We start from the raw sequence: 57,240 nt of genomic DNA, 5'->3' as shown, positions 1-57,240 counted from the left end.
GACGGGTCCAGGCCAAGATAGGCCGCGTTCAGTTTGAACGCGGCCAGCACGCTGGCGAGCATCCCGGCGCCGCGCTCGGCCAGGATGGCGACCACCTGGTCGCGGCCGACGCCATGCGCCGCCAGCACCTGGGCATGGCGGTCGGCGCGGCGGTTCAGCGCGTCGTAGCTCAGGCAGGCATCGGGTGCGCGAACGGCGATGCGCTCGGGGTAATGCCGGGCGGCCTGCTCGAACAACGGCGCATAGCCGGCGTCCAGCGGCGATGCCGGCTCCGCCCCTTGCCCCAGGGCCAGCAGGCGTCGCGACTCCGCGGCGGGCAGCAAGGCGATATCGCCCAGGACCGCGTCGGGCCGCATGGCCAGATCCAGCGCGATGTGCCCCCAGCACTGCAACAGCCGCTGCATGGCGGCGGCCCCGTAGCGCCCGGGATCGTAGGTGATCTGCAGGCCCAGCCGCGCGCCGGGCTTGGCCACCGCCGTCAATGCGTAATTCGTGTGCGTGCGCGCCCCATCGGCGGACAAGCCCAGCTGCTCGGCATCGGCCAGCATCGCGCTATCCAGCGGCGCGTTCTCGAAGACGAACAGCGTGTCGAACAGGTTCGTGCCGCGCGGCAGGTCCGCCGCCAGCGACTGGATTTCGGGCAAGGACAGGTGTTCGTGCTCCCGCATGGCCGCATTGGCGGCCTGTACGTCGCGCAGCCAGGCGGCGGCGCGCGCACCGGACGGCACCGCCACCCGCAGCGGCAGCGTGTTGATGAACAGGCCGACGGTATCGTGCACCCCGTCCAGGTCCGCCGGACGGCCGGCGACCGTGACGCCGAACAGCACATCCTCTACCCCGGCGCAGCGCGCCAGAAGCAGCGCCCAGGCGCCCTGCACGTAGGTATTGAGCGTCAGTTGCGCGCGCTGCGCCGCTTTCTGCAAGGCCGCCGTGTCGTCGGCGGTCAACCGCAACACCGCGTCCACGGCTTCGACGGCATCGACCGATGCGCTGGCGCCCGCCGGGCCGGGCATCGGCAAGGGGGTGAGCGCGGCATACCCCGCCAGGACCTGGCGCCAGTAGCCGCGCGCGGCCTCCTTGTCGCGGCGCGCGAGCCAGGCGATGAAATCGCGATAGGGCCGCGTCGCCGGCAGCCGCGGCGCGTCGCCATCGCGGAACGCCTTGTAGGCCCGGAAGAAATCCGCCAGCAGCAGGGAGCGGCACCATGCGTCCATCAGGATGTGGTGATAGCTCAACACCATCCGGTCCGCGTCGGCCAGGCGGAACAAGCGTACCCGCCACAGCGGCGCGCGGCTCATGTCGTAGCCCGCGGCCAATTCATCGGCCAGCGTGGCCTGCATGCGGGCCGCGCCGTCGGCGGCCTCCATGCCGCGCCAGTCCAGGACCTCCACCGGCGCGCCGACGTCATGATGAATGATCTGCATGGGGGCCGCGCCGCCACGCCAGGCGAAACCGGCGCGCAGGGCCTCGTGGCGCCGGCCCAGCAGGCGCCAGGCCGCGAGCATCGCATCCGCGTCGATACGCAGCGCGAAACGATAACGGTCCTGCATCAGGTACATCCCGGACCGCGGCTTCATCAGCGTGTGCAACAACAAGCCGTGCTGCAGCGGCGTCGGCGGATAGATATCCGCGACCTTGGCGGCATCGAGCGCCAGGCCATCCAGTTGCGCCTGATCCAGCCCCGCCAGCGGGAAGTCGGAAGCCTGCAAGGCGCCCGCCGCCGCTTGCCCGCAGGCCCGCGCCAGATCGCGCAAGCGCGCCAGATAGCGCCCCGCCAGCGTCTCGATGCTGGCATCGTCGAATATCGCCGCGCTATAGGTCCAGGCGACATGCAGGGCGCCGTCGCGCACCGATACCCCGACATCCAGCCAGGTCCGCCGCGGGCTGTCCGGATCGCGGTCCGAGCCGGCGGATTCCTCCGCCCAGGTCCAGCCGCGCAGCGTGCCGTCCAGCCGGCCCAGATAGTTGAAGGTCACCTGCGGCGCCGCGACCCCGTCCAGCATGCCTGCCGCGCGCAGGGCGCCATAGCCCAGTCCCTTGTCGGGGATGCCGCGCAGCTGGGTCTTCACCGCCGCGAGGGCGGCGGCCGCATCGCCCGCGCCCGGCGCCAGCCGCACCGGATAGAGCGCGGTGAACCACCCCACCGTGCGCGTCACGTCCAGGTCCGCCACCACGTCCTCGCGGCCGTGGCCTTCCACTTCCACCAGTACGCTGTCCCGGCCCGTCCATTCGCACAAGGCCAGCGCCAGGCCGGCCAGCAGGGCTTCGTGCGCGTGGGCGCGATGGCTGCGCGCCGCCGCCGCGAGCAGCGCTTCGCTTGCATCCCGGTCCAGGACCGCCTGGACGGTGCGCGCGGTCCGCACGGTATTGCAACCGTTTGGATCGCGCGCGGGCAGTGGCGGCTCGGCGGGCCCGCATAGCCCGCGCCAGATATCGCGCTGTGCCCGCGTCGCCGCGCGCTGGCGATACGCCGCCAGGGCGTCGGTCCAGGCGCCGTAGCTGGCGCCCGTGGCGGGCAGTCTCGGCGGCTGCCCGCCACGGGCCTGTTCATAGGCGGTGTGCAGATCGTCCAGCAGTATCTGCCAGGACACGGCGTCCACGACCAGGTGATGCGCCACCCACAGCAGGCGGCCGCCACGCTCGCCACCAAGGTCCAGCCACGCTGCCCGCGTGACCGGCCCGGCTCGCAGGTCCAGGCCCTGCTGGATCCGCTCGCCGGCATCATGGATCGCGCGCGTCGCATCGGCGGCGCCGGACAGGTCCACGCATTCCAGTCCGGGCGGCGGCGTGCCCTGCGCCGCATAGCGTTGCGCCCAGGCGCCGTCGGCCTGGCGGACGTAGCGCAGGCGGAATGCGTCGTGATGCAGCATGACCGCCTGCATCGCCACACGCAAGGCGGCCAGGTCGACCGTTGCGGTGGGCCGCAACAGCACGGATTGATTCCAGCGGTCGCGCGCCGGCATGGGCGTATCGAAGAACCACCGCTGGATGGGCGACAAAGCGGCCTCGCCGCTCGCCGCCAGCGTGCCCGCCACCTTTGCCAGCGGATGCGCCATCGCCGCCAGGGCAGCGACGGTCTGGCGTTCCATCACATCCCGAGGCGTGATGGACCAGCCGGCCTTGCGCAGGCCGGCCACGACCTTCAGGCCCAGGATGGAGTCGCCGCCCAGCTCGAAGAAGTTGTCCAGGCGACCCACGCGCGGCACGCCCAGCACCTGGCCCCATACCGCCGCCAGCAGCGTCTCGAGTTCGCCCATCGGCGGCTCGTACGAGGCGGCGCCCGCGAATTCCGGCGCGGGCAGCGCCTTGCGGTCGAGCTTGCCGTTGGCATTCAGCGGCAGGCTGGGCAGCACCACGATGGCGGCCGGCACCATGTAGTCCGGCAGCCGCGCCGCCAGCGCCTCGCGCAGTGCCCCCACGTCCGGCGCGCGCCGCGCCGCCGGCGTGACGTAGGCCACCAGCCGGGTCGCGGCGTGGCCCGCGTGCGCCACCGCCACGGCGGCCGCCACGTCGGGATGCATCAGCAGGCAGGCCTCCACTTCGCCCAGCTCCACGCGCAGGCCGCGTATCTTGATTTGATGGTCCGTGCGGCCGTGGTAGACGATCTGGCCGTCGGCACGCCAGGCCGCCAGGTCGCCCGTGCGATACAGGCGCGCGCCCGGCGGTCCATGCGGATCGGCGACGAAGCGGTCCGCGGTCAGCCCCGCGCGCCCCGCATAGCCGCGCGCCAGGCCGGCGCCGCCCAGGTAGAGCTCGCCCGGCACGCCAGGCGGAACCGGATTCAGCGACGCATCCAGTATCCAGGTACGCAGGCCGGCGATCGGACGGCCGATGGGAACACCGCCGTTATCCGATGCGCCGCAGGTCCAGTGCGTCACATCGATGGCCGCCTCGGTGGGGCCGTACAGGTTGTTCAGCGCGACCCAGGGCATCTCGCGCCGCACAGTGTCGCGCGCATCGCCCGGCAGGGCCTCGCCGCTGCACAGGACGCGGCGCAGCGTACGGCACTGGCCGGCCTGGCCGTCGGCCAGGAAAGCCTGCAGCATGGAAGGCACGAAGTGCAGCGTCGTGACGCCATGGCGCGCGATGCGGTCGGCCAGGCGCGCGGGATCGCGGTGCTCGCCCGGCGCCGCCATGACCAGCCGCGCGCCCGCCGTCAGCGGCCAGAAGAACTCCCACACCGAGACATCGAAGCCGAACGGCGTCTTCTGCAGCACCGCGTCATCGGCGGTCAAACCGTACTCGCGCTGCATCCACGCGATGCGATTAGCCAGGCTGCCGTGGCGATTGCCCGCGCCCTTGGGCCGCCCCGTCGAGCCGGAGGTGTAGATGATGTAGGCCAGGTTGTCGTCGTGCAGGCGCACGGCCGGCGCCCGCGGGCACGTGCCGGCCGCCTCGCGCGCCAGGTCGATCCCGGTAATGCCGGGCGGCACGCGCAATCCGCGCGGCGCCTCGCCGCGCCGCAGCAACAGGCGGCTGCCGCAGTCCTGCAGCATGTAGGCAAGCCGGTCCACGGGATAGTCGGGATCCAGCGGCACATAGGCCGCGCCGGCCTTCAGGATGGCGAGCAGGCCGACGACCATCTCCACCGAGCGCTCCAGCATGATGGCCACGGGCACGTCCGGCCCCGCGCCCAGCGCCGCCAGGCGATGCGCCAGCGCATTGGCCCGTCCGTCGACGTCGGCATAGGTCAGCACCGCGCCATCGGCCTCCAGCGCGACCGCGCCGGGCCTGATCCGGGCCTGCTCCGCCACCGCGACATGCACCGGCGGCAAGGGCGTCAGCGCCGGTCCGCCCTGGCTCCAGCGGCGCAGCAAGGCCGCTTCCTCGGGCAGCACGATGTCCAGATGGTCGACCCGCAGCGCCGGGCGTTCGACCATCTCGCCCAGCACGACCAGGAAACGCGCCGCCAGGCGCCGCGCGGTGGTCTCGCCGAACAGCGCGGTGTTGTACTCCAGGCGGGCGAGCAGCGCCTGTCCGGAGGCATCGTTCCAGCGCGCTTCGTCCAGCAGGAAATCCAGCGACAACTCGAATTTCGCGGCGCGCTCGGGCAGGCGAAGGCGGGTCGCCGCCAGATCCTTCAACACGAGCTCCGGCGCGCCGTCGGTGGCCTGCAGGCCGAACATCGCCTGGAACAGCGGATGCGGCCCGCCATCGCGCGCAAGCTGGCGCCGTTCCAGCAGCAGGTCCAGCGGCAGGTCCGCATGATCCATCGCCGCGCGCGCATCGTCGCGTACCTTGCGGCACACCTGTTCCAGGGTGGACGACGGATCGATATCCGCCTTGAACACCTGGGTCTGCACGAAGAAGCCCACCATGTCCTGGCAGGCCGGCAGCATGCGGCCGGCGGAGGGCACGCCGATGGCGAAGCACCGCTGTCCGGCGTAGCGCGCCAGCAGCACCTGCCAGGCGGCGAAGAGCACCACGAAAGGGGTGCAGCGCGCGGACGCGCAATACGCGCGCAAGGATCGCGACAAGGCCGACGGCACGTCGAAGTAGTGCGCGGCCCCGGCGAAGCCGATATCGGCCGGCCGCGCATGATCGGCGGGCAGCGCAAGCGCCGGGACGTCCCGGCCCAGGTGGCGGTCCCAATAGTCGACGGCGTCGGACCAGGCGCCGCGCGCCGCCCGCTCGTCCTGCCATGCGGCGTAATCGGCGTACTGGCGCCGCAAGCCGGGCAAGGCTTCCTGCCCATCGCGCGCCGCCGCATAGGCACGCGCCAGGTCGCGCGCGAAGACGGGATTGGACCAGGCATCCGAGGCGATGTGATGCAGGCACCAGGCCAGCACATGCGTTTCCGTGTCCAGGCGGATCAGGCAGGCCACCAGCGGAAAGCCGCCCTCCAGATCGAAGCGGTGCTGCGTCAGCGCGGCCAGGCACGCATCGCGTTGCGCATCCCGATCGGCGGCCGGCAGGCTGGAGAAATCATGCCTGGCGAAGTCGCAGCGGCCGGCGGGGTCGACGCGCTGCATGGGCACGCCGTCGACCTCGCCAAAGCGGGTGCGCAGGATCGCGTGCCGCCGCGCCACGGCATCGAAGGCATGCCGCAGCGCATCGGCGTCCAGCGGCCCGCGCAGCAGGAAGGCCCGCGGCAGGTTGTAGGCGGTGGAAGACGGCGCGTAGCGATGCAGGAACCACAACTGGCGCTGCGCGGGCGACATCCGGGTCCAGCCCTGCGCGTCGGCTTGGGCAGGTGGCAGCGGATCGCCTTCATCCCCCTGCGCGGCCGCGGGACCCGCGGTATCGCCCTCGTCCTCGGCCAACAGGGCCCTTAACAGATCCACATCCCGGCTGTCGCTCATGGCCGTACGTCCTCCTGCGCGGTCGCCAAGGCGGCCCGCTGCTGCGGTGTCATTGCGTCCAGCGCCTTGCGGGCCTGGGCGATGCGATCGAGCATGGCCGGGTCCGGCGCGCGGCGGCGCAGCTCGGCGGCCAGCGCGGCGGCGGTGGGATGGTCGAATACGGCGGCCGGGGGCAGCTCCACCTTCAGCGCCTTGCGCAGGCGCGTCACCAGTTTGATCGCCAGCAGGGAATGCCCGCCCGCGGCGAAAAAGTCCTCGTCCATGGCCAGCGCGGGACGATCGAGCAGTTCCGCGAAGCGGCTTGCCACGACGGCCTCCAAGGCGTCGCGCGGCGCGGTGGCCCGCGCGGGGCCGTGCGCCGTCTCCTGGCGCGCCCGGGCGGCCAGCGCCTGGCGGTCTATCTTGCCGTTGGCCAGCCGCGGAAACGCCGGCAGGACGACGATGCGCGAGGGCAGCATGGGATCGGGCAGCGTGGCGGACAACTGTCGTCGCCAGTGGTCGACCTGCCGGCCATGCTCGATAAGAGCGTCGTGCTCGATCCCGGCGCCCTGCCCGATCCGCGCGGGATCGGTAGCGCCTATCCCGGCCGGCGTGTCCGGCGCGTGCGCATCGCTCGCCGCCTTGGCGACCACGAAGGCCGTCAATGCCGCGCCGCCGGGCGCCGGCACGGCCACGACCGCCGCCTGGCGCACGTCGGGCAAGGCGAGCAGGCGGGCCTCGACCTCCGCCGGTTCGACCCGATGGCCACGTATCTTCACCTGATCGTCGGCGCGGCCGGCAAGCCGGATGGCGCCGTCCGCCAGGACGCAAGCCAGGTCGCCGGAGCGGTACAGGCGTTCGCCCGGCCGGTACGGGTCGTCGACAAAGGCGTCGGAGGCGCGTCCGCCCAGGTAGCCGTCGCAGAGTTGCGCGCCGCCCAGATAGACCTGGCCGATGCCGCCGGTCGGCGTGGGCGACATATCGGCCTCCAGGACGTACACGCGGCAATTGGCCAGCACCCGGGTCAAGGGGAGCATGCCGTCGCGCCCGGGGCCCGTCGCCGCGGCCACGGTATCCATGGCGTCCGCGGCCGTCGGCGCCGTGCCGGCCGCGGCCTCCGCCGTCCCGACGGCATGGATCATCACCCCTACCGTGGACTCCGTGGGACCGTAGTGGTTGTACAGGGCGCAATGCGGCGCCAATGCCGCGATGCGCCGCACCAGCGCGGCGGACGCCGCCTCGCCGCCCAGCACGATGCGCGCGGGCAGGATGGCGTGCTCGTCGTCCAGCAGGGCCTCCAGGTGAGAAGGAACGATCTTTATGCCGTCGATGGCGTGCGCCGCCAGGAAGCGCGCGAAGGCGCGGCCGTCGCGCATATCGTCCGGCGCGGCCACGACAAGCGCGCCGCCGTTGTACAGCGCGCCGAACAGGGCGGTGTTGCCCAGGTCGGCGGCGACGGTACCGGTCAGCGCCCATCGGCGCGACTGTCCCAGACCCATGGCGTGGCTGGCCGCCGCGACGTAGTTCAGCAGTTGGCGGTGGGCGATGGGCACGCCCTTGGGCTCGCCGGTGGAGCCCGACGTGAACAGCACGTAGGCAATGTCGTCCAGCCCGGGAACCTGTTCCTGTGGCGCCGGCGCGGCGTGCGGATCGTCCCCTTCCACCAGGTCGCGCAGCGTCGCCACCGGCAGGCTGCCCGCCCATGCCGCCGCCGCGCCGTCCGGTACGCCGGAGGCCACCACCACGCATCCCGGCCGCGCGGCCTGCACGATGGCGGCGCAGCGCGCGTCCGGCCAGTCCGGCTCCAGGGGCAGATACGCCGCCCCGCAGCGCCATGCCGCCAACATCGCGACCACCAGTTCCGCATCGCGCGGCAGGCGCAAGGCGGCGATATGGCCACGGCGCAGGCCCAGCCGGCGCAGTGCCGCGGCCATGCCCGCCACGCGGCGCTCCAGATCCGCATAGGACAATTCCTGGCGCGCATCGCGCAGCGCCAGCGCATCCGGGTGGGTGCGCGCCCAGCGCGCGATCACGGCCGGCAGTGCATGCGATCCCACGTCCAGCGGCTCTCCCTGGCGCGACAGCAGGGCCTGCCGCGCGGGCTCGTCCAGCAGGCGCAAGCCAGCCAAAGGCGTGCCGGGCGCTTCCGCCACATGGGCGAGCAAGGCCGCGTACTGCGCCAGCAAGGCCTGCATCGCCCACGCCGGATAGCGCTGGCCGGCATACGACAGCGCCAGTCGCGCCTCTTCCGCGCGCATGCCCACCTGCATGGCCAGCTCGAACGCCGGCGCCGGCCCGGGCATTTCGCGCGGCGACCAGCAGAGCGATGCACCGGTCAGGTGGGGTTCGTCGATGTATTGGAACCCTGCCCCCAGATGCCCGGTGCCGGCCGGCGCATCGACGGCCCAGTACTCCTGCGCCTGGATATGGCCGGCCAGCGTGGCGGCGAGCGACATCGCGCAATCCGAAAAAGGCGTGCCGGCCCGCCAGTCCAACGCCACCGGCAGGATCTTTTCGTACACGCCGATCGAACCGGCCAGCATGGCGTAATCGCGGCGGCAGTCGTGCTGCCAGCCGCCCAGGAAAGCCCAGCCGCCCGCAAGCCGCCCCAGCGTCGCCCACCATGCCGCCTGCATCAGCACGTCCATGGAAATGCCCAGGTGGCGGGCCGTGCCGCGCAAGGCCAGGACGATGGGCGGCGCCAGCGGGACGGCGATCGTCACGGGATCCGGACGCATGGCGGCGCCTTCGGCCCCTTCAGCCCCTTCAGCACCTTCAGCCCCTTCAGCACCTTCAGCACCTTCAGCACCTTCAGCACCTTCAGCACCTTCGGCACCTTCGGCACCTTCCTCACCTTCGCCACCGGCCGCCGCGCGATACCCCAGCGCGGGACCGCGGCGCGCCGCATGCGCCGCCAGGTACTCGGCCCAATAACGGCGGCCCGCCGCGGCCTCGGCTTCATCCTCGTCCAGTTCGCGGCGCCACTGTACGTATTCCGTATAGGCGAAAGTCGTTTCGACCTCGGCGCCGGGCTCCTCATAGCAGCGCGCCAGGTCATGGACCAGGATGCGCAGCGAACCGCTATCCGCCGCCAGCGCCGGCACGGCGATGGCCAGCAGGCCGCGTTCGCTCCCGGCCGACCATAGCGCGGCGCGCAACGCCGGGGACGCATGCGCCGGTGTCGATTGTCGAGGCTGTTCGGCGTGCTGCCGCCACGCCGCGGCCCATGCCATTGCCTGGTCCGGCCCCGGCGCATGGTGGATATCGTCCGCCGCCTCGATGGTCTCCCATTGCCAGCCGGGCGCGGCGCCAGGCAGGAGCCGCAATCCCCTGTAGCCTGGCACGCTCGCATAGGCATGGCGCAAGGCGTCATGCCGCCATGCCAGGCGATCCAGCGCCTGCCGCATGCGCGCCGCGTCCACCGCGCCCTCCAGCGCCACAAGGGCCACGCGCAGGGCCTCGGCCTGCCCTTCCGCCACCACGGCGCGCTGTTCAGGGCTCAAGGGAAGATGACCCTGCGGGGCCGCCATGCCGGCCGATTCGAATTCCATGCGTCTCAACCCCTGTCCAACGCCGGCGCGGGCCGGTCCGAACCCGCCAGGGCCGCGCGGTCGAACATCGCCCCCATGGCGACCACGACCTTGCGCGGTTCTTCGTACGGATCGCGCGCGTGCGCGGCCAGCATGTTGTCCAGCATGACCACGTCTCCCTGCGCCCATGCGAAACGCACCGCGCATTCCTCATAGGTGCGGCCGATGATGTCCATCATCGATTCCGGTATGGCGCCGCCGTCGCCGAAATAGACCTGGCGCGGCATCCGCTCGGCGCCGGCGATACTCAGCAGGTCCGCGCGCACCTCCGGCTCCAGGCAATGGATGTGATGCAGCTGGACCTGGTTGAAGAACACGCGCTCTCCGGTGCCGGGATGCGTGATCACGGCAGGGCAGCGCGTACGCGTCTGCAGCGTGTTGTCGTCCAGCCAGCGGAATCCGGTGCCGGCGCGCCGCAGCCTGGACTCCACGTCCTGTCGGTCGTCGGTGCCGAAGAAGCGCTGCCAGCTGACGTCCAGCCGTTCGGTGAAGGTGCGGACATACAGCAGCTCGCGGCGCTCGAAGGCTTCGACGATGTCCGGCGGCAGGCGGCGCAGCATCTCGCGGCAATCGACGATGGGCGTCGCGCCGCCGACCCGCGAGGGCAGCTCGCAGAAGAACAGCTGCTTGCGCGGCCAGCGCTCCAGATGCGCGCTCTCGTTGTGATACAGGATCATCTGCTTTTCGGGATAAGGGGTGGACCGGTAGGTGTTGCGGCCACCCTCCTTCTTCGGCAGATCCCCATAGCCGCCGTAAAGCGCGGGTTCGATGGCTTCGGCGAAGGCCTCGAACTGCCGCGGCGTGCGCAGCGCGAAATTGCGGAACAGAATGCCGCCGTGACGCGCCAGCAAGGCCTCGATCCGCCCACGCTGCGCCGCCGCCCAGGCCAGCGGGTCCAGGTCCGGATCCAAGGCCTCGATCAACAGGGGAAAGGGACGCTCCGCGGTCAGCGGCGCCATGCGCACGGGCGCGGCGTCCGCGGGGCCGGCGACGGCGGTCCGCCGCGCCGACAAGCGATCCAGCTTGCCGCGCACCCGGGCTTCTTGCGCGTCCCGCGTCGATGGCGCGACGTCCCTTTCTTGCATCGTTGCATCGTCGTGCGTGGATACCGTGGCGGTCATGGCGGATTCCATTAGCGGGGGAATGTCGTCGACGGCCCAGGCGCGGCCATCGTCAGCGGCGACCGCATGCAGCACTTCCGCCCAGATCGTCGCCATGCTTTCCACGGCCGCGGGCGAAAACAACGCATCGGCATAAGTCCATTCGATTTCCAATCCCTGGGCCTGTTCGTGCACGAACACCGCCAGGTCGAAGCGCGCATGCAAGGTCGGCAGCGGCACGGGCCGGACGGCCACGCCCGGCAGGTCGAGATCCAGGCGCAGCGTGTCCTGCATGACGAACAGCACCTGCACCAGCGGACTGCGTCCCCGCTCGCGCGGCGCGCCCACGGCGTCGACGATGCGGTCGAACGGCACGGCCTGGTGTTCCAATGCATCGAGCACGGTGGCTCGCACGCGCTCCAGCCAGCGGGCGAAAGGCGCGGAATCCAGGGCGCGCGAGCGGATGGGCAGCACATTGACGAAAAAGCCGATCAGCGACGACAAGGCCGGATCGTCACGGCCCGCCGCATCCGTGCCGACGACGATATCGTCCTGGCCGGCATGGCGATGCAGCGTCATCAGGAAGACCGTCATAAGCACCTGGAACAGCGTCGCATCGTGGCGCCGCGCCAGGTCCGACAAGCGGCGGGCAAGGCTGCCGGGCACGACCTGCCGCAGCGTGGCGGCCCGCGCGCTATCCGGGACTGCCGCGCCAGGCACAGCCGGTCCGCGATCGAACCTATCGGCGCCCGGCGGCTGCCGTGGCGGCGCCTCCGGACGCCGCGCCATACCGCGCCCCAAGGCGGCCGAGGGCAAGGAAAGCACGGGCGCCTGGGCCAGTTGCGCGCGCCAATAATGCAGGCTGCCCTCCCAGGCGCCCGATTGCTGCGCGTGCAGGCTGGCCGCCGCGTAGTCCCCATATTGCAAGGCCGGCGCCGGCAGGTCCCGGCCCGCATAGTGGGCGCGGAACTCGTCGGCGAACACGCCCGTCGACCCGCCATCGAAGGCGATGTGATGCACCGCCACCACCAGCGCATGGCGGCGTTCGCCCAGGCGCAGCAAGCGCGCGCGCAGCATGGGACCGGCGGCGAGATCGAAGGGCTCGGCGACCGTTTCGGCGGCCAGGCGGACGATGGCCGCATCGACGGTCGCCGCATTGATTGCCGCCATAGCGGTGGCCGCCACATCGCGGGCCCCGTCGCCGGCATCCGGGGCCGTCGCTGCGCCGTACGCCGACGCATCGACGAGCGGCACTTCCATATGCGCTACATCCGCGACCCGCGCGCCGGGCTCGCCATCCTCGTCCTCCGGATACGAGGTGCGCAGCACCTCATGGCGCGCGACGATGCGATTGATCGCGTATTCGACACGTCCCGGATCGAGTTCGCCGTCCAGCAGGAACGCCATGCCCAGGTTGTAGCGCGCGCGACCCGCCGCATCGGGGGCCATGCGGTCCAGCAGCCACAGGCGCCGCTGGACCGGCGCCAGCACATCCGCCGCGCGACCCGCATCGGTTGCGTTCGCCTGCCATGCCCGCTTGCCGCGCATCGCATCGAGATGCGCCGCGCAATCCGCCAATTCCGGATGGGCGAATACGTCGCGCACGCCCGCGGCCACGCCCAGCCGCGTCCGGATGGCCGCGGCCACCCGGGCCGCGGACAGGGAGCTGCCGCCCAGGTCGAAGAAGCGCGCGGTACGGTCTTCCACGGCACGTCCCAGCGCCTGCGACCAGATGGCGGCCAGGGCCGCTTCGGTCCCGTCCTTGGGCGGCACCGGCGCGGCATCGCCCGCCTCGCCCAGGACGAAGCGGCCGTGCTCATGGATGGCATAGGCATGCAGGGTCCCGCTGCGCCAGCCCGCCCGCGTGGCGGCCCGCTGCAGCTTGCCGCTGGAGGTCTTGGGCAAGGTACCCGGCTCCAGCAGCACCGTCACCGACAAGGCTTCGCCGCACGCCAGCGCCACGGCGCGGCCCAGCGCGCGCACCAGGCCGCCCGGCGCATGGCGCTTGCGCTGCAGCGGCGCGATCTCCGCCGCCAGGCCGATGCCTTCGCCGTCCGGCGTGTCCACCGCGAAGGCTGCCACGCGGCCCTTGCGTGCCTGCGGGACCTCCGCCTCGACGACCGCCTCGATGTCCTGGGGATACAGGTTGCGGCCGCGCACGATGATCAGGTCCTTGATGCGGCCGTTGATATACAGTTCGCCGCCGTGCATGAAGCCCAGGTCGCCCGTGCGCAGCCAGCACAGGCCGTCGCGCGCCACCAGCGATCGCGATGTCGCCTCGGCGTTGCCCCAGTATCCCCGCGCGATGCTGGGGCCGGCGGTCCAGATCTCTCCCTGGCATCCGTCCGCCAGCGGCTGCAGCGTTTCCGGGTCCACGATGGCGATGCGGTGGCCGGGCGCCGGCGCGCCGCATGCCACCAGCCGCCGGCCCTGCGCCATGGCGTGCGCGCGGCCTGCCGACAGCGCGTCCTCGTCGAAGGTCGTGCATATCGGCGGCCGCGTGCGGTCGCCGCCGGATACGAACAAGGTCGCCTCGGCCAATCCATAGCAGGGATACAGCGCGGCGGCGGGCAAGCGGGCGTCGGCGCAAAGGCGGGCGAAGGCGGCCAGCGTATCGGGGTTGACGGGCTCCGCGCCGGAAAAGGCGATGCGCCAGCTGGACAGGTCCAGCCCCCGTAGCTGTTCGGGCCGGATGCGCTCCACGCACAGCCGGTACGCGAAATCCGGTCCCCCGCTGAAACTTCCGCCATGACGCGAAATCGCTTCCAGCCAGCGCAGCGGCCGCTCCAGGAAGTACCGGGGCGACATCAGCACGACCCGCGTCCCCAGGTACAGTCCCTGCAGCAGGCCGCCAATCAGGCCCATGTCGTGATACAGCGGCAGCCACGACACGCAGACATCCGACACGCGGGTACCCATGCCCTGGTGCATGGCGAGCGAATTGGCCATCAGATTGGCATGGCTGACCATCACCCCCTTGGGATTGGCGGTCGACCCCGAGGTGTACTGCAGGAAGGCAATGTCCTGCCCGTCGGCGGCAGGTCCATCCCATGCCGCCATGGGCGCCATGGATGCCATCGGCGCCATGGGCGCGATGGCCGCCTCGAGGGCCCACGCGGCGGCCGCGTGCGAGCCGGCGACGTGCGAGCCGGCGACGTGCGAGCCAACGACGTGCGCGCCGGCCCCGTGCATTCCGGCAACGCATGCGTCGATCGCCAGCAAGGGCACGCCATCGAACCATGCCAGCGCGCCCGCCAGCCCCGCCACCGCCTCCGCCGTGGCCAGTACGCAACCCGCCTGGCAGTCCCGCACGATTACCTGCAGGCGGCGCAGCTCCTGCTCGCGCGCCGGATCCGGCGGGAACGCCGGCACCGCGATCATCCCCGCGTACAGGCAGCCGAAGAACCCGATGACGTAGTGCGGATCGTTATCCAGCATCAGCAGCACGCGGCTGGCCCTGGGCAGCCGCGACCGCAGCGCCGCGGCCAGGCGCCGCGCCGCGGCGTCCAGTTCGGCGTAGGTCAGCGACCGCGCGCCGCCGGCCTGCTCCACAATCAGCGCCGTGGCGTCGCCGCGCCTGCGCGCATGCTCGCGCAGGCGCGCGTCGATCGTGGCGGCGCCATCGTCCGGCGACGCGTCGTACGCCATGGACGGGGGCGGCATGCCCGGCAGTGCCGGCCGGCCCGCGTTCATGCCGCCACCGCGTCGTGGAACATCGCCGAGCCGTGCGGCTGCGCCATCGCGACCACCACCTTGCGCTCGCCACGGTAGGGCGTGCGCGCATGGGCAGCCAGCATGTTGTCCAGCATCAGGACGTCCCCTTCTTGCCAGGGAAACACGATGGTCTCCGCCGCCAGGGCCTGCCGTATCCGGTCGAAGACGGCGTCCTCGATGGGCGTGCCGTCGGCGAAGTACACGTTGCGCGGCATGCGGTCCGCGCCCACCAGTTCCTCCAGCGACTCGCGCACGTCCGGGTCCAGCGCCGACACATGGAAGAGATGCGCCTGGTTGAACCACACCGGCTCGCCCGTCGCGGGATGACGTTCGACGCCCTGGCAGCGCTGGCGCGTGCACAAGCCGTCGTCCGGCAGCCACTCCGCCTCGATGCCCGCGTGCCGGCAATACGTCTCGACACGGGCACGGTCGTCCGTATTGAAGACCTGCTGCCACGGCACATCGAACTCGCCGAAATTGCGCACGTACAGCAGCCCCCGCGCGAAGCGCTCGCGGATGGATGCCGGAATGCGCCGGTAGATGGCGCGGCTGTCGGCAATGGGCGTTTCGCCGCCGGATGCCGCGGCCTTCACGCAATGGAACCAGATCTTCATGGGCCACTCGCGCGTATAGGCCTGCTCGTTGTGCAGAGGGATATGCTGGTGCGCCGGATACTCCGTGCTCGTGTACACGCCGGAGGACACCGCGCTGCGCGGCGTGGAGGCGAACTCATACGACAGCAGCGCATGCCCGAAGCCCGCGGCGAAGGCGCGGAACTCCTCCACCGACGCCACGGCATAGCCGCGCAGCAGCACGCCGCCGGCACGCGGCAAGGCCGCGTCGATACGCTCGCGCAGGCCGGGCAGCGCCTGCAGCAAGGGCTCGCCCTCGCGCGCGGGCGATATCGTCACCGGCAATCCCGCGCCGGCCGGTCCGGCAGGTTCATATCGTTCCATCATGGATTCCATCGGTTCAGGACGGCGCCGTGCCGGCGCGGCGGCGGGCGTGGCGCCCGGGCCGCTGCCGAGAGCCGCCCGCGGTTCAGGCAAACGCGATCGATCCGTGGCCCGCCCGCTGCGCGATAGGCCGCAGGGACCGGTCGATCAAGGCCAGGACTTCTTCTTCCCGATGCTTCACGAAAAAATGTCCGCCTTCGAACCACGCCTGGCGGATGCCGCACGCGGTCTCCTCGCGCCAGGCATCGATAGCCGGCGCCGCGATGTCGTCATCCCGGCCGGCCAGCACCAGCAGGGGCACGGCCAGCCGCGGACGCGGCGCGTACCGGTAGGCGCGGCACATGGCATAGTCGGCCGCCAGGGTGTCCAGCGCGAAGCGCCGCAGCCCCCGGCTGCCCAGCACGGCTTCCGGCGTACCGCCCTGTTTGCGCAAGTCGTCGATCAGGGCCTGGTCGTTGTCCATGCCGTCGAAGCGCGCGGGATCGCGCCGCGCCGGCGCCGGACTGCCCGAGACGATAAGCAGGCTGGGCGCCGCCAGCCCCCGCGCGCCGATGCGCGCGGCCATGTGGTAGGCGATCAGGGCGCCCATGCTATGGCCGAACAGCGCATAGGGCTGGCGGGCCATATCGCCCGCATGTTCCTCCACCAGCCGGGCGGCCAGGGTTTCCACGTCGGTGGCGTAGGGCTCGTCCATGCGGACGCCGCGCCCCGGCAGTTCCACCGGCAGGATGTGCAGCCAGGGTTCCAGCCGCCGCCGCCAGCGCAGGTACATGGTCGCGCTCGCGCCGGCGCATGGCAGGCATAGCAGGGACACCGCCGGGGACATCATTCCACCGCCGACGCTTGTTCATCCATGAAGCGGCGCAGCGACAAGGGACGCATATCCGTCCAAACCTTTTCGACGTACGCCAGGCAGGTCTGCTTGTCGCCCTGTACGCCGGTATCGCGCCACCCCGCCGGGATGGCCTTGAAATCCGGCCACAGCGAGTACTGCTCCTCGTCGTTGACCAGCACCCGCAGAACCGCGCCTTCACGATCGAAGCAACTCATCACTCTTTCCGTCCGTGTCGTTGTCAGGGGTGAGCCGGGGCCTGTCGAGCGTGGACAGGATTAGCTCTCATTTCCGTTGACGAACGACCGTGAACGGAATTTAACGAAGCTTGCTCCAGCCGCCTGCAAATGCGTTAGGAAAAGTAATTGATAAGCGTTATCATTATGCGCATCGACATTCCGACCCTCCTGCGGAGACGAACCCATGTCTGGCGACGAGCTGAGCGTGCATCAAAGAACGGAAGCGCTTTACTCCCAGCACCAGCCTTGGCTGGCCGGCTGGCTCCGCCACCGGATGGGCGGCGAAGACGCCGCCGTCGACCTCGCGCAGGACACCTTCGTACGCATCCTTGCCACCCGCGAGCTGCCGGCGCTGGCCGAGCCGCGCGCCTTCCTGGCCACCATCGCGCGCCGCCTGCTGGCCAATTACTACCGCCGCAATGCCATCGAGCGCGCCTACCTGGAAGCCCTGGCGCTGGTGCCGGAGGAATACGCGCCGGGTCCCGAACAGCGCAAGCTGCTGCTGGAACAGCTGTATGCCATCGACGCGGCGCTGGACGCCCTGCCCGCCAAGGCGCGCGAGGCTTTCCTGCTGGCCCAGCTGGAAGGCATGAAACACGAGGACATCGCGCGGCGGCTGGGCGTGACCACCCGCACGGTGCGGAACTACATGGTGCGCGCGGTACAGGCCTGCTTCTTCCTGCAAGAGACCGCGCGATGAGCCGCGGCACCGGGCAGCGCATCCTGTACGCCGGCGGCATGCCCCTGGAACCGCGCATCGCGGAGGAAGCGGCACGCTGGTACGTCCTGTTCTCGTCCGGGCGGGCCACGGACAAGGACCGCCAGGACTGGGTGGCATGGTGCGCCGCCGATGCCGACCACCAGCGCGCCTGGGCCCAGCTGGCCTACGCGGACGACCGCATGAACGCGATCCGCGGCCGGCCCGCCTACGAGGCCCTGAGCCGCGCGCGCCGCAAGGACACCCGCCGGCGCCTGCTGCGCGCCGCCGCGGGGTTGCTGGTACTGGGCGCGCCCGCGGCATGGCTGGCCGACCGCATGCGCCTGCTGCGCATCACGCCCGACTACACGGCCGGTGTCGGGACGCGGCGCGAGATCGTGCTGCGGGACGACAGCCGCATCGTGCTCAATAGCGGTAGCGGCATCGACGTGGATTTCTGCGATGCGGGGCGCATCGTCACCCTGCGCCGCGGCGAAGCCTATTTCACGACCGGGCATGCCACGCCCTACCGGCGGGCGCCCTTCGCGGTACGCACCGCCGCCGGGACCGTGCGTGCCCTGGGCACCCGTTTCAATATCCGCGTGGAAGACGAGCGCGCCACCGTGGCGGTCTACGAAGGCCAGGTCCGCCTGCACCCGGCGGGGGGCGCCGAGCCGGCCTACCTGTCCGCCGGCAACATGGCCGCCTTCTACCATGGCGGCATGGGTCCCATACGTCCCGTGGCGCCGGGCACCGATGCCTGGCTGCAGGGCCGCATCGCCGCCGACGACGTCGCCCTGGCCGACTTCCTGGCGGAACTCAGCCGCTATCGGCGCGGCTATATCACCTGTGATGCCGCCGCCGGGCGCATGCGCCTGTCCGGCCTCTTCCCCACCGACGATACCGACCGCGTACTGGATGCGATCAGCGGACTGCTGCCCGTGGCCATCACCCGCCGGACGCCGTACTGGGTAGAGGTCTCCGCGCGCCGCGCCCTGTAGCGCCGGCCGCCCGGAAAGACAGGCACGGCCCGGGGCGCACGCCGGCTTGCCGGCCTGCGGCCCTGCGCTGCCTTGCCGTCGCGCGGCGATTGCCGACCCCAGAAAAAATTCCGCCCATCGCTTTCCGGTTTTCGCATGGCTACGTGTCCTCTATGCATGGACGGCTCGAAGATGAGCCGGCAACGGAACCCCACGTCATGACGAGGAGAGGCGATGCACAGGCTCGCTGCCAGAAAACCCGCCATCATGGGCGGAACCGGCTCGTGACCGCCATGCTCATGGCCGCGCTGGCCGGGGCCGGACCGGGCCTGGCGGGTTCCGCGCACGCCCAGGATGCCCCCGCGGGCGGCCGGTCCGGCCATGCGGCGGACGCGCTCCCGGGCCAGGCGCGCCCCTCCGGCAACGCGGGCGGCGAGCCTGCCCGCGCCGGCGCCCCGCCGGCGCCGCAAGCCGCCGCGGCATCGCCGGCCGCCCGCGAATTCGACATCGCGCCCGGCCGGCTGGCCCGCGTGCTGCAGCAGATCGCCAGCCAGGGCGGCGTACTGGTCTACTTCGATCCGGCCGTCGTCGGCGAGGCGCGAAGCCCGGGTCTGCGGGGCCGCTACACGCCGGACCAGGCCTTCGCCGCGGTCCTGCTCGATCATGGCCTGGAAGCGCGCGAGACGCAGCCGGGCAGCTATCACGTGATACGCATCGCGACGGCGGCCACCGCCGTACTGCCCACGGTCCAGGTCCAGGCGCGCCCCCTGGCTGGCGACGCCGATGCCCTCGTCGCCAGGCAGACCACCACCGGCACGAAGACCGAAACTGACCTGCTCTCCAACCCCCAGTCGGTATCCGTCATCACCCAGCGCGACATGCGGGACCGCAACAGCGCCTCGGTGGTGCAGGCCTTGCAATACACGCCGGGCGTGCAGATCAACAACTACGGCGGCAATGAGATCCGCAACGACTGGATCGTGCTGCGCGGCTTCGATGCCAAGCTGGGCGGCGACTACCGCGACGGCCTGAGCCAGATGCCGTATGACCAGATCCGGCCGCGCCTGCCGACCTATGCCCTGGAAAGCATAGAAGTGCTGCGCGGGCCATCGTCGTCGCTGTACGGCCAGGCGTCGGCCGGCGGACTGGTCAACCGCACCACCAAGCGTCCGACCGAAGAGCCCGTGGGCGAGGTCGCGCTGGAACTGGGATCCTACGATCATCGGCAGGCCTATCTGGACCTGGGCGGTCCCATCGACGCGGGTGGCACGTCCCTGTACCGCCTGACCGCCACGGCCCGCGAGTCCGGCACGCAGGACGAATACAGCAGCGGCCACCGCTATCGCGACAACCTGGCGTATGTGGCGCCGGCCTACACCTGGCGCTCGGCCGACACCCGCATCACGGTGCTGCTGCACTACCAGCACGACCGCAACGACGGCGAATCGCGCAGCTACTACCCCTGGCGCACGCTGGTGGGCGACTATGCCTACGATGGCTACGACCGTGACGTCGCCAGCGCCGGCTACCAGTTCGAGCACCGCTTCAACCGCGTGTGGACCGCCCGCCAGAACCTGCGCTATCAGCACGGCGACATGACGTTGCGCAACCTGTACCCGCTGGCCCTGCAGGCCGACGGCAGGACCCTGACGCGCTATCTGGTCGACGCGCGCGAGGCCATGCACGGCCTGGCCGTCGACAACCAGCTGGAAGGCCGCTTCGACGATGGCCTGGGCCTGTCGCACACCTTGCTGCTGGGCGTGGACTACCGCCGGGTGCAAGGCTGGCAGACCTACAAGCAGGGCCCCGCGCCCGACCTGGACCTGGACGATCCGGTCTACGGGCTGGACCTGCCGCTGCCCGGCACGCTGGCCACCTTCCTGGACCTGAAGCAAACCAGCACGCAATGGGGCGTGTACGCGCAGGACCAGATCCGCCATGGCGACTGGACGCTGACCCTGTCCGGCCGCCACGACAGCGTGAACGACCAGACCATCGACCATCTGCGGCAGACCCGCACGGAACAGCGCGACCACGCCTTTACCGGACGCGCCGGACTGTCCTACGAGGCGGTGCCCGGCGTATCGCCCTATGTCAGCTACGCCACGTCATTCATGCCGCAGCTGGGCGTGGATTATGCCGGGACGCCGTTCACGCCCGCCAAGGCGCAACAGGTCGAAGCGGGCATCAAGATCCAGCCGCCGGATGCCGACGCGATCTACACGCTCGCGGTGTTCGACCTGCGCCAGCGCGATGGCCTGACGCCCGATCCCTTGCACGACGGCTTCAGCGTGCAGAGCGCCGAAACCCGCTCGCGCGGCGTCGAGCTGCAGGCCAAGGCCAGCTTCGCGCGCGGATGGGACGTGCTGGCGGCCTACACCTATAACGACGTGACGAATACGCGCAGCAATGACGGCGGGCAAGGCAAGACACCCATCGTCACGCCGCGCCACATGGCATCGCTGTGGCTGCAGCACCGCTTCGCCGGCGGCCATGCCCGGGGCTGGCGCGCCGCGCTGGGCCTGCGCTACGTCGGCACCACCTGGGTCGACGTCCAGAACACGATGAAGAACGCCCCCGCGACGCTGCTGGATGCCTCGGTGGGATACGAAACGGGCGCCTGGCGGTTTTCCGTCGACGTGACGAATGTGATGAACAAGGAAACGGTGGTCTGTCGCAACGACCGGCTCAATTGCCGATACGGCATCGACAGAACCGTGATGGCCACCGCGGCCTACCGCTTCTGACGCCGTATCGCGAGCCGGGGAACCGGGCTCATGCCCGCGCGTATCCGCAAGGAGCATCCATGCAGAAAGAGACACCGGCCGCCAATACGCTGGCGGCGCTATATATGGTCCACCAGCCCAAGCTGCTGCGCACCGCCTTGCGCATCCTGGGTTCGGCGGAGCTGGCCGACGACGTCGTCCAGGACACCTACCTGAAACTGCTCGAAGGGCCGCCGCTGTCCACCATACGGGAACCCGTCGCGTATCTGTTCCAGACGGTGCGCCACCTGGCCATCGACTATCACCGCCGGCGCGCCTTCGAGTACCGCCTCTTCGCCGAGGAGCAGGACGGCGAAAACGTCATGGCCGCCGACGGTGCCGACAATGTGGTCATCAGCCAGCAGGCCCTGTCCCTGGCAAGCGCGGCGCTGGCCAGCCTTTCGGCGCGCACGCGGCGGGCATTCGAGCTGTACCGCCTGGAAGGCCATACGCAGCGCGACATCGCCCGCGACCTGGGCGTGTCCACCACGCTGGTCAACTTCATGATCCGCGACGCGCAGCTGGCGCTCAGCCCCTGCCGGGAGTGCCTGTTGCCCGACTGATGGGTAGGGAACGCCGTCACATCCCCATCGCGGCGCATCTGTTAACGTTGCGGATGCGCCGCCCCTCGGCGCGCCAACTTCATGAGGTGTCGCCATGCAACGCAATTTCGACCTTGTCGTCTCCATCCTCGGCGCCTTCCGCGACGCCGAGGCAGCCGTCCTGAGCGGCCGTGACGTGACGGCCGCCGTGCAGGAACTCGATATCGAAGGCGCCACGCCCGAAGCGGTCAGCCACCATCTGGAACTGCTGGCCGATGCGGGCCTGGCGAAGAAGCTGACCGAAAGCACCGCGGGCCAGGACGCCATGTGGCGCATCACCTGGAAGGGCTACGACGCCCTGGAACAGGACGAAGAAGACGAAGAGGACGAAGAAGACGACGAGGACGACCTGGACCTGGACGACTGAACCGGCGCGACCGGACCGCGCAACACGGCTTCCCTCGGCATGACCACTCCCTACCCCGAAGGCGGCGGCCCGCCGGCCGCCGCGCCTTTCTCCGGCAAGGAAAGCGGCACACCCGCCGGCTCCCGGGCCCCGGCGGCCACTTCGTCCGCCGGCACGCCGCCAGGCCACGCCACCATCGCGCTGGAGCCCCCGCGCCAGGATGACGTGCAGGCGCTGCTGGCCCAGGCCGACGCCTACCTGCACGCGCTTTACCCGCCGGAAAGCAACCACATCCTGGAAGTCGACGCGCTGGAACAACCCGGCATCGATTTCTTCGTCGCCCGCCGCGCCGGCATCGCGCTGGGCTGCTGCGCGCTGGTGCCCGCCCTGGACGGCAGCGCGGAAATCAAGCGCATGTTCGTCGTGCCGGAAGCGCGCGGCATGCGGCTGGGCCGCCGGCTGCTGGAACGCCTGGAAGACCAGGCGCGCGCACGCGGCATTCCCCTGTTGCGGCTGGAAACGGGCATCCACCAGCCCGAGGCCCTGGGCCTGTACCGCGCCAGCGGCTACCGCGACATCCCGCCCTTCGGCGATTACCTGCCCGATCCGCTCAGCGTTTTCATGGAGAAAGTCCTGGACGCGCGCCGATAAGGGCGCCCCAGTGAAAAGGGCCTCGCGTCCCGAAGGACACGAGGCCCCGCGGCGCACCGGGCGGTCCGCCCGGCCGCGCGCGTGTGCGCGGAATCAGGCCGCCAGGCGACCCGCGATGCGCTGCTTGGTATCGGGCAGCGACTTGGGCAGGCGCTCGGCCAGCTGCGTGAACAGCTCGTCGTGCAAGGCCAGCTCATCGCGCCATGCCGCGGCATCGATGGACGAGACCAGCTCGTACTTGTCCGCGCCGAAATCCAGCCCCTTCCAGTCGATGTCCTGGTAGCGCGGCGTCACGCCGAAGACATGTTCCTGGCCCTGGGCCTTGCCCTCGATGCGCTCCAGCATCCACTTCAGCACGCGCATGTTCTCGCCGAAACCCGGCCACACGAACTTGCCATCCGGCCCCTTGCGGAACCAGTTGACGGTGTAGAAGCGCGGCAGCGTGGCGCCGGTCTGGCGCAGCTGTTCGCCCAGCTTGAGCCAGTGCTGGAAATAGTCGCTCATGTTGTAGCCGCAGAAGGGCAGCATGGCGAAGGGATCGCGCCGCACCACGCCTTGCTGGCCGGCGGCGGCGGCGGTGGTTTCCGAGCCCATGGTGGCCGCCATGTAGACGCCCTCTTCCCAGTTGCGCGCTTCGGTCACCAGCGGCACGGTGGTGGAGCGGCGGCCGCCGAAGATGAATGCATCGATGACCACGCCCTGCGGGTTTTCCCATTCAGGGTCGATGGACGGGCACTGCGAGGCCGGCGCCGTGAAGCGGGCGTTGGGATGCGCGGCCTTGCGGCCGGTTTCCTTGGCGATCTGCGGCGTCCAATCCTGCCCCTGCCAATCGATCAGGTGCGCGGGCGGCGTTTCCGTCATGCCTTCCCACCAGACGTCGCCATCGTCGGTCAGCGCCACATTGGTGAAGATGCAATTGGCGCGCAGCGTCGCCATGGCGTTGGGATTGGTTTTCTCGCCGGTGCCGGGCGCCACGCCGAAATAGCCGGCTTCCGGGTTGATCGCGTGCAGCTTGCCGTCCTTGCCGGGCTTGATCCAGGCAATGTCGTCGCCGATCGTCGATACCTTCCAGCCGTCCAGCCCTTCCGGTGGAATCAGCATGGCGAAATTGGTCTTGCCGCAGGCCGACGGGAACGCCGCCGCCACGTGATGCTTGCGTCCTTCCGGCGAGGTCACGCCCAGGATCAGCATGTGTTCGGCCAGCCAGCCCTCGTCGCGGCCCATCGTCGACGCGATGCGCAGCGCGAAGCACTTCTTGCCCAGCAGCGCATTGCCGCCGTAGCCCGAACCGTAGCTCCAGATTTCGCGGGTGGCGGGATAGTGCACGATGTACTTGGTGGGATTGCAAGGCCACGGCACGTCGGCCTGGCCCTCGGCCAGCGGCGCGCCCACCGTATGGACACATGGCACGAACTCGCCGTCATCGCCCAGGATGTCGTATACCTTGCTGCCCATGCGCGTCATGATGCGCATGCTGACCACCACATAGGGACTGTCGGTCAGTTCCACGCCGATATGGGAGATCGGCGAACCCAGCGGTCCCATGGAAAACGGCACCACGTACAAGGTGCGGCCGCGCATCGCGCCGTCGAACAGCTTGTTCAGCGTGGCGCGCATTTCGGCGGGCGCGGCCCAGTTGTTGTTCGGGCCGGCATCGGCCTTGTCTTCGGTGCAGATAAAGGTGCGATCCTCCACGCGCGCAACGTCGCCGGGGTCGGACCAGGCCAGATAGGAATTCGGCCGCTTCTCGGGGTTGAGCCGGCGCAGCGTGCCGGCCTGGACCATCTGCTCGCACAAGCGGTCGTATTCTTCCTGCGAGCCATCACACCAGACGACGCGATCGGGCTTGGCCAGCGCCACGAATTCCCCGACCCAGTCGACGAGTTTGCGGTGCCGGACATGGGCCGGCACATTCAGTGCGGCGACGAGTCCATCGAGAGGTCGGTTCATTGGCTATCTCCTGATTTATTGATGAGTCTGCAAATCTGTCGCGGCGCCGTGGCACCGATAAGCTCCGTTGCGAGCCCGCCGGCGGTCATCACCGCGTCATCGACGCGGTGCATGCCGGCATTTTGTTTATCCGGCGATGATACCCGCCCGGGGGATGGCCCAGTCAACCCAACCACATGGGGGAATGAAGCCGTCGGGCAGCATACGGGTGACGCGCGTCGGCGTTCGTCGCCGGACGTGTCAAATTGAGGCGAACAGTCACATCCCGCGCGTCACATCCCGCGCGCAAGCGGCACGGGTGACGGGCACGGTGGACGGCCCGGCTGACAGCCGGGCGACAGCGGCGTTACAGCCGGAGCGAGCCGCGCGGCGGCAAGCCGGCCACCCGCCCGCCGGGGAAACCAGGCCGGACGCGCAGGCGCGCCTCTTGGCGTCGCCCCTGGCCTGGGCGGAGCGTCGAACGTAACAAACCAGCAAGTTTCGTTCCACTTGGGCGTGCCAGCGGACGCGGCGGCTCGTTTCGTTATTGACCACCGGCCGCCTCGTTTCGGGTCTTTTATTTTCGTTTATGTTCCTTTATGATCGGGCCATGGATCTCAATCCGCGCCAACTGGCCCTGGTCGACGCCGTGCGCCAGGAAGGCACCTTCACCATCGAGGCCCTGGCCCAGCGTTTCGGCGTCACCTTGCAGACGGTGCGCCGCGACGTCACCCTGCTTGCCGGCGCGGGCCTGCTCGCCCGATTCCACGGCGGCGTGCGCGTGGCGGCGTCCTCCACCACCGAGAACATCGCCCACCAGCAGCGCCAGGCCGTCAACGCCGACGGCAAGCGGCGCATCGCGCACGCCGTCGCCGCGCAGGTACCGGACGGCTGCTCGCTGATCCTGAACATCGGCACCACCACCGAAGCCATCGCCCGGGCCCTGCTGCGCCATCGAGGGCTGCGCGTCATCACCAACAACCTGCACGTGGCCGATATCCTGGCCGCCAACCCGGATTGCGAAGTGATCGTGGCGGGAGGCCTGATGCGGGCCAGCGACCGCGCCATCGTCGGCGACGCCGCCATCGACTTCATCCGCCGTTTCAAGGTCGACATCGGGCTGATCGGCATCTCGGGCATCGAGGCCGACGGCACGCTGCGGGACTACGACTTGCGCGAGGTCAGCGTCGCGCGCGCCATCATCGAGCAGTCGCGCGAAGTCTGGCTCGCCGCCGACCGCAGCAAGTTCGAGCGCCGGGCCATGGTGGAAGTGGCCCACGTGTCCCGCATCGATCGCCTGTTCACCGATCACCCCATTCCGGACGCCATCGCGCGCGTGCTCCAAGAAGCCGGCGTGCGCTGCGAAATCACCGATAACCCGCCCTCCATCCAGCCATGACCCCCATCCGCCCCGTGACGCCCCCCACCCGCGAACGCCTGCTGGCGCAACTCGACTCCGCCCAGCCCTGGGACGTCATCGTCATCGGCGGCGGCGCCACCGGCCTGGGCACCGCGGTGGACGCGGCGGCACGCGGCTACCGCACCCTGCTGGTCGAGGCCGCGGACTTCGCCAAGGGCACGTCCAGCCGCGCCACCAAGCTGGTCCACGGCGGCGTGCGCTACCTGGCCCAGGGCAACATCAGCCTGGTGCGGGAGGCCCTGCACGAACGCGGGCTGCTGGGCCGCAACGCGCCCCACGTGGTGTGGCCATTGGGCTTCGTCGTGCCGGCCTACGGCTTGTTGGACCAGCCCTTCTATGGGATCGGCCTGAAGATGTACGACGTACTGGCCGGGCGGCTCAACCTGCGGTCCAGCCGCCTGTTGTCGCGCGCGCAGGCGCTGGCGGACGCGCCGACGCTGGCGCCGGAAGTCGGCGGCCACCGGCTGCGTGGCGGCGTCCTGTACTACGACGGCCAGTTCGACGATGCCCGGCTGGCCACCGCGCTGATGCGCACCTTGTTCGACCTGGGCGGCATGGCGGTCAACTACATGGCGGTCACCGGGCTGAACCAGAGCAACGGCCGCATCGACGGCGTGACGGTGCGCGACATGCTGGGCGGCACCACCTTCGTCCTGCATGGCAAGTGCGTGGTGAACGCCACCGGGGTCTGGGTGGACGAAATCCGCCGCATGGAGGACCGCTCCGCCATGGGGCTGGTGGCGCCCAGCCAGGGCGTGCACCTGACGCTGCCGCGCGATTTCCTGCCGGGCGCCAACGCCATCCTGATACCCAAGACCGACGATGGCCGCGTGCTGTTCGTCGTGCCATGGAACGGCCATACCATCGTCGGCACCACGGATGCGCCGCGCGCCGACCTGCCCGTGGAGCCCGATGCCAGCCGCGCCGATGTGGACTTCATCCTGGACACGGCGGGGCGCTACCTGAGCCGCAAGCCCACGCGCGCCGACGTCACCAGCGTATGGAGCGGCCTGCGTCCCCTGGTCAAGTCCAGCGGCGTGGGCGCGACCAAGACACTGTCGCGCGAGCACACCATCCTGCTGTCCGACGCCGGCCTGATCACCGTGACCGGCGGCAAGTGGACCACCTACCGCCGCATGGCGCAGGACGTCATGGACATGGCCGTGCGCGAACAGCTGTTGCCCTATGCGCCCTGCCGCACCCAGGACCTGCCGCTGCACGGCGCCGCGGGCGCGGCGGCCGGCCTGGCGCCGGCGGGCACGCCGGACGCCTACTACGGCAGCGATCTGCCGCAGCTGCGCGCCCTGCCGGGCGCCGACCGCATCCTGGTGTCCGCCAGCGGCCTGAGCGAAGCGCATGTGCGTTTCGCCGCGCGCTTCGAACTGGCGCGCAGCGTGGAGGACGTACTGGCGCGCCGCAATCGGGCCTTGTTCCTGGACAGCGCGGCCGCGCTGCGCGCGGCGCCAGACGTCGCCCGCATCCTGGCGGAGGAACTGGGCCACGATGCCGCCTGGCAGCGCCGCAGCGTGGCGGACTTCGAGCGCACCGCCCAGGTGTACCGGTTGGCCGCCTAGCGGGCCGCCGGCCCGGCCGCCATCGGATACCGGGCATCGCGCGCCGCGCGCCCCCACGACATGGCGGGACATCGGGCGTAGAATCTTCGCGGTTCACGATGTCCTGCGGCGCCCGCGTGGCGCCGCTCGCTTGCATGATGCTGAACGCGCCCGCGCGGCGCCCCTGCTTGCACGATGCTGAACGCGCCCCGCCGGCGCGCCCCTCCGGAGAACCTGCGATGTCCATCCCCAAGATCCAGTTCGGCCGCACCGGCCTGAAGGTATCCCGCCTTGCGCTCGGCACCATGACGTTCGGCTTGCAGACCGACGAAGCGCTCGCCGGCCGCATCCTGGACAAGGCCGCCGACGGCGGCATCAACTTCCTCGACACCGCCGATGTCTACCCGCTGGGCGGCACGCCGGACACCGTGGGCCGCACCGAGGAAATCGTCGGCCGCTGGCTGACCGGCAAGCGTTCGCGCTTCATCGTGGCCACCAAGGCCGTCGGCGTGATGGGCGCGGAAGAATGGGAACGCGGCGCCTCCCGCAAGCATCTGCTGGATGCCATCGACGCGTCGCTCAAGCGCCTGCAAACGGACTACGTCGATCTGTACCAGCTGCATGCCGATGACGAAACCACGCCGCTGGACGAAACGCTGGAGGCCCTGGACGTTATCGTCAAGTCGGGCCGCGCGCGCTATATCGGCGTGTCGAATTTCCTGGCGTGGCGCCTGGCCACCGCGCTGGGCCGCTCCGACGTTCGGCACCTGACGCGCTTTACCTCGGTGCAGCCGCGCTACAGCCTGCTGTTCCGCGAAATCGAGCGCGAGCTGCTGCCGCTGTGCGCCGCGGAGGGCCTGGCCGTGATTCCCTACAACCCACTGGCGGGCGGCCTGCTGACCGGCAAGCACAAGCGCAACAGCGCCCCGGCCGCCGGCACGCGCTTCACGCTGGGCACCGCCGCCGGCCGCTACCAGGACCGCTACTGGAACGAGCGCTCCTTCGAAACCGTGGAGTCCTTGCGCGGCATCGCGCAAGAGGCCGGCGTATCGCTGACCACGCTGGCCATGGCCTGGGTGCTGGCCAATCCGGTCATCACCGCGCCGCTGCTGGGCGCCAGCAAGCCGGAACAACTGGACGACACGCTGGCGGCGGTGGATTACAAGCTCTCGCCCGAACTCAAGTCGAAACTGGATACGCTGACCCATGAATACCGCTTTGGCGACTCCGTCCGCTGACGCTTCCGTGCATGAACGGCTGACGTCCCTGCTGGACCGGGCCGGCATCGAATACCGCCAGTTGCGCCACGCCGCCGAGGGCCGCTCCGAGGCGGTGGCGGCGATACGCGGCACGGCGGTCGGCCAGGGCGCCAAGGCCCTGGTGTGCCGCGTCAAGCTGTCGTCGACCCAGCGCGCGCACGTGCTGGCCGTGTTCCCCGCGGACCGGCAGGCGGACCTGGAAGCCATCGCGCGCGCCGTGGGCGGCAAGAAGGCATCGCTGGCCTCGCGCGATCTTGCCCGCGAGCTGACCGGCTGCGAGATCGGCGCGATCCCGCCCTTCGTGTTCAACGATGCGCTTTCCCTGCTGGTGGACGAAACGCTCGGGACCCGCTACGAAGAAATCGTCTTCAACGCCGGCAGGCTGGACGCATCCATCGTCATGCGCGCCAGGGACTACCTGGCCCTGGTGCGGCCCGCCACCGCGGCCTTCACGCGCGACGGCGCAGCGGCCGCCTTGGCGGATTAAGGACCCCATCATGTGCCTGGCCGTCCTTGCCATCCATACCGTCCCGGGCCTGCCCGCGATCATCGCCGCCAATCGCGACGAATACCATGCGCGGCCGACGGCCCCGGCACAACCCTGGAAGGACGATCCCCGCATCATCGCGGGCCGCGACCTGAAGTCCGGCGGCACCTGGATGGGAATGACGCGCGGCGGGCGCTACGCGCTGGTCACCAACTACCGCGATCCCATGAGCATCCTGCCGCGCGCGCCCTCCCGCGGCAAGCTGGTGGAAGACTACCTGCGCCAGGACACCGCCCCCGAGGACTATGTCCAGCGCGTGGCGCGGGACGGCGCGCGGTACAACGGCTTCAATCTCATCGTCGGCGACCGCGGCGCCGCCTGGTACTACAGCAACCGCGGCGCATCGCCGCGGGCGCTGGAGCCGGGCATCTATGCCCTGTCCAACCACCTGCTGGACACGCCCTGGCCCAAGCTCGCGCGCACCAAGGCCGCGTTCGCCGGCATCCTGCGCGCCTCTCCCACCCCGGATCCCGAGGCCCTGTTCGAGGCCCTGGGGGACCGCTCCATCGCCCTGGATGCCGAACTGCCCGATACCGGCGTGGGCCTGGAACGCGAACGCTTCCTCAGCAGTGCCTTTATCGTGGGCCTGACCTACGGCACCCGCTCCTCGACCGTGATGATGCTGGGCGACCGGCATGCGGCCCTGTACGAACGCCGGTTCGCGCCGGACGGCTCGCCCGCCGGGCGTTCCAACTGGGACGTGGAAGCCGCCTGAGAACCGCCCATCGGCGCGTCCCGCCCTTGATATCGGTCAATGGGCGCCCGGTCCGCAGCCGCTAAGTTTTCGCACACAAGGATATGCGACGGAGTCACGCCGAACTTTCACGCCCGGACTCCGCTCCAAACGCATGCGCACGGGCATAAGGCTTGCCATATCGGCCACCGCTGCGCACCCGCCCCTTCCCGGGGCAGTCTTTGTTTTTCGATAGGAGCAGAATGATGAAAACAATCCGTCTTCGCCGCTCGCTGGCTGCCGTGCTGATGCTCGGCGCCGGGCTCTCCGTCGCATATGCCGATATGCCGCCCGTGCAGAAACAGGGCAACGTCACTTTCGTAACGGGCGGGGTAGGCCTGGACGAATCCACTTCCATGAAGGCCGCGGAAAAAGACTACTCGCTGTCCATGGTCTTCGCCCAGCGCGCCGATGGCCAGAACCTGTACACCGCGGACGTGCCGGTCACCATCACCGACAGCAAGGGCGCAACGGTGCTGCAGACGACCACCAATGGCCCCTACCTGCTGGTACAGCTGCCGCCCGGCACCTACAAGATCAGCTCCACCTACAACGGCAAGGAGCTCGTGCGCCAGGCCACCGTCAGCAAGGGCTCGCACAACCGCGTTGCCTTTGAATGGCAATAAGGCACGGCGCCTCGACTGGCGGCTGGCCGGGCGTACGCCCGCGACGGCTCACCCGGCGTCGCCGCCGATCTTGCCACGCAGCAGCTTGATGCGCCCGTGATGCACCTTGCGCTGTACGCGCCGTTGCTGCGACGCGCGCGTGGGCCGTGTCGGCTTGCGCGGAACCACCGGACGCGCCGCCGCGGCGATCATCGCCGCCAGCCGGTCGATCGCTTCGGCGCGGTTCTTGTCCTGGCTGCGATGCGTCTGGGCCTTGATGACGGCCACGCCCTCCTTGGTGATGCGGCGGTCGCCGCTTCCCAATAGCGCCTGCTTGATCTCCTCCGGCAGGGACGAGGCGCCGATGTCGAAGCGCAAATGCACGGCGCTGGAGACCTTGTTGACGTTCTGCCCGCCGGCGCCCTGCGCGCGTATCATGCCGAGCTCGATTTCGCGCTCGTCCAGGAACAGGTCTTTGGTAATGGGTATCATGCCCGCCAGTCTACAACCCGCACGGCGGCAAGGTTGCTCCGGCCCATGGTTGAAATCGCCGATACACTGCCCCATGTATATGGCGTGAGGAAAACCATGAAGCCCTTGTCAGAAATCCCGCTCTCGGTCCTGGACCTCGCGCCTATCGCGCAAGGCCGCACCGCGGCGGACGCCTTCCGTAACACCGTCGAACTGGCCCGGCACGTCGAAGCCCTGGGCTACAACCGTTTCTGGCTGGCCGAGCATCACAATATCAACGGCATCGCCAGCAGCGCCACGGCCGTGCTGATCGGCCATGTCGCCGCCCATACCCGCACCATACGCGTGGGATCGGGCGGCGTCATGCTGCCCAATCATGCCTCGCTGATCATCGCCGAACAGTTCGGCACGCTGGAATCGCTGTTCCCCGGCCGTATCGACCTGGGCCTGGGCCGCGCGCCCGGCAGCGACGGGATGACGCAGCGCGCCCTGGGCCGCGATCCGCGCAGCGGCATGAACTTCCCGGCGCAGCTGGAAGAGCTGCGCGGCTATTTCCGTCCCGCGCATCCCACGCAGGCGGTGCGCGCCATTCCGGGCGAAGGGCTCGATGTTCCCATCTGGCTGCTGGGATCCAGCGATTTCAGCGCCCGCCTGGCGGCGGAGCTGGGCCTGCCCTTCTCCTTCGCCGGCCATTTTTCGCCGGAAGGCATGGCGGCGATGCAGCTGTACCGCCATCTGTTCAAGCCGTCGGACACCCTGGACCGGCCCTATGCCATGATCGGCGTCCCGGTCATCGCGGCCGACACCGACGAGGAAGCGCAGCGCCAGGCCACCACGCAGCAGCAGAAGTTCCTGTCCGTGATACGCGGCCACCGCCTGCAATTGCAGCCGCCGGTGGACGATATGTCGGGGCTGTGGGACGAGTGGGAAAAGGCCGCGGTACAGCAACGCCTGGGCGCCTCCGTCGTCGGCGGGCCCGAGACGGTCCGGCGCGGGCTGGAATCGCTGATCGCCCGTACCCAGGCCGACGAAGTGATGATCGTTTCCGACTTCTACGATCCCGCGGACCGGCTGCGCTCCTACGAGATCGTGGCCTCGCTCAAGCAATCCGCCGCGGCCGCCGCGCCGCGGGCCGGCACGGCCGTTGCGCCATGACAATTTCATCCACCCAGGGCCGCCAGCGCCCGCATGCGCCGCGCAAGGCACGGCAAGGACGTATCGAATGAGCATCGTCGAACTGAACAAGGACTCCTTCCAGGAAGCGATCAAGCCGGACGGCACGTTGATCGTGGACTTCTGGGCCCCGTGGTGCGGGCCCTGTCGCGGTTTCGCGCCGGTGTTCGAAAAAGCCGCCGAGGAACATCCCGACGTCACCTTCGCCAAGGTGAATACCGACGTCGAGCAGGAATTGGCCGGCGCGCTGGGCATACGCTCCATCCCGACGCTGATGGTGTTCCGCGAGCAGGTGCTGCTGTTCTCACAGCCGGGCGCCCTGTCGGCGGGCCAGTTGAACGAGCTGCTCAGCAAGGTCAAGGAACTGGATATGGAAAAGGTCCATCAGGACATCGCCGCTGCCCAACAGCAGCAGGACGCCGAAGGCGGCCAGGCCTGAGCCGCCCGCGAAGGCGGGTCCAGCGGGTGCGCGGCTACTCGCGCATGCGCAGCGACGATTTCCCGCGCGTCAGATTGACGAACCAGGCATTCAGCGCCTCGAATGCCTGTCGCGGCACGGTCAGGGCGAGCACTACGCCATCGGCCTGGAAGTCCTCTCTCGCGATGCTCGCTCCCGCCTGTGCCAGGTGCGCCTTCAACTGCTGCAAATCGGTATAGGCGCAGGCGCAGGTGGCATCGACGGTATCGACGATCTCCACGCGTGGCGCCAGCCGCAGGCAGTTCGCGGCCGCGCCGCCATAGGCGCGCGCCAATCCTCCCGTTCCCAGGTTGATACCGCCGTACCAGCGTGTGACGACCACCGCCACGCGGTCGCAATCCTGGCCCTCGATGGCCTGCAACATGGGGCGCCCCGCCGTCCCGCCCGGTTCGCCATCGTCACTGAAGCGGTACGCCGCGCCGATGCGATAGGCCCAGCAATTGTGCGTGGCGCCCGGGTCGCTGTGCGCGGCGATGAAGGCCATGGCGGCATCCACGTCCCCCGCGGGACCGGCATGCGCCAGGAAAACGCTTTTCTTGATCGTTTCCCGGTAGGCGTGGATCGCGGCCAGCGTGCTGGGCACGGTCAGTCGCCGCCGGCGGGAACGGGAACGGGTATGGCGAGCTGCGACGGCGCGGGCGCCGGTACCGGCACCGCACCCGACGCGGAAGCCGACGCCGCGCCCGGCACCGCACCCGGCGCCGGCGGCCCCGCCGATGCGGACGCCTCGCCGGACAAGGACGCGCCTGCCGCGGCACTCGCCGCCGCGTCCTGGCGCCGCGCCGCCCGCTGCAGGCCCAGCGCGATCGACATCGCCACTGTCGCCGCCAGCGCGGCGAACAGGAAAATCGCCGGGTAGCTGAAGCCGGTCACGATCAAGCCGGCCACCGGCCCGGTAATCCCCAGGGAAAGGTCCAGGAAGGCCGAGTACGCCCCCAGGGCGGCGCCGCGATTGCCCGCCGGCACGCGGTTCACGGCTTCCACGCCCATCGCCGGGAACACCAGCGAAAAGCCGAAGCCCGCCAGCGCCGCGCCCGCCAGCGCCATCCAGGGCGCGACGGCCAGCCACAGCAGCAACAGGCCCAGGACTTCCACGGCGATGGACAGGATGGCGACGCGGAAGCCGCCAAAGCGCCCTATCGTGCCGCCCAGCAGCAGCCGCGCCCCGATGAAAAAGCATCCGAATACGCTCAGCGACATGGCCGCGCCGCCCCATTGATGGGCGGCGTAGTACAGCGTGACGAAGGCGGCGATGGAACCGAAGCCCACCGAAGCCAGGCCCAGCGCCAGCCCGTGCGGCAGGACGCGCGCCACCACCTGGGAGAACGCCATGCGGACGCCGCCCACGACGGCCACGCGGGCGCGTGGCGCGGCCAGCGCCAGCCCCAGCAGCCCGCAGGCCAGCACCGCGGCGCCGACGGCGCCGAAGCCCCAGCGCGCCTGCAACTGCACGCCCAGGGGCGCCCCGATGGCCAGCGCCCCGTAGGTGCTGATGCCGTTCCAGGAGATCACCTTGGCCGTGTGCGCGGCGCCCACGCGGCCGATGCCCCAGGTGATGCAGCCGGTGCCCACCCAGCTCTCCCCGAAGCCCAGCACCAGGCGTCCCACCATCAGGGCCGCCAGACTCAGCGCCGGCGTATGCGACAGCCCATGGGCCAGCAACAGGAAAACCCCGCTGGCCGCGCAAGCCGCCAGGCCGACCAGCACGGTCTGCTTGGGCCCCACGGTATCGGCCATGCGGCCCGCATGCGAGCGGCTGAGCAGCGTCGCCAGGTACTGGACGCTGATCACCAGCCCCGCCAGCACGGAGCCGTAGCCCAGGTCGCCATGGACGTAGCCCGGCAACACCGCCATGGGCAGGCCGATGACCAGATAGCAAAGGAATGTGAAAAAGACGATGGAGACGACTTGCAGCGTGACGGCGGAGGCGCGCGGCTGCGTGCGGGACATGGAAACGGGGGACGGCATGGTGCGGGTAGCTAGGGTTTTCCCTAGTTTAACGCACGCCGCCCAAGGCGCGCACGCCATTCAATGCTCTTCCCGGCGCCGTGATCCCGTGGGACGGCGCCGGTCCCCGGGGCCCGCTCCCCCGGCTTCACACTTCCACGCCGCGCGAGGACAGATAGTCCTCGTACCCGCCGCGGTAATCGACGATCTCCCCATCGGGCAGGATTTCGATGACGCGGGTCGCCAGCCCGGACACGAATTCCCGGTCGTGCGACACGAAGAACAGCGTCCCCTGGTATTTTTCCAGCGCGAACTGCAGCGATTCGATGGATTCCATGTCCAGGTGGTTGGTCGGTTCGTCCATCAGCAGCACATTGTGCCGGCCCAGCATCAGGCGCCCGAAGGTCATGCGGTTCTTTTCGCCGCCGGACAGCACCTTGGGCGCCTTGGGCAGGTCGTCCGCGGAAAACAGCAGCCGCCCCAGCGCGGAACGCACCGACTGGTCGTCGTCGCCAGGCTGGCGGTATTCCGCCATCCAGTCGAACAGATTGATGTCGGTCTGCTGGAACTGATCCGACACGTCCTGCGCCATGTAGCCCAGGTCGGCGTTATCCGACCACTTGATGGTGCCGGAATCCGGCGCCAGGTCCCCGGCCAGCATGCGCAGCAGGGTCGTCTTGCCCACCCCGTTGGCGCCGACGATGGCGATCTTCTCGCCCGCATCCACCATCGCCGAGAAATCGCGGATGACCGGCGCGTCGTAGGACTTGGACAGGTGCTCCACCGTGACGGCCAGGCGGTGCATGACCTTGTTCTGCTCGAAGCGGATATACGGGTTCTGCCGCGAGGACGGCTTGACCTCCACCTGCTCGGCCTTGATGCGATCGATCTGCTTCAGGCGCGAAGTGGCCTGGCGCGACTTGGACTTGTTGGCGGCGAAGCGGCGCACGAAGTCCTGCAGTTCGGCGATCCGTTCCTTGGCCTTGGCGTTATTGGCCGACAGGCGCTCGCGCGCCTGCGTGGAGGCCAGCATGTAGTCGTCGTAATTGCCCGGATAAACGCGGATCTCGCGGTAATCCAGGTCGGCCATGTGCGTGCAGACCTGGTTCAGGAAGTGGCGATCGTGGCTGATGATGATCATCGTGCTCTGGTAGCCGTTGAGCACGTCCTCCAGCCAGCGGATCGTATTGATATCCAGGTTGTTGGTGGGTTCGTCCAGCAGCAGCACGTCCGGGTTGGAGAACAGCGCCTGCGCCAGCAGCACGCGCAGCTTCCAGCCCGGCGCGATCTCGCGCATGGGCTGGTTGTGCTGTTCCACATCGATACCCAGGCCCAGCAGCAGCTCGCCGGCGCGAGCTTCGGCGGTATAGCCGTCGTACTCGGCGAACTTGGCCTCCAGGTCGGCGGCGCGCATGTAGTCCTCTTCCGTGGCATCGGCGTTGGCGTAGATGGCGTCGCGCTCGGACATGGCGGCCCACATATCGGTGTGGCCCATCATCACCACGTCCAGCACGCGGTTGTCCTCGAAGGCGAACTGGTCCTGCCGCAGCTTGCCCAGCCGCATGCCCGGCTCCAGGGACACGCTGCCGGCGGAGGGCTCCAGGTCGCCCCCGATGATCTTCATGAAGGTGGACTTGCCGGATCCATTGGCCCCGATCAGTCCATACCGGTTGCCGTCCCCGAACTTGACGCTGACATTTTCGAAAAGCGGCTTGGGGCCGAACTGGATGGTGAGATTGGCGGTGGATATCACGTTGATTGAATCGAAGAAAGGCCGGAATGCAAACCCGTCAGTGTACCCCCTGCGTGCGAAAGCGGCATTTCATGGGCCGGGCGATGGGCCGGTGGACGTCCGCGCGGCAACGATGCGCGAGACGGCGACGTTTGGATTAATCCCTACCCGCCGATTGTCAAGCCACCGCAACGAGGATGTAATGCGAGCAAGAGCGCGACGGTCCGATGCAAAGCCGTCTGCGGCCGGAACCGCGGCGATGGCGGCTCTGTCCGGAAGCGCCAGCCCGGCGATCGCGGCCGGGCCGCCGGCGCGGGGCTGGCGGGCATCGACGAGGGACACATCATGCTGCACACGCTGGAAATCGAACACAAGCCCCAGGCCGCGCTGGTCTGGCTATCCAGGCCGGACGTGCGCAATGCCGTGGATGCGCAGATGGTCCAGGAGCTGACCGAAACGTATGCATCGCTGGGCCGCGACAGCCAGGTGCGGGCCATCGTTCTGGCGGCGCGCGGCATCGCCTTCTGCGCCGGCGCTGACGATGCGTGGACGCGCGAAACCGCGCACGGCGGCGAGGCGGCCATCCGCGCCGACGCCGCGGCCTGCGGCACCATGCTGGAAACGATCTACCGATGCTCCAAGCCAACCATCGTGCGGCTGCACGGGGCCTGCATGGGCCTGGGCATGGGCCTGGCGGCGGCATGCGACATCGCCATCGCGTCCTCGCAAGCGACCTTCGCGCTGCCGGAAACGCGCCTGGGCCTGATTCCATCCATCATCGCGCCCTACGTGCTGCGCGCCATGAGCCCGCGGGACGCCACGCGCTGGTTCCTGACCGGGGAAACCTTCAGCGCCGCGGAAGCCTGGCGCATCGGCTTCGTACACGGACTGTCCGAGCCGGACTCCATGGACATGCGCATCGCGGCGCTGGTGGACACCTTCATGCTGACCGCCCCCGACGCCGTCGCGGCGACCAAAGTGCTGGTGCAGGCGTCATCCGGGCGGCCCGTCGACGACACCACGGGCGGGGATGACCTGCCCGCGGGACGCATCCTGGCGTCGCCGGCCCGCGCGGCGGCGGACGGCGACGGCGGCCTGGGCGGCCGCGGCCCGTCTATGTTGAACGGAATGCTGGACGGCTAGCGTGCGCGGCCCGGCCGGCGGTCCCGTGGATACGTCCGCATGGCGGGCGCATCGGCCGGACAGCACCGGGAAGGCTCCCGCCCCTAGACGCCGGGATCCGGCTCCTCGGGGCGGATGCGCGCGCGCTCGATGCCGGCGCGGTAGCGGTCCAGCGCATTGAACAACAGCGGATTGGCCAGGATCGACAGGATGGCGCCCGCCAGTACCAGGTCCTGCCCGGCCTTCGGCAGGATTTCCTGCGTGACGCCCAGGCCGGCCAGGATGAAAGAGAACTCGCCGATCTGCGCCAGGCTGGCCGAAATGGTCAGCGCCGTCAGCTTGGGGTGGCGGAAGGCGCGCACGATCACATAAGAGGCGATGGACTTGCCGACCAGGATGATCAGGAAAGTGCCGAGCACGCCCCAGGGGTCGCGTATGAGCACCATGGGGTCGAACAGCATCCCCACCGACACGAAGAACAGGACCGAGAACGCATCCCGCAGCGGCAGCGATTCGTCGGCGGCGCGCTGGCTGAACTCCGACTCGGCCATCACCATGCCGGCGAAGAAGGCGCCGAGCGCGAAGGACACGCCGAACAGCGCCGTCGCCCCGTAGGCGATACCCAGCGCGCAGGCCAGCACGCCCAGCCGGAACAGCTCGCGATTGCCGGTATAGACCACGCGTTCCAGCAGCCAGGGGATGACGCGCCGGCCGAACACCAGCATGACGGCGACGAAGGCCGCCACCTTGACGGCGGTCAGGCCCAATATGACCCACAGCGAGGCGCCGTCGCCGTTCTGTTCGCGGCCGCCCAGCACGCCGGACAGGGCGGGGATCAGCACCAGCGCCGCCACCATGGCGAGGTCCTCGACGATGAGCCAGCCGATGGCGATGCGCCCTTCGTTGGTATCGACCAGGTTGCTGTCTTCCATGGCCTTGATCAGTACGACGGTACTGGCCACCGACAGGGCCAGCCCGAACAGCAGGCCGGCGCCCAGGTTCCACCCCAGCATCCACCCCAGCCCCAGCCCCATGAGGGTGGCCGCGGCGATCTGCACGATGGCGCCCGGCACCGCGATGTTCTTGACCGACAATAAATCGCGCAGCGAAAAATGCAGCCCCACGCCGAACATCAGCAGGATCACGCCCAGTTCGGCCAGTTCATTGGCCAGGTGGCTGTCGGCGGTGAAGCCGGGCGTGTAGGGCCCGCACAGGATGCCGGCGCAAAGATATCCGATCAGCGGCGGCAGCTTCAGGCGTACCGCGAGCGCGGCAAGTACGAACGCCAGAACCAGACCGCCCACAATCGTCGTAATGAGCGGTGTGGAATGAGGCATGCAGGCTCCAGGGGATATGGGTTACGGACGCCGAGCGGCGCCGATCCTGAACAAAGGCTGAATCAGTTCAAGCTCGGAGGATATCACGCCGTCCGGGCATCGCCGGCGGCCAGTGGCAACCTGCATGCCCGGGCCATCGCCCATGGGGCGACGGGCGCGTGTCCGGGGGCGCGGCACCCTGTCCCACCCCGGCCGCGCCGGGATCAGCGCCGCTTGCCGCGGCCGCGGTCGGCGTGGCGACGATCGCCGTGGTCGCCGTCGTGGCCGTGATCGTCGTCGCGGCCATGGTCGTGGTCGTGTTCATCCAGGACCAGGTGCACCATCCCGGGCTCGGTCGCCACGCCCACTTTCTTGCCGACCGGCAGCGTGGCCTTGGAAGCGATATGGCCGTACGGCAGGCCGGTCAGCACCGGCACTTTCACGGTCTTGCGCAGCCAGGCCAGCACGGCCGGCATGTCGAAGCCGGCATCGTGCGGCGCCAGGCGGTAGTTGGTGAAATGCCCCAGCAGGATGGCTTTCTGTTTCTGCAGGATGCCGGCCTGCCACAGCTGGGTCAGCATGCGTTCCACCCGGTAGGGATGTTCCCCCACGTCCTCCAGGAACAGGATGCCGCCTTTTATCCTGGGCATATAAGGGGTGCCCACCAGCGACGCGACCATGGCCAGCGTGCCGCCCCACAATACGCCGCGGCAGTCCACCGGATCCGCGTCGGGGGTCTCGAAGCTCAGGATTTCCAGCTCGCCGCGCATCAGCTCGGCGAACAGCGCCGCGGTCAGGTCATCGACCTTCTTCGCGCCGAAATCCGCCACGGCCGTGGCGCCGCTATAGCTGACGGCGCCGGTCTGCGCCAGCAGCGCCAGGTTGAAGGCGGTGAAGTCGCTATGGCCCACGAAGCGCTTGCCGCTGTCGGCCACGGCCTTCCAGTCGATCATGGGCAGCAGCCGCCCTATTCCATAGCCGCCGCGCGTCGCCATGACGATGGAGTGCTTCTGCTTCAGCGCACGCGACAAGGCCTTCAGGCGGTCCGCGTCGGTGCCGGCGAAACGCTGGTGCACGTCGGCAGCCGCGCGGTCGATGGCGGTCTTGAAGCCCTGGGCCTCCAGGTTCTGCCGCGCGCGCTCCAGCGTGGCGGGGTCCTGCACGGCGGACGACGGCGAAAACAGATAAATGCCGGGTTTGCTGCTCATTGGGGATTTTCCTTGGCGCGGCGAGCCCGGAAGAACTGCCGCAGCACCTCGCCGCAGGGTTCCGCCAGGACGCCGCCGTGAAACGACGTATGGTGATTGAGCTGGGCCACGGCGCCGACGTCCAGCACGCTGCCGCACGCGCCGGTCTTGGGGTCGCTGGCGCCATAGCACACGCGGGCCAGCCGGGCATGCAGCATCGCGCCCATGCACATGACACAGGGCTCCAGCGTGACATACAGGGTCAGGCCCGGCAGGCGGTAATTGGCCAGTCGGCGCGCCGCCGCGCGCAACGCGACGATCTCGGCGTGCGCGGTGGGATCGCTATCGATGATGGTGCGGTTGTAGCCGGCGCCCAATACCTGTCCCTGCGCATCGACGACGACGGCGCCCACCGGCACCTCGCCCACGCGCCAGGCCTCGCGCGCCTGGTCGAGCGCCAGCGCCATCATGTCCGTATCGAACCGGGCCAGTTCGCTGGCCGTCATCGCCGCGACCGCTTCAACCACGGTAGGCCCTCGATTTCAGGGCGATACGGTGCGCCAGGCTGGCGACGGCCTCTTCCAGCAATTGATAGAGCTCCGCGTTCTCGTCATAGCGGGCGTGGTTCAGATTGGACACGCGGCCTTCCTCGATGAACCCCCAGGCGCGGCTGCGCTTGTCGCGATGGCGCGGGTCCCACACGCCGAAGGCGATGCCGCCGGCGCGGCGTATCAAGGAAAAGCACGGGATGTCGGTGTAGCCGTCGCCCACGAAGACCATCTGCTCGAACGGTACCCGCAACCGGTCTTCGGGCACTTTGCGGTTGACCTCGAAAGGCTTGTTGCGGAACTCGCGGCCGATGATGCCCTTCTGGATATGAAAGAGATAGCGCGTCTTGTCGGTGAAGCTGACCAGGCGGCGCGGGAACTCGATGCCGCCGTCCTGGCCGTAGGCGAACTCGGACGCCCAGATCTCGGTGAACTCATGGGCGATGGGCGTGGCGCGGACCACGTCGCCGATGCCGCTGGAGATCAGGTAGAACTCCAGCGAGACCTGCGGCTGGGCCTCGCGCACCGCCTCGCGCAGGCGCTGGAATACCGAGGTCACGCCATTGTGCAGGGGCAGTCGGCTCCCCCAGTCGCGCAGGCGTTCGCGCGTGATCGGCCCGTGCGTGCCGGTTCTGGAAAGCTCGATCATCCGGTACAGGTAGGCAGGCACGGGGTCCCAGTCCTGCTCGAACAGCAGTGGACCGACCTGGTCCTTCCAGAAGGCGGCCGTATCCACGCCGATGCTGTCCAGGAAGCCGGACGTGCTATCGGGCGCGAGCGTATCGTCGAAATCGAAAATCAGGGCGATGACGTCGGACATGGAAAAGGCGCGACGGGGAACAGCCGCCATTTTGCCTGAATTCAGGCGGCCGGCATGACGGCTCACAGGCTATCGACAAGTTCGGGCAGGCGGCGGCGGTCCTTGAAAAACCGCCACATCAGCCGCGAGGCATCCGGGCCATGCCGCGCATGGAAACGGACGCGGCCGTCGCCGCCGCTCCAGGCATGGCCCAGCCCGGGAACTTCGCACAGGACCACCATCGCGCCCTTGCCCGGCGGCACGGCGGTGCGCAGGTAATGGCGCGGCGTGCCCGCCGCCTCGGGCCGGGATTCCGCCGCGCCGCCCTTGTCCGTGTCCAGTCCGTTGGCCCACGCCCATTGCGCCAGCAGTTGCGGACCGCTGCGGCGGTCGACGACCGCATCGCGGTCGCCCTGCAGGATGATGACCGGCATGCCGGGAAAGGCCATGCGGTCCGGCAACAAGGGGGCCATGGCCTGCGCGGGCGGCTCGGCCGCGCCATGCCGCATCGCCCGCAAGCCTTCGCTGGCGGTGCGCGCGCTGCCCAGCACCGCGCCGGAATGCATGCCCAGCGCGGCGAAGCGCTCGGGATGCCGCAGCGCCGCCAGCGCGGCGATGCCGGCGCCGGCGGACAGGCCGGCGATATAGACGCGGGTGGGATCGGCCTGGTATTCCTGGATGACCGCGGCCGCGATGCCCGCGATGGCGTCGGCCTCCGCGTAGCCATGCGCGGTGTCGGGGCGATACCAGTGCCAGCAGCGATGCCGCTGGCCCCGCCGCGACTGCTCGGGATACACCAGCAGCACGCCCTCGCGGTCCGCCAGGCGATGCATGCGGGTGCCCAGCGCGAAATCCACCGCGCTTTGCTCGCAGCCATGCAGCATCATCAACACCGGCGCGCCCTTGCGCAACCGGGGCGGCACATAGACGTAATACGACAGGCGCACGGGCCAGGTGCCGGGCACGGGCGGCGTGCGGTAGATCCGCGATTTCCAGCTGCCGGCGAAATCGGCGGGATCGAACTGCGCGGTGTCGGCGGATCCCGCGCCGGCGGCCGCCGCATCGGCCGCGTCGGTGGCGGACGCCGGGTGCCGTGCCGGACGCGCTCGCGCGCGCTTGGCGGGCTTGGCGGGCTTGGCGGCCAGGCCGCCGGGCATGCTCAGGCTCCATGCCGTCCGCTGCAGGCGCGCCACTTTGCGGGCGGCCGAGAAAAACAGCGTGGACAGCTTGCGGGCCATGCGATCTCTGCCTGGGGTGGATGGGACCGCTTCATTAAACCCCTTATGCTGCATCGCAGCAAGCGCCGGCCGTGCGGCCCGGGTCCCCGGACGCGTCCACGGTACAGCACTTGCGGCAGGGCAAGCCCGTCCGTTCTCGAGTACCGGCATGCGTCCAATCCCCGTCGACGTCCGCAAGGGACAGGCTCCGGAGAAGCTCTCCCGGGAAGAATTCCGCCAGCGCTACATGCGGCGCTTCTACGACCCGGCCTTTCGCGCGGAGCAGGCCGCCATCGATAGGCTGGAGGCCATCGCCTGGGAGGCCTACCGGCAAGGCCGCAAGGCGCCCGTCACCGTCAAGGCGGGCGCCGGCGCGGCGGACCCGGATTACGATCTGTCGGTCGAATGGAAATCCGCCGCCGACCGGCTGCGCGAACTGGCCCGCGAGCAAGCGCTGCCGGGCACGCCATCCCGCGTGCTGCTTATCGCCGGCGCGTCGCGCAACGACGGCACCTGTCCCGGCGAAATGTCCAAGACCTGGCGATTGACCCGGATCGCCCAGGCCGAGCTGGAAAACGCCGGCATGGAAACGGACGTGCTCGACCTGAGCCGGCTGACGTCCGAATACGACCGCATGATCCATCCCTGCAAGGGCTGCGTATCCACGGCCATGCCGCTATGCCATTGGCCTTGCAGCTGCTATCCCAACCATTCCCTGGGGCAGGCCAACGACGCGATGAACGACATCTACGCGCAGTGGGTGCGGGCCCATGGCGTGATCCTGCTGGCGCCGACCTATTGGTACCAGTCGCCCAGCCCCTTGAAACTGATGATCGACCGGCTGGTATGCGCGGATGGCGGCAACCCCGATCCGTCGTCGACCTCGGGCAAGGATGCGCTGAAAGCCAAGCAGATCGAACTTGCCGGCTGGCCGTACCCCAAGCACCTGGCCGGACGGGCCTATGGCCTGGTCGTCCACGGCGACGTGGCCGGCATCGAGGGCCAGCGCCGCGCCTTGAGCGACTGGCTGGACTGGATGGGGCTGATCGACGCCGGCGCGTCGGCGCGCCTGGACCGCTACATCGGCTACTACAAACCGTACGCTACCAGCCACGCCGAACTGGACGCCGACCGGGCCGTGCAGCAGGAAGTGCGGAATGTCGCGCGCGCCGTGTCCGTCGCCGTCAGGCAGCTACGCGAAGGCCGCTTGGCGCGGCCGGACGCGGGGGTCGAGGATCCGCGTCCGAAGTAGGTCCGGCCGATGCGGACAGGAAGTTCGCATCGCCGCCCGCATGCAAATGGCCCGCTGGAGCGGGCCATTGCATATTGCGCGGGGACGCCCCGCGGCTTATTGACGAGGCATGGTGCCGCCGTACGGGGCCGGCGTGCCATATCCCGCGGGCGGCACGGCGGGCGGCGGTGCGAGCGGCGCCGCGGGCTGGGTATAGCCGGGCTGGGTATAGCCGCCGGGCTGGGTATAGCCGGGCTGCGGCGCGGCGCCCGTGCTGCCGGGCGTGCCGGCGGGTACCTGGATCACGGTTTCGCGCAGCACCCCGCCGCCGGTAACGCTGCCCTGGACCCGCGTATCGCCCTGGCCCGACATCTGGATCATGCAGTCCTGGCGCTGATTGGCAGGCAGCGAGTCGCAGCGCGCGGTGGCGTTGCGCTGCGGGTCGACGGGCGTGCTCAGGCCATTGCGGCGCCGTTCGACCAGCGAAGCGCCGGCCTCGCGCATGCAGGCGGCCTGGTCCTGGCCGCTGGCGCCGCTCTTGCAGCGGGCTACGTCCTCGCGGTATTGCGCATCCGTACCCGATGCGGACCACGCCGGCGCGCTGGCGCCCAGCGCGCCCGCGGCGCAGATAGCCAATCCGATTGCCGACAATTTGATTCGTTGCGTCATGCTTGACCTCCCAAGTGCGATGGCCGCCTGACGGACGGCTCGTTCGTCAAAACCATGGTCCAGCAAGCGGCGTGCCTACGGATGAGCAGATGCTGTCAGGCGCCGCTGCGCGCCGTATCCACATCCAGGCGCTTGAAGATCAGCGTCGACAACAGCGTGACGCCGCCCACGCAGATGAATGTCCAGCGAAAGCCCCACGCATCGGCGTGCGGCCCGTGGGAGAACAGGCCGACCAGGCCGCCGCTCAGGCTGACGCCCAGGCTCAGCGCCAGCATCTGCACCATGGAGAAAAGACTGTTGCCGCTGCCCGCGTCCTCCACGCTCAGGCCCTTGAGCGTGACACTGTTCATCGCGGCGAACTGCATGGAGTTGGAGCCGCCGAAGATGGCCAATTGCACAATCTGCAGGAGCAGCGGCCAGCCCGGCGCGATGAAGGCGAAGGACATGATGGACAAGCCCACCACGACCGTATTCACCGAAAGAAAGGTCTCGTACCCGTAATGCCGCACCAGCGGCGCCACCCAGCGCTTGGTGATCAAGGCCGCCAGCGCCACGGGAAACAGCATCATGCCGGCATAGAAGGGCTCATAGCCGAGTTGCAATTGCAGCAGCAGGGGCAGCAGGAAGGCAACGCCGCTGCTGCCGATGCGCGAGACCAGGTTGCCGACCAGGCCCATGCTGAAGGTCGCGTCGCGGAACAATCCCAGCCTGAACAGGGGCCGCGGCCGGTGGCGCGCGTACGCGACATAGGCCATGACGGTGAAGGCGCTCAATGCCATCAGGCCGGCCGTGTAGAGGGCCCGGTCCGGGCCTTCCGTGCCTTCCATGCCCAGCGAGAACGCCACCATGCAGGTCGACAGCAAGGTGAATCCCACGAAGTCGAAGCCGGGCACGGAGGCCGCGGATTCAGCCGGAACGTATCGCCTTACCGCGATCAGGCCGACGATGCCGATCGGGATGTTGATCAGGAATATCCAGTGCCAGCTCAGCACCTGCACCAGCCAGCCGCCGGTCATGGGACCGATCATGGGGCCGACCTGCCCGGCGATGGAAATCAATGCCAGGGCGGCGATATAGGCGTCGCCCCGCACCGCGCGCAGGACCGCCAGCCGGCCGATGGGCAGCAGCATGGAGCCGCCCACGCCCTGCACGACCCGGGCGATCACCAGCTGGGTGAGGTTCGCCGCCATCGCGCAGAACAGCGAGCCCAGGACAAAAATCAAAATGGACGTGAAATACACGCGCCGGGTGCCGAAGCGGTCCGCCAGCCAGCCCGAGGCCGGCGTCAGCATTGCCATCGACAAGGAATAGGCGACGATCACGGGGCGCATGGCCAGCGGCAATTCATGCAGGCTTTCCGCCATGGCCGGCAAGGCCGTGTTGACGATGGTCGCATCCAGGGACTGCATAAAGAACCCCGCGGCGACGACCCACAGCATGCCGCGGTGTGACGAACTTTCCTTCATTTCCCCTCTCTATGGGCGGGGCGGCCGCGTCGTGCGCGGCGCCTCGTGCGCCCGGATGCCGCAATCATAGGCCGATCGCCTATGATCGCGAAGTTCGCTGGAGCCAGGCCCGCGAAACCGCTTTTTCTACGGCATTTTTATTCAGCTATCCGTCAGCGACAGGCGCTGTCGCGACGGCCAGGGAGCGTCCCTCGTGAATGGAATTACCCCGATTTCCGCGCACGCGCGCACGGCAGGCGTACAGGTATTCGGTCCCGCCGCGGACCATGGCGAGGCGGCCCGCCACATGGCGGCCTATCTGCGGGAGCTCGGGCTGGAGGAGCTGGTCGGCACGGACGCCTGGCGCGACGGCGACGGGCCGGTCGCGGCGTTCCGCCTGACCGATGACGCGGCGGCCCGGTGGACGCCGGGCCATGACACGACAGGCCTGGCCGAATCCCTGGCGGCACGCTTCCCCGGCAGCGAACGCAACCTGGAACGCGAGATCGTCATGGCCATGCTGGCCGCGCCGGTCGCCTTCCGCTATCCCAGCCACGACGAATTCATCTCCGCCGTGCGCATCAAACTGAACATCGTGCATGCCGCCAGCCTGACCGAGCTGGCCTTCGACACCGAGCACGCCGAACGGCCGGAGGACTACTGGACCTATGACGAAGCGCGCGGCTTCACGCTGCTGCCGGGCAAATCGCTGATCGAGGGCCTGACCAAGGCCACGCAGCCGGAAGCCTCGGGCAAGCTGTATTCGTTTTCCTGCTACCGGGCCACCGAATATGTCACCCTGCTGGGCATCGCGCAGGAGCTGGCCGTCTGCAATCCGGAACTGCTGGCGCGCCTGCAGCATCATTGGGAACAGCGCGCCATCATGTCGGGCCTGTTCCATGACGTGTTCCTGCGCGAATACGGCTCGATGGAGGACCCGCTGCCGCCGAAGTACTACGTGCCGGGGGACCGGCTGTGGTTTCGCAATCCGGACGAACATTCCTCTAATGTCGAAGGCTTCGAAGGCTCCTGGGTGTTCTACCTGGGCGGCGGCATGTTCAACAACTTCTGGAAGCACCGGCAGCCCTTCAGCCTGACCGCCAAATGCGTGGAGATCTACCACTGGCGCCACGGCGTCCACACCGACGACCAGGGCATCCTGCGGCTGGACGAGACGCGGGTGGAAGCGCGTGTGCGCGCGTCCATGGCCGATCCGGCGGAGGTCGACCGTATCCTGAAGCAGATGGTGCGGCTGCGCGAGCCGCGCGGCGTGTATGTGGACGGCGGCTGCATCGACACCACGCGCGAATGCGTGCGATGGGTGCGGCCGGGCACATCGGACCTGGTGCTGCCGACGCCCTAGCCCGGGCCGGGCTTACCGGTTGTCGCGCAGCGCGCTGTAGATCTTGTAGCCCACGCGGCCGTCCTGCGGCAGGCCCAGGCGCTGCTGCTCCGCCGCCACGGCCTGGCGCGTCTTGCTGCCGGGGATGCCGTCCGGCGTGCCGATGTCATGGCCGCGCGCCGCCAGCATGGCCTGCAATTCCTTGATCTGCACGCGCGACAGGCCGGGGTCGTCCGTCGGCCAGGCGGCGGCCAGCCCGGGCCAGCCCTTCAGCCGGTTGGTCAACAGGCTGACGGCCAGGGCGTATTTGTGCGACTGGTTGTAGTGCAGGATCGCATCGAAATTGCGCGTGGCCAGGAAGGCGGGCCCTTGCGCCCCCGTGGGCGCGAAGACATAGGCCTGCACGGTTTGCCACGGTTGCGACATCGCCACCGTGGACAGCGGCGTACCGTCCGCCCGCGTGACGCCCGCCTCGCTCCATTGCGATAGCGTGCGGCGGTCGTCGCGGTTCATGATCTCGTTGTCGGGCGATGGCGGCAGTGACGCGGCCATGGCCGGCGGCAGGCGCACCTCGATCACCGCCGGCATGCCGCGCGTCCAGGTGGCCTTGCGCTTGAGCAAATGATTGGCGGTGGAGGCCAGCGCGTCGGGCAGGGATCCATACAGGTCGATGCGGCCGTCGCCATCGCCATCGGCGGCCAGCTCGTAGAAAGAGGTCGGGATGAACTGCGTCATGCCGAAGGCCCCGCTCCAGGATCCGATGAAACGGTCGCGCGTGACGGTGCCATCGCGCAGCAGCCGGACGGACGCGTACACATTCTTGGTCCACAAGGGCTTCTGCTCGGTGCACGCCCGCGTCAGCCAGGCGTTGAGCACGTCCACCTTGCCCAGCTGGGACCCGTAGTTCGTTTCGATGCCGAAGATCGCCACCAAGGGCTCGCTGTCGATCTGGTAGCGGTCGTCGATGGCCGCCAGCGCATCGCGGGACTTGTCCAGGACCGCCTGGCCTTCCGCCACGCGCTGGTCGTCCACGGTCTTGGCGATGTAGTCCCACCAGGTTTCCTTGCCCTCGGGCTGCGCCTTGGCGGCCGCCACCGTCACCGCCAGCAGGCGCGTGTCCTGGGTGTAGCGGTCGAAGTCGGCCACGCTGACGCCGTTGGCCGGCGCGCCCGGCCGCAGCGCGGCCAGGCACTGCGCCGGATCGCCGTCCTGTTCGGCCGCGGCCGCGCCCTGGGCCGACGCCTTGCCCGCCGGCTGTACGCATCCCACGATGCCCGCCGCGACCAGCGCGGCCAGGGGCAGCCAGCGCGTGAAGGGACCGGCGCGGCGGGGAAGCAAGGACGAGCGGAGGAAACGTGGCATGGGCATATCGATATCGGGATAAAGCAGGAAAAGCGGTTTCAGCGTGGGTTCAAAACGGTTTCAGCGTGGGCGCGGCGCCAGCCTGGCGACCAGGGCGCGATGGGCCGGATAGTCGGCGGCCAGGCGGTCCGCGTCGGCCAGTTCGAAATCCGCGAAGTCGAATCCTGGCGCGACCGTGCAGCCGGCCAGGGTGTAGCGATCGGCATGGACGCGTTCCGCGGCGAACCAGCAGCCGGCCGGCACCACGGCCTGGAACACGCAATCCGGGTCCTGGATCGCATTGCCCAGGCGGTGGGTCATCAAGCCGCCCTGCCCGTCCAGCACGTGCACGAGCAACGGACCGCCGGCATAGAAATGCCAGACTTCATCGGAGCGGATGCGATGCCATGCCGACCAGGCATCGCCGCTCAAAAGGTAATAGATCGCGGTGCTCGCAGCGCGCTGGATTTCCAGCGCGGGACGCCGCACGGTTTCCGCGGCGCGATAGGTTTCGCGGTAGTAGCCGCCCTCCGGATGGGGCTGCAAACCCAGGCGGCGGACCAGGCCGTCCGCTTCGGAACGATCGGCGTCCATGTTGCTACTCCCGCCCCATGCACGCCGCCAGCGTGCGCCGTTGCCGGCCCTGGGCATCGAAATTATCCGGCGCCAGCCAGGCCTGGTAGCCGGCGCGCAGCGCCGGCCACTCGCTGTCGATGATGGAGAACCACGCGGTATCGCGCGTGCGGCCCTTGTACACGATGGCTTGCCGGAAGATGCCTTCGAAGGTAAAGCCATAGCGGATCGCCGCCTTGCGCGACGGTTCGTTCAGGCTGTCGCACTTCCACTCGAAACGGCGATAGCCCAGTTCCTCGAACACGCGCTTCATGAACAGATACTGCGTCTCGGTGGCGTGCGGCGTGCGCTGCAGCAGCGGCGAATAGGCCACATGGCCCACTTCGATGACGCCGTTGACGGGATCGATGCGCATCAGCGCCGCCGTGCCGATGGCCTTGCCGGACGCCAGGTCGACGATGGCGTGATGCATGGGATCGGCGCTGGCGGCGGCCTTTTCCATATGCGCATCGAAGGCGGCGCGGTCCGGGAAAGGCTCGTTGGAAAGATAGGTCCACAACCGGCCGTCCGGCGCCTGGCCGTAGGCCTGGTACAGGTCGGCCGCATGACGGGCCGGATCCAGGGGTTCGATGCGGCAGTAGCGCCCCTGCATGGGCGTGGCGGGAGGGCGCTGGCGCGGCGTCCAGCCTGGCACCGCATCGCCGATGGGTTGTCCGTATTCGTTGGTACGCGTCATGATGATGGGTCATGGAAGCGCGAGCGGAAAAGCCCGCCGCGGCCATCAGCATACCGGCAAAGCGGAACGCGTGCTGGCGCGCCTACGTCTCCAGCTTTTTCAGCAGCGCCTGCGCCGCGAAGGGCGCTTTCTCCTTGTGGCCGTTGATGAAGAAGATGAAAACGTCCCGTCCCTTGGCCGCTGCCTTGGCCTTGGCGCCGTCGACCCGCGGCAGGTCCTCGGGCTGCCCGCCGGCGGCCCAGGCATGGGCACGGTCGGCCCAGGCCTGCAATTCCTTGGGCGGATAGCCGGCGCGATTGTCCGGGCTGGACCGCATCAGGCGCGCGTAGGCGAAATCGGCGGTCAGGTCGGCGAAGGAAGGAAACTTGTCCGAGTCGGTGTAGACGGTGGCCACCTTGTATTTGCGCGCCAGCTTCACGTAGGCGGCATCCATGAAGCTATCGTGGCGCACGTCCATCACGTGGCGCAGCTTGCGGCCGTCCACGCGGTCGGGCAGCAGCGCCAGGAAGGCTTCGAAGTCCTCCGGGTCGAAGGCCTTGGTGGGCGCGAACTGCCAGACGATGGGCCCCAGCTTGGCGCCCAGTTCGCCGATGCCGCTGCCGATGAAGCGCTGCACCGAGTCGCCGGCCTCGGCCAGCACGCGGCGATTGGTCGCGTAGCGCGACGCCTTCAGGGAGAACACGAAATCGTCGGGCGTCTCGTCGCGCCAGCGGGCGAAGGACGCCGGCTTCTGCGTGCTGTAGTAGGTACCGTTGATTTCGATGGCGGTCACCTGCCGGCTGGCGTATTCCAGCTCGCGGCTATGCGGCAGGTCCTCGGGATAAAAGCTCTTGCGCCAGGGTTCGAACGTCCATCCGCCGATGCCCGTGCGTATGCGGCCTTGCGCCATGTTGTCCTCCGATGGCCGGACCGGCCGCTGCATGCGGCCGCGTCCCGCGGGTTCGCGCCGACCCGTCACGGTCGGCGCTTGAACGATTATCCGATCAGCGCCCCCAGCACCAGCACGGCCAGGACGGCCCAGAACAGGAATCCCAGTATGGATCGCCGCAGCAAGGCGCGTATGGCCGCCACCAGCAGCAATACGCCCAGGATAAGCACGGCGAAATTGAATAGGTTCGGGCTCATGCCCATGGCATGGGCCACGCCTTCCGAAAACTGGCTGATCGCCCGTCCGATGCCGCCCAGCAGGTAACGCAGCACGCTGACGATGGAACGGATAATTTCGCCCAGGACATTGCCCATGGACTCGAAAAAGCTGTTCGATTGCATGTCGTCTCTAGAAGATGCCGGTTGGCCTATCTTAACCAGAGACCGCGGCGCGGACATCCCGCCCCGGCGCCGGCCGGTCGGGTGCGCGCGCTAAGATGTCCCCTCGTCCGCCTTCCCCATGTGCGATCCCGAATGGAACAAATCGATTTGAACGACGGCACGGCCGACCGCTTCCTGCTGGATGCGGCCGGCTTGTCGCTGGTGGTATTCCATAGCCGTACCTGCGGCAATTGCCGCCTGGCGCGAGAGCGCCTGCCGGACATGGATTTGCCCGTGGAACGGCTATGCTGGGTCGATGCCGGCGATAACGGCGGGCTGGTGGAACGCTACGAGGTCTTCCACCTGCCGGCCATGTTCGTCATACGCGATGGCGCCTTCCATGGTCCCGTCCAGGCCAGCCTGCAGGAATGGGATATCCGCCAGCAAATCAGCCTGGCGCTGGACGGCTACCCCGGCATGCTGCCCTGAAGCGCGCCCAGGCAGGCCTGCCGTCAATTGACGCTGGCGCCGGTGTCCCGCACCACCTTGCCCCACTTGGCCGATTCCGACTTCAGCAGCGACTCGAACTCGCTTTCGCTGCTCAGGCTCAGCGTCAGTCCCGCCGTGGCCAGGGCCTTGGCCGCTTCCGGGCCTTGCATCACCTTGGCGGTGGCATCGTGCAGCTTGTCCAGCACGGGCTTGGGAGTCCCCGCCGGCGCCAGCAGGCCCAGCCAGATATTTGCCTCGTAGCCCTTCAGCCCCGCTTCGTCCAGCGTGGGTACGTCCGGCAGGTCGGCGGAGCGCTGGCGCGTCGTCACGGCCAGCGGACGGAGCCGGCCGGCGGCGATCTGCGGCAGGGCCGCCGTCACGCCCAGGAATCCCATGGACACCTGCCCGCCGATGATGTCGTTCAGCGCCTGCCCGCTGCCGCGATACGGCACGTGGTTGATCTTGATATCGGCCATGGTGGCGAACAGCGCGGCGGCCAGGTGCTGGCTGCTGCCGTTGCCCGACGAGGCGTAATCCAGCCGCCCGGGCTTGGACTTGGCCAGCGCGATCAGCTCGCCCACGCTCTTGGCCGGCACGTTGGGATTGACGACCAGCACATAGGGGCTATCCACCAGCTTGGTAATCGGCGCGAAGCTCTTGACCGCGTCGTAGGGCAGCTTCTTGTACAGCCAGGGCCCGATCACATGCGTGGTGGAAATCAGCACCAGTGTGTAGCCGTCCGGCGCGGACTTGGCGACGTAATCCGTGCCTATGGTCGAGCCCGCCCCCATGCGGTTTTCCACCACGATGGGCTGGCCCAGTTCCGGAGTCAGCTTTTCGGCCAGCATGCGCGCCACCACGTCGGTGAAGCCGCCCGGCGCGAAGGGCACGACCAGCTTGATCGGCGCGCTGGGATAGTTGGCGGTGTCTCCCTGGGCCCAGGCCGTTGCCATGCCGGCCATGCAAAAGGCGAACGCCGCCGTGATGCCTGCAAATCGATGTCGCATCGTAGTCTCCTCCTGTTCCATTGCTGGAAGCTGCGGCCCGGTGGTCCGGGCTCGGCATTTATGGATGGCGGGGGCGGCAGCCGTTCAGCCGGCGCCCGCCCTTCCCGCCAGGCGCGGACCGGACGGCCCGGACCCGCGCGTCGCGCCCCTGGGGCGCCGCGGCGTCAGCGATACACGGGCTCCGGCTGCGTGAAGAAGGCATGCAGGATGTGATAGACCATCTTGTAGTTCTTCTGCTGGAAGCTCGCATGCGAGATGCCCTGCATCACGGTGAACTGCTTGAAGGTATTGGGCAGGCGCTTGAAGAACTCCGCCAGGTCGTCGAAGGACGCGATGCCGTCGTATTCGCCGCGCATGACGATGGTCGGGACCTGCAGCTTTTCCGGATCGATCAGCGGCAGCTTGCTGCACATATCGACGTAGGTGCCGGTGGGCATGGAATTGTCCAGCGACAGAATGGCATCGGCGAAAGCCGCAACGGTACGCTCGTCGGCGCAGCCCGGATGGTCGCGCGAGAAAATGCTTTCCACGAAGGGGCGGTCGATGGGCCGGCGGTTCTTGGCCAGGAACTCCGGCAGCTTCAGCTTGCGCTGCGCCAGCGTCGGGCTGCCCTCGCCCGTCCACACGAAGGCGTCCAGCGCCACGCGGGCCACGCGCTCCGGATGCTGCTGGGCGAACAGCGCGGCCTTCAAGGCGCCCGACGAGATGCCGTAGACCATCAGCTTGTCATCCTTGGCACGCTGCAGGATGTACTCGCTGCCGGCGGCCAGGTCCTGCGCGCCGTTGGGGATGTCGAAATTGATCGGCCGGTGCTTGCTGGAGCGGCCATAGCCCTCGTTGTCCATGCACCAGGTGTCGAAGCCGCGGGCCGCGAACCAATCCATGACCGACGAATCCGGACGGCCCGGCACGCTCAGGTCGAAGGTGGGCTGCGATGCCATGGACGAGCCATGCACGAACAGGACGGTGCCGGCATGCGGCACGCCGGCGGCGGCCGGCTTGTGCCACATGAAAAGCCGGACGTCGCCGTCGCGCTGCGTCCAGTGTTCCTGGCCGCCTTGCCAGGTGACGGCGCCCGTGCCGGCCAGGGAAGAATCCTGGGAGGGTGCTGCTTGAGCCATGCTGTCTTCCTATGATGACGTAAGGGGTACAGAGGAAAGCATGGTGAACGCCGGGACCGGCCGATTCAACATGAACCGGTGAACAGATTGTTCACGGCATCGCGGGGACCCGGGATGCCGGCCGCCCGCTCAGGGCGCCAGCCCGTCGTCCCAATAAGGCTGGTCGCCGAAGTAATCGCCCAGGAAGCCGACGAACAGCCGCGTGCTGCGCGCCATGGTCGGGTTGGGCAGATAGGCGGCATACAGGCCACGTTCGGGCAGGCGATATTCCGGCAATACGCGTACCAGCTGGCCGCTGCGCAAGGCGTCGCCCGCCGCAAAGGTGGGCACCACGCCTATGCCCAGGTGACCCAGGGCGGCATGCAGCACCGCATCGGCGCTATTGGCCTTGAAGTTGCCCTTGGGCCGCACGGCATGCAGTCCATTCCCATCGCTGAACGACCACTCGCCCTTGCCGTTGACGAAGTACACCAGGCAGTTGTGGGCGGCCAGCTCGGCCGGCGTGCGCGGCGCCGGATGCCGCGCCAGGTATTGCGGGCTGGCGCATGCCACCCAGCGCACCGGCGCCAGGCGCCGCGCCACCAGGGAGATCAGCAGGGGTTCGTCGGCCTGCCGGATGACGACGTCGGCCCCGGCGGTGATCAGGTCGGGAAACTGCTGGCTCAAGTCCAGGTCGATGGAGACGTCCGGGTACTGTTCCAGGAAGCGCGTAATGGCGGGTACCAGGTGACGGCGGCCAAAGGCCATGGCCGAGCTCACGCGTATCAAGCCGCCGGGCGAGCTGCGGAACTGCTCGATCTCATGGCGGGCGTCCTCGGCATGCGCCACCAGCTGGCGGCAGCGCTCGTAGAACACGGCGCCCGCAGTGGTCAAACCGATCTTGCGCGTGGTGCGGTGCAACAGCTTGACCCCCAGCGCATGTTCCAGGTCGGCCACATGCTTGCTGGCCAGCGCCTTGGAAATGCCGAGTTTTTCCGCCGCGCGGGAAAAGCTTTTTTCCTCGGCGATGACTGAAAAGGTCAGAAACTCATTCAGGTCCAGCATCGGGCGTCTGCGCCGCGGGGCCGCCGCGTGTCTCCATTGGTATCCGTCATAAGGATTTTGACACGTCGCGCGGCGCTTCCCGCGTTCACACTGGCGGGGAGAATCAGTCACCCTTTTCCCTTCCGGTTCATGCGCATCATCCAGAGCGATATCCCCGCCCGGCTGGACCGCCTGCCCTGGTCCCCCTGGCATACGCGCGTCGTCCTGTCGCTGGGCACGGCCTGGATCCTGGACGGGCTGGAAGTCACTCTGGTGGGCTCGCTGGGCAGCATCCTCGAACGGCCGGACACCCTGGCGCTGGACGCCGTGCAGGTGGGCTGGTCGGGGTCGCTGTATATCGCCGGCGCGGTGGTGGGCGCCCTGGTGTTCGGGCGCCTGGCCGACCGGCTCGGCCGCAAGCGGCTGTTCCTGCTGACGCTGGCCCTGTATATGGTCGCCACCCTGGTCACGGCCTTTTCCACCGATTTCGCTTTCTTCGCGATTTGCCGCTTTGCCACGGGGCTGGGCATAGGAGGCGAATACGCCGCCATCAATTCCGCCATCGACGAGCTGATTCCGGCCCGGGTCCGGGGCCGCGTCAGCCTGGCGATCAACGGCAGTTTCTGGGTGGGCGCCGCGCTCGGGGCGGGCTTGAGCCTGGTGCTGCTGGACGCGCGCGTGCTCGGTCCGGAATACGGCTGGCGCGCCGGCTTCGCCCTGGGCGCGGTGCTGGCCCTGGCTATCCTGGTGGTGCGCCGCCACGTGCCGGAAAGCCCGCGCTGGCTGCTGTCGCACGGCCGCGAGGCGGAGGCGCGGCGCATCATCGAAAGCATCGAGGCGGAAGTCGCCGCCGGCGGGACGGCCCTGGCCCCCGTGGAAGGCAGCGTGACCTTTACCCGGCAAGCGGCGCCGACGCTGCGGCAGGTCGGGGACGTACTGCTGCGGCGCTACCGGCGGCGCAGCGTGGTGGCGCTGGCGATGATGATTTCGCAGGCCTTTTTCTATAACGCCATCTTTTTCACCTATTCGCTGGTCCTGACGCGCTTCATGAACGTGCCCGAAGGCCAGGTGGCGCTCTATATATTCCCCTTCGCGCTGGGCAATGTGCTGGGACCGCTGTTGCTGGGACCGCTTTTCGACCGCGTGGGCCGCCGCCGCATGATCGCCCTGACCTATGTGTCGGCCGGGGTGGCGCTCGCCTTGACCGGCTGGGCCTTCGTGGCCGGCCTGCTGGACGCCCGCAGCCAGGCCCTGTGCTGGTCCGCGGTGTTTTTCCTGGCCTCGGCGGCCGCCAGTTCCGCCTACCTGACCGTGAGCGAGGTCTTCCCGCTGGAAACGCGGGCCCTGGCGATCTCCGTTTTCTATGCCCTGGGCACCGGCGCGGGCGGCTTCGCCGGGCCGGTGCTGTTCGGCGCGCTGATCGAAAGCGGCAGCCGCGAAGCGGTCGGGACGGGCTACGCCTTCGCGGCGGCGCTGGTCATCGCCGCCGGCCTGCTGGCCCTGCGCCACGGCGTGGACGCCGAGCGCAAGCCCCTGGAAGAGGTCGCCACGCCGCTGGGTGTTGAACCGGATCCTCCATCGCCGCGGCCGCAAGGCGTTCGCACTGAACTATGATGTATGCGTCCTTCCCGCAAGGACGTTTTCCCACGCAATATCAACGCAGTTTTATAGGGGTACGCATGATTCGCAAGCTCATCCCGCTCGTTCTCGTCGCCAGTCTGGCGGCGTGCGCCAATACCGGCCGCCAGTCGTCATCGGCCGACGCGGATGGCACCACATCCTCCACGCCCTACGGTTCCACGGACAGTTCCGCCGGCACCGGCGGCACCGGTTCGGCGGACGGCGGGGGATACGGTGGAACAGGCTACAGCCCCTATTTCTCCGGCGGCCAGGGATGCGACGCCCAGCCCGTGCAGAAGATGATCGGCACCAAGCTCACCAGCTCGGTCGAAGCGCAGATCCGGCAGGCGTCCTCCTCCAGCAAGACGCGGGTGCTCAAGCCCGGCGAAGTCATGACCATGGAATACGACCCCCAGCGCATCAACCTGATCCTGGACGAGCAAGGCGCGCTGACCGCACTGCGCTGCGGCTGATCGCGGCCTGCCGCGGCGGTCCAGGAAGGAGCCAGCCATGTCGAACGAGCGGACCGTCACCTTCCCCGATGGACATACCGTTCCCGCCCTGGGCCAGGGGACCTGGTTCATGGGCGAGTCCCCGCATCGCGCC

At 69.1% G+C, this 57,240-nt stretch carries 46 protein-coding genes and 1 pseudogene (2 of these 47 cut by a window edge); 21 read left to right on the top strand and 26 right to left on the bottom strand.

What is annotated here, in order from left to right:
• The 6 genes from BAU06_RS10705 to BAU06_RS10680 all read right to left on the bottom strand — a co-directional run.
• Positions 1–6,302, bottom strand: the 5' portion of a protein-coding gene (locus BAU06_RS10705; RefSeq protein ID WP_066348469.1) for a non-ribosomal peptide synthetase. It extends 1,630 nt beyond the left edge of the window; only the first 6,302 of its 7,932 coding nucleotides appear in the window; the start codon lies at positions 6,300–6,302; its stop codon lies off the left edge, out of view.
• A complete protein-coding gene (locus BAU06_RS10700) occupies positions 6,299–9,832 on the bottom strand; it encodes a non-ribosomal peptide synthetase (protein ID WP_066348465.1) in 3,534 nt (1,177 codons plus the stop codon). The genes BAU06_RS10705 and BAU06_RS10700 overlap by 4 nt, the downstream gene beginning before the upstream one ends.
• A 5-nt stretch (positions 9,833–9,837) precedes the next feature.
• Positions 9,838–14,664, bottom strand: a complete 4,827-nt coding sequence (locus BAU06_RS10695) for a condensation domain-containing protein (protein ID WP_066348455.1) — start codon at positions 14,662–14,664, stop codon at positions 9,838–9,840.
• The gene (locus BAU06_RS10690) at positions 14,661–15,653 is read right to left on the bottom strand and encodes a TauD/TfdA family dioxygenase (RefSeq protein ID WP_066348452.1); all 993 of its coding nucleotides are present in this window, start codon (positions 15,651–15,653) and stop codon (positions 14,661–14,663) included. The genes BAU06_RS10695 and BAU06_RS10690 overlap by 4 nt, the downstream gene beginning before the upstream one ends.
• Positions 15,654–15,726: 73 nt before the next feature.
• Positions 15,727–16,470: a thioesterase II family protein gene (locus tag BAU06_RS10685; RefSeq protein ID WP_082993620.1), complete on the bottom strand. Its 744-nt coding sequence runs from the start codon at positions 16,468–16,470 to the stop codon at positions 15,727–15,729.
• Positions 16,467–16,691: an MbtH family protein gene (locus BAU06_RS10680; protein WP_066348447.1), complete on the bottom strand. Its 225-nt coding sequence runs from the start codon at positions 16,689–16,691 to the stop codon at positions 16,467–16,469. The genes BAU06_RS10685 and BAU06_RS10680 overlap by 4 nt, the downstream gene beginning before the upstream one ends.
• Before the next feature lie 205 nt (positions 16,692–16,896).
• Between BAU06_RS10680 and BAU06_RS10675 the strand changes: the two genes are divergently transcribed.
• The 6 genes from BAU06_RS10675 to BAU06_RS10650 all read left to right on the top strand — a co-directional run bounded on the left by BAU06_RS10675 (position 16,897) and on the right by BAU06_RS10650 (position 22,753).
• A complete protein-coding gene (locus BAU06_RS10675; protein WP_066348444.1) occupies positions 16,897–17,412 on the top strand; it encodes a sigma-70 family RNA polymerase sigma factor in 516 nt (171 codons plus the stop codon).
• Positions 17,409–18,410: a FecR family protein gene (locus tag BAU06_RS10670; RefSeq protein ID WP_066348438.1), complete on the top strand. Its 1,002-nt coding sequence runs from the start codon at positions 17,409–17,411 to the stop codon at positions 18,408–18,410. The genes BAU06_RS10675 and BAU06_RS10670 overlap by 4 nt, the downstream gene beginning before the upstream one ends.
• A gap of 272 nt (positions 18,411–18,682) precedes the next feature.
• Positions 18,683–21,136, top strand: a complete 2,454-nt coding sequence (locus BAU06_RS10665) for a TonB-dependent siderophore receptor (RefSeq protein WP_231934079.1) — start codon at positions 18,683–18,685, stop codon at positions 21,134–21,136.
• Between the two features lie 59 nt (positions 21,137–21,195).
• Positions 21,196–21,717 (top strand): sigma-70 family RNA polymerase sigma factor, encoded by a 522-nt coding sequence (locus BAU06_RS10660; RefSeq protein ID WP_066348428.1) that lies wholly within the window; start codon positions 21,196–21,198, stop codon positions 21,715–21,717.
• Positions 21,718–21,811: 94 nt separating this feature from the next.
• A complete protein-coding gene (locus BAU06_RS10655) occupies positions 21,812–22,123 on the top strand; it encodes a DUF2513 domain-containing protein (RefSeq protein WP_066348426.1) in 312 nt (103 codons plus the stop codon).
• A 39-nt stretch (positions 22,124–22,162) separates the two neighbouring features.
• On the top strand, positions 22,163–22,753 hold the full coding sequence (locus tag BAU06_RS10650; RefSeq protein ID WP_082988132.1) for a GNAT family N-acetyltransferase: 591 nt from the start codon (positions 22,163–22,165) through the stop codon (positions 22,751–22,753).
• Between the two features lie 93 nt (positions 22,754–22,846).
• On the opposite strand, the gene BAU06_RS10645 is transcribed toward BAU06_RS10650, so the two are convergent.
• On the bottom strand, positions 22,847–24,703 hold the full coding sequence (locus tag BAU06_RS10645) for a phosphoenolpyruvate carboxykinase (GTP) (protein ID WP_066348424.1): 1,857 nt from the start codon (positions 24,701–24,703) through the stop codon (positions 22,847–22,849).
• Between the two features lie 568 nt (positions 24,704–25,271).
• Between BAU06_RS10645 and BAU06_RS10640 the strand changes: the two genes are divergently transcribed.
• From BAU06_RS10640 to BAU06_RS10615, 6 genes are all read left to right on the top strand, one after another.
• On the top strand, positions 25,272–26,081 hold the full coding sequence (locus tag BAU06_RS10640) for a DeoR/GlpR family DNA-binding transcription regulator (RefSeq protein ID WP_066348422.1): 810 nt from the start codon (positions 25,272–25,274) through the stop codon (positions 26,079–26,081).
• Complete coding sequence (locus BAU06_RS10635) at positions 26,078–27,676, top strand: glycerol-3-phosphate dehydrogenase/oxidase (protein WP_066348420.1); 1,599 nt, start codon at positions 26,078–26,080, stop codon at positions 27,674–27,676. The genes BAU06_RS10640 and BAU06_RS10635 overlap by 4 nt, the downstream gene beginning before the upstream one ends.
• A gap of 218 nt (positions 27,677–27,894) precedes the next feature.
• Positions 27,895–28,893: an aldo/keto reductase gene (locus BAU06_RS10630; RefSeq protein ID WP_066348418.1), complete on the top strand. Its 999-nt coding sequence runs from the start codon at positions 27,895–27,897 to the stop codon at positions 28,891–28,893.
• Entirely contained in the window at positions 28,862–29,401 is a 540-nt protein-coding gene (locus BAU06_RS10625; protein WP_066348417.1) for a YbaK/EbsC family protein, read from the top strand. Before BAU06_RS10630 ends, BAU06_RS10625 begins: the two co-directional genes overlap by 32 nt.
• A gap of 10 nt (positions 29,402–29,411) precedes the next feature.
• A complete protein-coding gene (locus BAU06_RS10620) occupies positions 29,412–30,176 on the top strand; it encodes an NRDE family protein (RefSeq protein ID WP_066348414.1) in 765 nt (254 codons plus the stop codon).
• 221 nt (positions 30,177–30,397) lie between these two features.
• Positions 30,398–30,820: a hypothetical protein gene (locus tag BAU06_RS10615; RefSeq protein WP_066348411.1), complete on the top strand. Its 423-nt coding sequence runs from the start codon at positions 30,398–30,400 to the stop codon at positions 30,818–30,820.
• A 48-nt stretch (positions 30,821–30,868) separates the two neighbouring features.
• Here the strand turns inward: BAU06_RS10615 and arfB are convergent, their stop codons facing one another.
• Positions 30,869–31,291, bottom strand: a complete 423-nt coding sequence (gene arfB / locus BAU06_RS10610) for an alternative ribosome rescue aminoacyl-tRNA hydrolase ArfB (RefSeq protein WP_066348408.1) — start codon at positions 31,289–31,291, stop codon at positions 30,869–30,871.
• 96 nt (positions 31,292–31,387) lie between these two features.
• On the opposite strand from arfB, the gene BAU06_RS10605 reads away from it, so the two are divergent.
• Positions 31,388–32,425, top strand: a complete 1,038-nt coding sequence (locus BAU06_RS10605; protein ID WP_066348405.1) for an LLM class flavin-dependent oxidoreductase — start codon at positions 31,388–31,390, stop codon at positions 32,423–32,425.
• A 67-nt stretch (positions 32,426–32,492) separates the two neighbouring features.
• Entirely contained in the window at positions 32,493–32,882 is a 390-nt protein-coding gene (gene trxA / locus BAU06_RS10600; RefSeq protein WP_066348402.1) for a thioredoxin, read from the top strand.
• 34 nt (positions 32,883–32,916) lie between these two features.
• Here trxA and BAU06_RS10595 read toward each other — a convergent pair whose 3' ends face one another.
• The 3 genes from BAU06_RS10595 to BAU06_RS10585 form a co-directional block, all read right to left on the bottom strand.
• Entirely contained in the window at positions 32,917–33,504 is a 588-nt protein-coding gene (locus BAU06_RS10595) for an IMPACT family protein (protein ID WP_066348400.1), read from the bottom strand.
• A gap of 2 nt (positions 33,505–33,506) precedes the next feature.
• Positions 33,507–34,889 (bottom strand): MFS transporter, encoded by a 1,383-nt coding sequence (locus tag BAU06_RS10590; protein WP_156770206.1) that lies wholly within the window; start codon positions 34,887–34,889, stop codon positions 33,507–33,509.
• Positions 34,890–35,016: 127 nt separating this feature from the next.
• Positions 35,017–36,621, bottom strand: coding sequence for an ABC-F family ATPase (locus tag BAU06_RS10585; protein ID WP_066348396.1), 1,605 nt, complete (start codon positions 36,619–36,621; stop codon positions 35,017–35,019).
• Positions 36,622–36,945: 324 nt separating this feature from the next.
• Here BAU06_RS10585 and BAU06_RS10580 point away from each other — a divergent pair, with 324 nt between their 5' ends.
• Positions 36,946–37,743, top strand: coding sequence for an enoyl-CoA hydratase-related protein (locus BAU06_RS10580; RefSeq protein ID WP_066348393.1), 798 nt, complete (start codon positions 36,946–36,948; stop codon positions 37,741–37,743).
• A gap of 83 nt (positions 37,744–37,826) precedes the next feature.
• On the opposite strand, the gene BAU06_RS10575 is transcribed toward BAU06_RS10580, so the two are convergent.
• From BAU06_RS10575 to BAU06_RS10555, 5 genes and pseudogenes are all read right to left on the bottom strand, one after another.
• Entirely contained in the window at positions 37,827–39,059 is a 1,233-nt protein-coding gene (locus BAU06_RS10575; protein ID WP_082988131.1) for a cation:proton antiporter domain-containing protein, read from the bottom strand.
• Positions 39,060–39,349: 290 nt separating this feature from the next.
• Positions 39,350–40,246: pseudogene (locus BAU06_RS10570) on the bottom strand (LD-carboxypeptidase); the annotation flags it as partial.
• Positions 40,243–40,692: a tRNA adenosine(34) deaminase TadA gene (tadA, locus tag BAU06_RS10565; protein ID WP_231934078.1), complete on the bottom strand. Its 450-nt coding sequence runs from the start codon at positions 40,690–40,692 to the stop codon at positions 40,243–40,245. The pseudogene BAU06_RS10570 and the gene tadA, both read right to left, overlap by 4 nt.
• Positions 40,693–40,744: 52 nt before the next feature.
• Positions 40,745–41,593 (bottom strand): HAD family hydrolase, encoded by an 849-nt coding sequence (locus BAU06_RS10560; protein ID WP_066348386.1) that lies wholly within the window; start codon positions 41,591–41,593, stop codon positions 40,745–40,747.
• A 62-nt stretch (positions 41,594–41,655) separates the two neighbouring features.
• On the bottom strand, positions 41,656–42,810 hold the full coding sequence (locus tag BAU06_RS10555) for an extracellular catalytic domain type 1 short-chain-length polyhydroxyalkanoate depolymerase (protein WP_197509486.1): 1,155 nt from the start codon (positions 42,808–42,810) through the stop codon (positions 41,656–41,658).
• Between the two features lie 148 nt (positions 42,811–42,958).
• Between BAU06_RS10555 and BAU06_RS10550 the strand changes: the two genes are divergently transcribed.
• Complete coding sequence (locus BAU06_RS10550; protein WP_066348383.1) at positions 42,959–44,041, top strand: flavodoxin family protein; 1,083 nt, start codon at positions 42,959–42,961, stop codon at positions 44,039–44,041.
• A 96-nt stretch (positions 44,042–44,137) separates the two neighbouring features.
• On the opposite strand, the gene BAU06_RS10545 is transcribed toward BAU06_RS10550, so the two are convergent.
• Positions 44,138–44,689 (bottom strand): hypothetical protein, encoded by a 552-nt coding sequence (locus BAU06_RS10545; protein ID WP_066348380.1) that lies wholly within the window; start codon positions 44,687–44,689, stop codon positions 44,138–44,140.
• Between the two features lie 95 nt (positions 44,690–44,784).
• A complete protein-coding gene (gene mdtD, locus BAU06_RS10540) occupies positions 44,785–46,155 on the bottom strand; it encodes a multidrug transporter subunit MdtD (protein ID WP_066348379.1) in 1,371 nt (456 codons plus the stop codon).
• A gap of 193 nt (positions 46,156–46,348) precedes the next feature.
• On the opposite strand from mdtD, the gene BAU06_RS10535 reads away from it, so the two are divergent.
• Positions 46,349–47,497: a hypothetical protein gene (locus BAU06_RS10535; RefSeq protein ID WP_415834908.1), complete on the top strand. Its 1,149-nt coding sequence runs from the start codon at positions 46,349–46,351 to the stop codon at positions 47,495–47,497.
• Positions 47,498–47,509: 12 nt separating this feature from the next.
• On the opposite strand, the gene BAU06_RS10530 is transcribed toward BAU06_RS10535, so the two are convergent.
• The 5 genes from BAU06_RS10530 to BAU06_RS10510 form a co-directional block, all read right to left on the bottom strand.
• A complete protein-coding gene (locus tag BAU06_RS10530; RefSeq protein WP_231934046.1) occupies positions 47,510–48,838 on the bottom strand; it encodes a lytic murein transglycosylase in 1,329 nt (442 codons plus the stop codon).
• Positions 48,839–48,898: 60 nt separating this feature from the next.
• Positions 48,899–49,411 carry a cupin domain-containing protein gene (locus tag BAU06_RS10525; protein WP_066348378.1) on the bottom strand — a complete coding sequence of 171 codons (513 nt, stop codon included), beginning with the start codon at positions 49,409–49,411 and terminating at the stop codon, positions 48,899–48,901.
• A gap of 4 nt (positions 49,412–49,415) precedes the next feature.
• Positions 49,416–50,126 carry a GNAT family N-acetyltransferase gene (locus BAU06_RS10520; RefSeq protein ID WP_066348377.1) on the bottom strand — a complete coding sequence of 237 codons (711 nt, stop codon included), beginning with the start codon at positions 50,124–50,126 and terminating at the stop codon, positions 49,416–49,418.
• 82 nt (positions 50,127–50,208) lie between these two features.
• Positions 50,209–51,015 (bottom strand): DUF72 domain-containing protein, encoded by an 807-nt coding sequence (locus BAU06_RS10515; RefSeq protein ID WP_335617499.1) that lies wholly within the window; start codon positions 51,013–51,015, stop codon positions 50,209–50,211.
• 86 nt (positions 51,016–51,101) lie between these two features.
• On the bottom strand, positions 51,102–51,395 hold the full coding sequence (locus BAU06_RS10510; RefSeq protein ID WP_066348364.1) for a hypothetical protein: 294 nt from the start codon (positions 51,393–51,395) through the stop codon (positions 51,102–51,104).
• 132 nt (positions 51,396–51,527) lie between these two features.
• Between BAU06_RS10510 and BAU06_RS10505 the strand changes: the two genes are divergently transcribed.
• A complete protein-coding gene (locus BAU06_RS10505; RefSeq protein WP_066348361.1) occupies positions 51,528–51,863 on the top strand; it encodes a thioredoxin family protein in 336 nt (111 codons plus the stop codon).
• A gap of 23 nt (positions 51,864–51,886) precedes the next feature.
• Here the strand turns inward: BAU06_RS10505 and BAU06_RS10500 are convergent, their stop codons facing one another.
• From BAU06_RS10500 to BAU06_RS10490, 3 genes are all read right to left on the bottom strand, one after another.
• Complete coding sequence (locus tag BAU06_RS10500) at positions 51,887–52,870, bottom strand: tripartite tricarboxylate transporter substrate binding protein (RefSeq protein ID WP_082988127.1); 984 nt, start codon at positions 52,868–52,870, stop codon at positions 51,887–51,889.
• Between the two features lie 164 nt (positions 52,871–53,034).
• Complete coding sequence (locus BAU06_RS10495) at positions 53,035–53,991, bottom strand: alpha/beta hydrolase (RefSeq protein WP_082988126.1); 957 nt, start codon at positions 53,989–53,991, stop codon at positions 53,035–53,037.
• Positions 53,992–54,120: 129 nt separating this feature from the next.
• Positions 54,121–55,035 carry a LysR family transcriptional regulator gene (locus BAU06_RS10490; RefSeq protein WP_066348356.1) on the bottom strand — a complete coding sequence of 305 codons (915 nt, stop codon included), beginning with the start codon at positions 55,033–55,035 and terminating at the stop codon, positions 54,121–54,123.
• 129 nt (positions 55,036–55,164) lie between these two features.
• Here BAU06_RS10490 and BAU06_RS10485 point away from each other — a divergent pair, with 129 nt between their 5' ends.
• The 3 genes from BAU06_RS10485 to BAU06_RS10475 all read left to right on the top strand — a co-directional run.
• A complete protein-coding gene (locus BAU06_RS10485) occupies positions 55,165–56,628 on the top strand; it encodes an MFS transporter (RefSeq protein WP_066348346.1) in 1,464 nt (487 codons plus the stop codon).
• Between the two features lie 65 nt (positions 56,629–56,693).
• Positions 56,694–57,107, top strand: a complete 414-nt coding sequence (locus tag BAU06_RS10480; RefSeq protein WP_066358781.1) for an I78 family peptidase inhibitor — start codon at positions 56,694–56,696, stop codon at positions 57,105–57,107.
• A 37-nt stretch (positions 57,108–57,144) separates the two neighbouring features.
• A protein-coding gene (locus BAU06_RS10475; RefSeq protein ID WP_066348338.1) for an aldo/keto reductase crosses the window boundary here: on the top strand, positions 57,145–57,240 show its beginning. Its footprint extends 747 nt past the window's final position; only the first 96 of its 843 coding nucleotides appear in the window; its start codon is at positions 57,145–57,147; its stop codon lies off the right edge, out of view.

It is taken from the genome of Bordetella bronchialis (assembly GCF_001676705.1).
Classification (GTDB): Bacteria; Pseudomonadota; Gammaproteobacteria; order Burkholderiales; family Burkholderiaceae_B; genus Bordetella_C; species Bordetella_C bronchialis.
Note: the sequence above shows the minus strand (reverse complement) of the source record. Positions and strands in the feature narration are given on the sequence as shown.

What these genes read in the sequence shown, in the direction of transcription:
- BAU06_RS10480 (WP_066358781.1), top strand. Translation starts at nt 56,694, where the DNA reads ATGATTCGCAAGCTCATCCCGCTCGTTCTCGTCGCCAGTCTGGCGGCG.
- BAU06_RS10485 (WP_066348346.1), top strand. Translation starts at nt 55,165, where the DNA reads ATGCGCATCATCCAGAGCGATATCCCCGCCCGGCTGGACCGCCTGCCC.
- BAU06_RS10665 (WP_231934079.1), top strand. Translation starts at nt 18,683, where the DNA reads ATGCTCATGGCCGCGCTGGCCGGGGCCGGACCGGGCCTGGCGGGTTCC.
- BAU06_RS10655 (WP_066348426.1), top strand. Translation starts at nt 21,812, where the DNA reads ATGCAACGCAATTTCGACCTTGTCGTCTCCATCCTCGGCGCCTTCCGC.
- BAU06_RS10685 (WP_082993620.1), bottom strand. Translation starts at nt 16,470, where the DNA reads ATGATGTCCCCGGCGGTGTCCCTGCTATGCCTGCCATGCGCCGGCGCG.
- arfB (WP_066348408.1), bottom strand. Translation starts at nt 31,291, where the DNA reads ATGATACCCATTACCAAAGACCTGTTCCTGGACGAGCGCGAAATCGAG.
- BAU06_RS10505 (WP_066348361.1), top strand. Translation starts at nt 51,528, where the DNA reads ATGGAACAAATCGATTTGAACGACGGCACGGCCGACCGCTTCCTGCTG.
- BAU06_RS10680 (WP_066348447.1), bottom strand. Translation starts at nt 16,691, where the DNA reads ATGAGTTGCTTCGATCGTGAAGGCGCGGTTCTGCGGGTGCTGGTCAAC.
- BAU06_RS10560 (WP_066348386.1), bottom strand. Translation starts at nt 41,593, where the DNA reads ATGTCCGACGTCATCGCCCTGATTTTCGATTTCGACGATACGCTCGCG.
- BAU06_RS10645 (WP_066348424.1), bottom strand. Translation starts at nt 24,703, where the DNA reads ATGAACCGACCTCTCGATGGACTCGTCGCCGCACTGAATGTGCCGGCC.
- BAU06_RS10490 (WP_066348356.1), bottom strand. Translation starts at nt 55,035, where the DNA reads ATGCTGGACCTGAATGAGTTTCTGACCTTTTCAGTCATCGCCGAGGAA.
- BAU06_RS10660 (WP_066348428.1), top strand. Translation starts at nt 21,196, where the DNA reads ATGCAGAAAGAGACACCGGCCGCCAATACGCTGGCGGCGCTATATATG.
- BAU06_RS10500 (WP_082988127.1), bottom strand. Translation starts at nt 52,870, where the DNA reads ATGCGACATCGATTTGCAGGCATCACGGCGGCGTTCGCCTTTTGCATG.
- BAU06_RS10575 (WP_082988131.1), bottom strand. Translation starts at nt 39,059, where the DNA reads ATGCCTCATTCCACACCGCTCATTACGACGATTGTGGGCGGTCTGGTT.
- BAU06_RS10675 (WP_066348444.1), top strand. Translation starts at nt 16,897, where the DNA reads ATGTCTGGCGACGAGCTGAGCGTGCATCAAAGAACGGAAGCGCTTTAC.
- BAU06_RS10650 (WP_082988132.1), top strand. Translation starts at nt 22,163, where the DNA reads ATGACCACTCCCTACCCCGAAGGCGGCGGCCCGCCGGCCGCCGCGCCT.
- BAU06_RS10545 (WP_066348380.1), bottom strand. Translation starts at nt 44,689, where the DNA reads ATGACGCAACGAATCAAATTGTCGGCAATCGGATTGGCTATCTGCGCC.
- BAU06_RS10620 (WP_066348414.1), top strand. Translation starts at nt 29,412, where the DNA reads ATGTGCCTGGCCGTCCTTGCCATCCATACCGTCCCGGGCCTGCCCGCG.
- BAU06_RS10520 (WP_066348377.1), bottom strand. Translation starts at nt 50,126, where the DNA reads ATGACGCGTACCAACGAATACGGACAACCCATCGGCGATGCGGTGCCA.
- mdtD (WP_066348379.1), bottom strand. Translation starts at nt 46,155, where the DNA reads ATGAAGGAAAGTTCGTCACACCGCGGCATGCTGTGGGTCGTCGCCGCG.
- BAU06_RS10700 (WP_066348465.1), bottom strand. Translation starts at nt 9,832, where the DNA reads ATGGAATTCGAATCGGCCGGCATGGCGGCCCCGCAGGGTCATCTTCCC.
- BAU06_RS10525 (WP_066348378.1), bottom strand. Translation starts at nt 49,411, where the DNA reads ATGGACGCCGATCGTTCCGAAGCGGACGGCCTGGTCCGCCGCCTGGGT.
- BAU06_RS10630 (WP_066348418.1), top strand. Translation starts at nt 27,895, where the DNA reads ATGTCCATCCCCAAGATCCAGTTCGGCCGCACCGGCCTGAAGGTATCC.
- BAU06_RS10625 (WP_066348417.1), top strand. Translation starts at nt 28,862, where the DNA reads ATGAATACCGCTTTGGCGACTCCGTCCGCTGACGCTTCCGTGCATGAA.
- BAU06_RS10510 (WP_066348364.1), bottom strand. Translation starts at nt 51,395, where the DNA reads ATGCAATCGAACAGCTTTTTCGAGTCCATGGGCAATGTCCTGGGCGAA.
- tadA (WP_231934078.1), bottom strand. Translation starts at nt 40,692, where the DNA reads ATGGCGCTGGCGCTCGACCAGGCGCGCGAGGCCTGGCGCGTGGGCGAG.
- BAU06_RS10550 (WP_066348383.1), top strand. Translation starts at nt 42,959, where the DNA reads ATGCGTCCAATCCCCGTCGACGTCCGCAAGGGACAGGCTCCGGAGAAG.
- BAU06_RS10690 (WP_066348452.1), bottom strand. Translation starts at nt 15,653, where the DNA reads ATGGAATCCATGATGGAACGATATGAACCTGCCGGACCGGCCGGCGCG.
- BAU06_RS10495 (WP_082988126.1), bottom strand. Translation starts at nt 53,991, where the DNA reads ATGGCTCAAGCAGCACCCTCCCAGGATTCTTCCCTGGCCGGCACGGGC.
- BAU06_RS10515 (WP_335617499.1), bottom strand. Translation starts at nt 51,015, where the DNA reads ATGGCGCAAGGCCGCATACGCACGGGCATCGGCGGATGGACGTTCGAA.
- BAU06_RS10580 (WP_066348393.1), top strand. Translation starts at nt 36,946, where the DNA reads ATGCTGCACACGCTGGAAATCGAACACAAGCCCCAGGCCGCGCTGGTC.
- BAU06_RS10590 (WP_156770206.1), bottom strand. Translation starts at nt 34,889, where the DNA reads ATGCCGTCCCCCGTTTCCATGTCCCGCACGCAGCCGCGCGCCTCCGCC.
- trxA (WP_066348402.1), top strand. Translation starts at nt 32,493, where the DNA reads ATGAGCATCGTCGAACTGAACAAGGACTCCTTCCAGGAAGCGATCAAG.
- BAU06_RS10530 (WP_231934046.1), bottom strand. Translation starts at nt 48,838, where the DNA reads ATGCCACGTTTCCTCCGCTCGTCCTTGCTTCCCCGCCGCGCCGGTCCC.
- BAU06_RS10555 (WP_197509486.1), bottom strand. Translation starts at nt 42,810, where the DNA reads ATGGCCCGCAAGCTGTCCACGCTGTTTTTCTCGGCCGCCCGCAAAGTG.
- BAU06_RS10635 (WP_066348420.1), top strand. Translation starts at nt 26,078, where the DNA reads ATGACCCCCATCCGCCCCGTGACGCCCCCCACCCGCGAACGCCTGCTG.
- BAU06_RS10640 (WP_066348422.1), top strand. Translation starts at nt 25,272, where the DNA reads ATGTTCCTTTATGATCGGGCCATGGATCTCAATCCGCGCCAACTGGCC.
- BAU06_RS10695 (WP_066348455.1), bottom strand. Translation starts at nt 14,664, where the DNA reads ATGAACGCGGGCCGGCCGGCACTGCCGGGCATGCCGCCCCCGTCCATG.
- BAU06_RS10605 (WP_066348405.1), top strand. Translation starts at nt 31,388, where the DNA reads ATGAAGCCCTTGTCAGAAATCCCGCTCTCGGTCCTGGACCTCGCGCCT.
- BAU06_RS10670 (WP_066348438.1), top strand. Translation starts at nt 17,409, where the DNA reads ATGAGCCGCGGCACCGGGCAGCGCATCCTGTACGCCGGCGGCATGCCC.
- BAU06_RS10615 (WP_066348411.1), top strand. Translation starts at nt 30,398, where the DNA reads ATGATGAAAACAATCCGTCTTCGCCGCTCGCTGGCTGCCGTGCTGATG.